The following is a 46073-nucleotide window of genomic DNA, read 5'->3' as shown; positions in this document are numbered from 1 at the left end:
CCGCCAGCGCCTGCACGAGAAAGTCGCACGGATCGCCTTGCGGCAACACCGGCAGCGCCGGCAGCTTCACGCTCGTCGCCCGCGGCCCCGGGAACGGATGCCCGCCCGCCTTCACCGCGAATTGCCCCGGCGTCTCGACGACGATATCGCCACCCTTCAACGTGATCCGGTTCGGCCCCTGCTGCAGCACGATCGCGTCCTGCGCGAGCACGTCGACGCGCTCGTCGGTCGACGTCACGCGCACGGTCTGGTCCGCGAGAATCTCCATCGTCGACGCATGCGCCTCGACGCTCACCGGCCCTTCGCCCGCGATTGCCTTGAGCCCGCCCGCCACGCTGTACAAGCTCATCGCATCGCCCGTCGCCGCGGCCACGGTGGCACCGGCGCCCACATGCGCATCGCCTTGCGACGTCAGATGAACGTGCTGCGCCGCATACGACACCGCACTCTCCGGCGTCGTCACCACGATGTTCTCCGGCGACTCCATCAGCACCACGGGCGTCGCGAATCGCTCGACGGGATCGCCGCCGTCGCGCTGCGTCCCGGTCGGCTTGGTCGCGCTCTGACCACCCACGCTGCCCGCGTACTTGCCGTCCTGCGCAGGATCGATCGCCTTGAGGAAATCAGTCTGCGCCTTGTTCGCGCTCAGGCCGGCCGCCTGCGCACCGGTCGCCGCCGTGTCGAGTTCCTGCGCCGTTTTCGCCGCGTCCTTCAATTGCTCCACGCGTTCGGCGACATCCATCTGCGTCGACGCGCCGAGCCGGCGCGCGGTACTCGACATCAGCACGCCCGCGCCGGCCCGCACGACACCCCATCCCTGCGTCGCCAGTTCGAAGCCTTCACCGCGATAGGCGCCGCGCATCGTGCCCTGCTGGTCGATCAGATAGCCCTGCGCGAGGCGCGTGTCGGCAGTCGAATTGCTCAGCTCGTGACGCAATTGTCCGGCCGCATCGTCCATCACCCAGCGACTGCCGGGTTGCCCATCGAGGGTTTGCGTCTGCAGGCCCGTCAGTGTTCCTGAATGATTCGCGTCGCTGCCTTCGCCCGCGGAGAACGGCGGACGCACACGCCCGCCGTACACCTGGCCGAGCACGACCGGCGCATCGATGTTGCCCGACTCGAAGCCGACCACCACTTCCGCCCCCACGCGCGGTACAAACGCATGACCGAAATTCGGCCCGGCCGCCTGTTCGGCGACGCGAACCAGAATGCCCGAACGGTGATCGCCCGGCGCGTGGCCGGTCGGATTGGACCGGCTTGCCGTATCCGTCAACCCGCCCGGCAGCGGCGCGACACCGCGCATCCACGGAAACTGGATGCGGACCTGGTGATCGCGCGTGCTGCTGACGCGCCCACCCGGCTCGCCGACGACGATCGCAGTCTGCACCCCGTACACCGTCGGCCGGTCGCGGAACGGCGGCACGATCGGCGTGCCCTCCGGCACCGCGACGAAGCGGTTGCGATACAGCCCCTTGTCGAGCTCGCCGCGTCCGAACAGCTGGCCGATCTGCGCGCCGAGGTTGTTGACGGCCTCGTGCTCGATCGACAGCGGTACGAATCGCACGGTGCCGCCCAGATAGTCGTTCAGCGTATGGACCTTGCCGGTTTCGAGCGTGCGCGACGACCCGCCGCCACGGTAGACCCGTTTCGCGAGCTGCAGCGCGTCGAGACGCTGTTCGGCGTAACGCTGCGCATCGCCGCTCGTGCCGAAGCGGCCTGCGCGCTGGCCGTCGTAGATCTCCCGCACCGGCAGCAACGGCGCGTCGGCATCGGCGGGCTGTTGCGCATGGCCGGCAAGCGCATGAAGTTCGCTGGCTTTCCAGCTCGTCGCCACCACGCGATCCGGCACCAGCTGACGCCGATCGGAGAATTGCGTCATCACGCCGTCCGGATCGCCGACGTCCTGCGCATTGAATGCGATGGCGCTGCCGTCGGGCAGCCGCGCATGGCGGTCGAACACAACGACGGTATGGTCGCCCGACGGCGCCTTCCCCGCGTCTTGCCCGTGCTCGATGCGAAACGACAACCCGGCCTCGGACAACTGCCGCGACACGAAATCGAGATCGGTTTCGCGATACTGGCCGCGCAAGCGAAACGATCGCAGCGGCTCGACGAGTTCATAGCGCCAGTGCGCTTCCGGATAGTCGCCGAACACACGCTCGCAGATCCCCTCGGCGTCGAGGTCGACGAAATAGAGGCAATTGCGGCGCAGCTTCAGCAGCGCGAGCCACGATTCCATCGTGAGCCGATAGCGCGTGAACTCGCCGTCGCTCTCCGCATAAGCGGCATGCGTGACGTAGCCGTTCCAGCATCGTTCGCCCGCCGCCGTCGCGAGACGCAGCCGCACGGCGCTGCCGATCAGCGGCGCGAGATCGAGAAACGGCTCGCTCGACAGCACGTCGATCTCGAACCGGAACGATTCGCTGATCCCTTCACGACCGTGAAAGCGCTCTACGACGAATGCGTCCGGCATCGCGGTATCGATCTGGATATGACGGGTCGCTTGCCCGTACCCCGTTAATGCGGCAACTAGATCCATGTCGTTTCTCGGCAATCGCGCGCGAATGCGTGTCGCGCCGGCTGGTTCGTATCCAATCGGTTCATCGGAACAGCTTGCTCATGTCGACGTTGCGCTGCATCTGCTGACGCATCGCCTCCATGTCTTCCTGCACGCTCGGCACATGGGGCGCGTCCCAGCGCACGCCGTTCACGTAGACGGTGCGCCAGCGCAGGTAGCCCCAGACGAACGAAAACTCGCGCCCCGAATCCTGCAGCGCGAGACCACCGGTGACTTTCGGGTCGGTCAGCACGGCGCTGTCGGTCGGCGCGGTGGCATCCCGGGCCGCGCGGGCTTTCTGTGCAGCCTGCTGCGCGGCGTCGTAACGTTTCAGGATGCCGGCCTGCTGCGCGGTCAGCGGCGAACGCGGTTCGGGCTCCGGCGCGACGTTGGCGGCCGGCCCGAGCCCGAGCGCACCCGCCCCCATCATCTGCATGATCTGCGACGGTCCCGGCACGCCAAGTTGCTGGCGCTTCTTCCACTCGGCGTGCTTGCGCTCGAACTCGGCCTGGCGCGTTTTCAGCGCTTTGATCTGGTTGTGGTTCCACACGTCGTCGTCGTCGCCCAGCGGCTTGAACCATGCGCGCGAGTCATGCATGAAGTTGTCGTACAGCGCGCTGATAGGCGCTTCCGGCGGCCCCATGTTCCAGTCGCCGCGCACCTCGAGCCACTGCTTCCATTTCTCTTCGAGCTGCAGCTGGAAGAAATCCTCGGCACGCTTGGCGCTCGCGCGCACGAGCGGGCCCACGAACGGAATCGCGGACTGCAGGCCCGCGGCGATCGGCAGGACGGCCGGCGAAATGACGGCCGCCGCCTTCGGGTTCTGGGTGATCTTCCGGCTGACCGTGTTGCCCGCGTACCGGCTCACGGTCGGTCCGCCTTCTTTCTCGCATTCGAGCAGGTCGCGCCATTCAAGCCGCAGTTCCTCGTTCGCGCTGTCGAGATCGACGGCATCCTGCGGATAGGCAGCCTTGGCGGCGAGAAACGACGGTTGCGAACGCAAATTGTCGAGCCGCATCTTGCGCCAGCGCAGGTAAAGCCCGTAGTGCGCGCGCATCAGGCCCGGCGTGCCGTGCTCCTTCGCGTAGTAATAGTCGGCGCTCGTGCTCACATAGGCGGAAAAGGCGCGCTTGAGGGCGGGAGAAATCGCGAATGCCGCCGCGGCTTCGGCAGCGACACCGGGCCCCTTGATATCGAGTGGAACACCGGCCTTGCGCGCTTCGCGATACATGTCGAGCAGCGGCACCTGCGACAGCTTGTCCGCGTCGCCGGTGCCGCGCCCCTGCTCGCCTGGCCCGTAACCGCCGCCGACATCCGAATGCACGCCCGGATAGACGATTTCCTCATGCCCGTCCCGCGACGCATCGATCAGGTCGAGCGGGAACGATCCGCGCGGCTCGTGGGCGGCGACCATATGGACGCAGCGGCGCACGTAGCGCGGCACGCCCATCAATTCCTTGCGCCCCCAGCCGCCGTGCCCGTCGAACAGCGTCGCGGCCGTGCTTTGCGCGATGCCGACCGACGCGACCGTATCGAAGATGCCGAGAAAGTCGTACGACACGGGCACGCCGCACAGGCTGAAATCGGGGTCCAGCGCATCGGCCAGCCAGTTCGAGAACGTGCGGGCCTCGGCCGCCCCGCGCGAAAAACCGAACACGTACAGTCGAATGCGCTGCAGTTTCGGCTTGCCCTTCACCAGCAGATCGCCGACGCGCGCCTTCAGCTGCGCGCACCGGGCCCGCAATGCGACGCGGCGTTTCTCGTCCCATGCGCGCATCGTCGCGGTCCAGTTTGCCGTATCGACTTCGCCTTTGAGCTGCGCCCAGATCGTGTCGCGATCCCAGGTCAGTTCGATCCCGTTCTGCTCGGCGGCCATCAGCTTGAGCGCACCGACGCTCGAACTGCCGCGCGCGTTGATGTCGCCGAGACTGCCCGGCTTGGGCGGAGTGCCGCCGAGATCGATGCCCTTGAAATTCAGGTCGACGCTGACGGCCTTCGCGAGTTCCTTGTCGCTCTTGCCGAGCGCCGCGGACAGCGAATTGCCGAACGCGTGCGCATGCACGACGTTGTGGATCTGCAGCAGCGCCCAGTTGATGCGCCCCTCGCCGGCCCATCCCGTCGCCGCGCCGGCCGCGGCCTGCAGTCCGACGCCCTGGTCGCCGATCTCGTCGACGAACGGCGTGCCGACGCCGGCCACGTAAATGGCACTGTGATACTTGTCGCGCGGAAACACGTCGAACAGCCGCGCGACGTTGCTGTGCTTGCCGCCCGTGCGATCGCGATCGGCGTTGTTGCGCGTGCCGTCGAAGAAGATGCCGACATGCAGCGTCTTGCAGCAACTCATCCCGTCGTCGTCGTGCAGCCGACGCATGATCGCGTCCTGCTCCTCCCGGGTGACGACGCCGACGTCAGGCCGGTCGGCGCTCGCGAAGCGGAAACTCATTGCATGATCCTCTTGTCGGGATTCGGGCACTGCGGGTCGCTGTTGCGCAACGTGAAGTTCCCCGGGCACGCTTCATCGGGCGCCTGGAGATTTTCGGGGAAGCCCCGGTAGCCGGGCATCCACTGAGACGCATAGACCTTGATTCGATCGTGCGGAAAGAACAGGACCCACAGGAAGCCGTCCGAGAATGTGTCGTAGCGCTCAACCGGTACGACCCGGCTCGCAAGCGCCTTCGGATCCTTCCTGTACAGGTTGTCGTCCCGCCACTGCAGGTTGACGGTCAGTCCCGGATGCCATTGTTTCGGCAACGCGACGCAGCAGATGATCGCGCCGCCGCCGCTGCCGATGCGCGCCGGCACCGTCCCGCCCCAGGTGCCGTCGACGTAGAACGCGCCGATCGGAACGTCGGTGTAGTTGAGGGCATTCAGCTTCAGCCCCATCGTGCCGGATGCGGCCGCAGTCGACGCGGCAGGCGACACGTCGGTCGCACGCGAGCATCCGGCCGTCCCGAGCAGGATGGCCATGAACATCAGCAGCCGAGCGGCAAACGTCGTGGAACCGGCATTCAAACTCATCTTTTCATCCTCTTGTCCGACGCCGTGCGGCGTGGATCGCTATCAACCACGTGCGCTGTCGCATGCACGCAAACCCGTGTCGTTCTATGCGGACGACGTCGCCGGCGCGAGCTCCGTCACCAGATACCCGGCCGCCACGAGCGCATCGAGCGCGGCTCGCGACGCCGCCGCAGGGGGGCCGTCGTGCCGCGCCCACGCCGCACTCACACACGCATGGGCTTGCGACGGCGTGGCCACCAGACGGCCGAAACTCTCCGGACGCTGGCGAACATGAAAAATCAGCGTGTCGATCTTCGCAGCCTGTCGAAGCCATTCGATCTGTTCGTCGTCGAGCACGTAGGGCTCGCCGCTGCGCCCGGCGTCCGCTTCACCGCCGGCCGCCTCGCCCACGGTGTCGAAATCGAGCGGGACGAGCGCGCCGGTGCGATCGAACACATGCCACGCGTCGATGCCATTCGTGAAGCGGCGGCGCTGTGCGGGCGTCAGCGCCGCGAGCCACGCGGGCAGGCAACGCGTATCGGCGAGACGCACCAGAAATGCTTCGCCGTCGGATGCCGCACTCGCCTCCATCTGTCCGCGCAGATGCGCGGCGAGCGCGGCCGTATCGCGCGCGCCACGCAGCAGGCTCACCATCGGTCGTCCGGACGTCTCGCGCAGCACGGTCTCCAGCATCGCCCGGCGCGCCGCCGCGTCCGCCGGCAGCGGTACGAGGCACGGCGAAATCGCCAGCAAGTCGTCGCCGTCGTACACCCCTTCGTACAACACGACGGCATCGTTGCGCTCGACCGCGGGCATTCGGTCACGCATCGCCGGCGCGAAACTCATGTCGAGCAGCAGGTGCCAACGGCCGTCGGCCGGCACGCGCTCGAAGAGCGCATTCAGCCGGTCCGGCGTGTCGTCGGGATAGCGGTCGATCCAGTCGGTCGTTTCGATCGTCATGCTCAGATCGCCTTGCCCGCGAGTGCGCTGCCCGACTGCATCGCGTGCAGCAGGCATTCGACACAGACCTTTTCGGGAAACTGCGGCAACGGCGTATTCAGTTGAGCGGGCCCCACGAATGCATGCTGCGCGGCATATACGACGAATTTGCCCGGGCAACCGAACGTGACGTCGCCACCTTCGATCGTCACGTGCGCCCCTCCGCTCACCGCGAGATGCACGGTCTTCTTCGCGGCGATCTCGACGTCCGCGCTCGCGGACGCGAGCGTCAGATCGTCGCGCGCGTGCAGGCCCAGCACATCGCGCTGCGCCTGCAGCGTCAGTCCGTCCTTGCCGGCGATCATGCCGATGCCGACACGCTCCGCATGGCTCGCGCCGGCCAGCCAGCCGATGCCTTGCCCGCTGTGAATGCGCAGCTGCTGCGCAGCGGCGAGATTGAAGTCGCCACCGCTGCCGAGCGACAGCGTTTCGCCGGCCGCCCATTGCAGGGCCTGGCCGGCAACCAGCCCGTGCCCGCCCCGTGCCTCGATGCCGAGCACGGCGTCGCCCGTGTGCGGCAGTGCGTTGCCGGTCGACCGCTGGGCGGCGTCGGCCGACGCCTGCGTGTAGCCGTCCGCGCCGACCGTCGTCGCGAAGCTCTGCGCAAGCGCATCCAGCGGCGCGGCGCTGCCGTTCAACGACGACTGGCCCGCCTGCTCCACGCCGCGCTGTGCGGCGAACGGCAGCGTCCCATGCGTATCGGCCGTCTGGTCGAATCGCCGAACCAATGCGGTGTGCCGCGCGAGCAGCGCCTGCAGCGCGGACGCATCGCCCGCCGGCTGGGCGGCGCCGGCAGGCGCGTAGCTCGACACCAGCAGGCCGCGCGTCGCACGCATTGCACCGTACGCATCCGAGCGCAATTCGACGCCCTGGCCACGAAAACTGCCGAGATAGTTGTCCGCCTGATGGCGCAGATGACCGAGGTTCAGTTGCGTGGCCGCGTGCGTAGTCGCCATCTGCAGGCGTCCCATGCCGTCCGAATCATCGGCGACGAGCTGGTTGTGGCCATGCCCGTCGAAACCCTGGCTCTTGAAGCCCGACAGCGCGCCGGCGTGATTGTGACGATCGGTGCCGCCGCCGGCGCCATGCCACGCGGGGCTCAGCCCGCTTGCCAGATTGCCCTGCGCACTCGGCGCATGATCGCCCGCCTGCGTGTAGATCGACGCGTCGAGCGGCTTGCCGGCCGCCCCGCCCGGCGACGGCGACTCGCCGCCTTCGCCGCGGCCATTGAACAGGCCGCCGAGCACGATCGGCCGGTGGATCAGCCCATGGTGAAACTGCACGAGGACTTCATGACCGATGCGCGGCAGCTGCTGAAGGCCGTGCCCGTCGCTCGCGAGCCGTTGTATGGCGCGCGTCGGATACGTACCCGCATCGTCTTGCGCCTGCCAGTGGAAACGAACGCGCAACCGCCCCTGCGCATCGGCGTGCACGGGCCCCGTCGAACCGGGCCGCGCGTCGCCTGCCGGCCCGACGACGATCGCCGTCTGCGCACCCAGCGCCGTCGGAACCGGATTGAGTCGCTGCCCGGTTCCGTCGGCCAGCGTGGGCCGCCAGACCTGCGTTCGCGGCACCGCATCGAACCGGTTTGCATAACCGCCGATCTTCGCTTGCCGGACCACGCGCGGATCGAGCGCCGCCGCCGGCAACGGCCCGAGTTGCCGTTCGATGGCCTCCATCACGGTCGCCGGCAGATTGTTGATCCCGACGTGCTCGACGCGCGTCAGCAGAAAATCCTCGGGCGCCGCGGCGCCGCGCACGGGCTGCCAGCCGGCATCGACGAGTTTCAGCGCGCGTCCTGCGCGCGCCGTGCGCAGCGTGCCGTAGCCGGTCCAGAAACTGGCGCGCGACACGATCGCATCGGCCTGGCGCCGTACCGTATCTTCCGCTTCGCGCAAGCTGTCGAACGCCTCCGGCCCGACGTCGTCGTAGAGTTCGCGCGCGCCCGCCGGCCGGCCGAGCGTCGTACTCGCGGTAGTCGCCCGGTTCACGCGATAATCGCTGCTGATCAGTGTGATGCGATCGGCCGTCAGCGACAGCGACTGCCCGATCCCGAGGATCACGTCGTCGGCGCCGGTCGCCGTCCCGCTGGAGCGGCGCGGCACCCCGCCGCGTCGCGCGGACGTATCGTCCTCGGCCAGCTGCGCGCTGTCGTCGAAGACCAGCATCGTATGCCCGGCAGGCGCGTCCTCGTCTTCGACGAAGCAGAACCCGAGGCCAGCCTCGGCCAGCAGATGCTGCACGAATTCGTAGTGCGTATGGGTTCGGTACTGCACGCGATACGCAGTAGGGCCCAGCGCATCGAGCCGCCGGCCAGCATCCGGCGTGAGGCGCCACCGCGCGATCCCGGCGTACGGCGCGAACACCGTGTCGAGCACGTCGGCAAGCGTCTGGTTCACAAAGGTTCGCTCGTCGCGCGCATGCGCGAGTGCGGCGAGCCACGGCACCATCCGGAGATGGTAGCGAGCGAGGCCTGCGTCGTAGCCCCTGCACTCGGCCTCGGCGACGAGGCCGCTGCGCAGCGTCGTCGTGCCGTTCGCGAGCGTGGTGCGAATCGCGACACGCTGCCCGAGCATCGCGTCGAGATCCAGTGCAGGATCCGTCGACAGCGCATCGACGCTCCATTCAAAGAGATCGGAGAGCGATTCGCGGCCGGTCCAGCGCTCGATTTGAAATGCCGCAAGCGCGCCCGATCCGTCCAGCGAATACAGGCGATTGAATGCGCCAAAAAGAGACGCAAATTCCGTGATGACGCTCATGCGATCCCGCTCTCTCAGGATTTGACGTTTTTAAATAGATATTGCTGCGACGAACACGGGATGATGCACGATTGCCGGCATCGCGCGATCGACATGCCGATCCGGGGGGAAATGCGCGGGCTCCCCCGCAACACCGCCCGCTGTCTGGCTGTACGCACGCCAATCGGATCAGATGATGCGACCCCTATTGAAGCTTACTATTTTAGATTACGTCGCGGGGCTTCGCCATAAGCAAACAGACCCGGATTTAAAAATGCCGGCCTTGACGTGCGGCCATCACGCACGATAATGACGGCCTTCGGCTCGAAAGCTACATTACGGCTCAATTGAAACAGGCAATTATTGCCGAAAGGTAATAAATACCCGATTCAGCCGAAATCGATTCGAAAAACGTTGCCGATGACGCGCGCGCCCTCCCGCACCGGCCGGCGAAGCCGCGCTGCATCGTCGATGATTCCAGCCAGGAGGCCTATCCGGATGACCCAACCCTTCATCGTCCTCGGGGACAAGCACAGCCATGGCGGCACCGTGACAAGCGCGTCCACGCTGTCGTCGGTCGATGGCCGCGGCATCGCGCGCCGCAACGACACGGTGACGTGTCCGATCCATGGCCCGAATTACATCGTCGACGGCGACGACACAATGATCGTGCAGGGCGAAGGCGTCGCGCGCGACGGCTACAAGACGGCCTGCGGCGCCGTACTGGTCGCGAGCCGGACGGCGGGCAGCGACGGCAACTGATACACGACGCCGCAAGTCGTGGGGGAATCGACGGAAATGATCACGCGATTGCGCAAGACGGCATTCGTCGCCGCGCTGTTCGTCGCGGTGTGGATCGCCGTGTTCGTCTGGTGGAAAACGACCCGGCATGCCCCCACCGCCAGGGAGTTGCTGCTGTGCGGGCTCGTGCTGCCGGCGGCCCTCGCCGTCTGCGCGGCATGGCTGCGCCGGGCGCTCGGCCCGCATCCGGCGCTCGCGGCCGTCGCACCGCCGAGTTCGTCCGCATCGACGGACGCCGCTGCCACGCAAGATCCGACGTCGCACACGTGGTCGGCCCTGCTGCTCGACAGCAGCGTGAGGCTGCCGACGGGGGCGACGACCGCAGACATCGATGCGGCGGCGCGGGAAGAGCGTTCCGTCGCGCTTCATCCCGAACTGCAACGCCCGGACGGAACCGGCGTATTCGCGAGCACGGTCGACTCGGTGTCGCTCGACCGGCTCGATACCAGCCTGCTTGCGCCCGACGCGCGGGAAACGCTGCAGGACGAGCATTGGCGCGGGCTGCTGCTGGCCGCCGATGCACTCGACGAATTGCGCGAGCGTCATGCCGTGTTGTCCGGCGCGGCCGCCGACGCGCCGCCGCTCAGGCTCCATCTGCTGATGCCGGAGCGCTGGCGACCGGTCGCCGCCACGCTCGCCGCATGGCTCGATGCGCACGCGGCGCGGGAAGCCGTCGCACCGGGCATCGTCCGTGCGCAATTGCGCACGGTCGCCGATCCCGTACACGCATGGGCGGTCGTCGACGAACTGATCCAGGCGTTGCACCTGCAACCGTCCGGCGAACTGCACGTCGTCCTGGCGTTCGATTCCACCGCCAGTCAGGACGCAGTCGACGCGCTGGATCGCGCAGGCCGGCTCTACGGTCGCGATCGGCCGAACGGCATGATGCCCGGTGAAGGCGCATGTGCATTGCTGCTCGGCCATCCCGACACACCGCATGCGATGTCCGTCCCGTCGATCCACCGGCTCGCGGCCGCGCGCCGCGCGATTTCCGCCGATCACGGCAAGGCCGAAGCGACGACACTCGAACAGTTGCTGGCGGCGACGCGTACGCGCTTGTCGACGTTACGTCCCGACCTGTCGGCACCCGGATTCGTCACCGACGCCGATCAACGCAGCAGTCGCCGCACCGAAGTCGTGACGGTCAGCGAGCAGATCTGGGGCGATGATGCCGCCGAGCGCAGCCGCCACCTCGGGCTCGCCAACGGGGCGGGCGGCGCGGCGCTCGCGCTCGCTGCACTGGCCGTCGCCGCCGATCACGCGACAGAGGAAGGGCAAGCGGTATTGGCGGCATCGGTCAGCGACCCGCTCGCACGTGGCGTGATGCTCGTCACGCCGGCGATGACGGTCGACACCACGGCATCGGTGCCGCAATCCGGAACGGTCGCGGCGTGACATGACGCGCCGGTCAGCGCGGCGCGTCACGCGTCGTGCGAGCCCCGGTCGACGACGGTATCGAGGCGCCTGACCGCCGCGGACACCTATGCCGCTACCCGCGGCGATGAATCGCGACGCGTGCGGCCGACCGATCGGTCGCGCGCGACGTGCATGCCGGCGATAGCCGCACTCGCAAAAGCGACATCGGCCGCAACCGATTTTCGTCGGCGGCTGAATCCGTCACCCTCGCCGCACCCAGATCACTTTCCCGTCGCGAATGCCGAGATTGCGACGCTCCTCCCGGTAATCCATCGTGCCCGGCAACGACTTGCCGTCGCGCTCGAGCACGCGCCACAGGCAGCCGTCGAGCAGCGCGGTCGCATCGGCTTCGGTCTTGCCGACCAGCGCATCGTCGGGCGCGGCATCCGCCTTGCATACCTGCGCGGCGCCCGGCTGCAAAGGGGCCCTGGCCGCGCCGCCGGCGGTGGCGTTGGGGTGTTTCGTGTCCATGTCCGCACATCCTGCAAAGGTTGCGCTCGCAACGAGTGCAACGAGCATCGCGATCGTGTTCTTCATCGGTTTCTCCCTGTCGCGGCCCGGCGGTCCCTGTGCGGCATTCGTGTACGACCGGGCGTCGCATGCGTGATCGGTTCCGCACGCCGCCGGCCGTTTCCTGACGAAGCCGGCCGGCGAATGGCGGCCTTTCGCGACCCGGCCGAGCCGGCTCGGCGCACCTGCGTCGCAGGCCCGGCCTGACGCCGAACCCGCCCGCATGTTACCGCACGCGGTTCGCGGCGACGGCGCGACGCCGAGGGTTCGTGTGCGCGCTGCGCACACCGGGCCATCCGCTCAGAACTTGTACGTCACGCCCGCGATGCCGTAATAGTTGTTGCGCGACTGGACGATCGGGCTGTCGCCCGCGCGACCGAGCAGCCGCGTCACGCCGCCGGTCGCGAGCACCGACCAGTGCCGCGACAGCGACCAGGTCCACGCGACCGCCATCGCGGCGCTGTCGATTCCGCCGCTCACCGAATACGGCCGGAACCGGCTCGTCATCGACTGTGCGTCGGTCACGCCGTAGAAAGTCTGCATGTAGCGTCCCGAGCCCGCGTGCACGGTGCCCGTCACGACGATCTCGTGCTGCGACGTCTTGAGCACCGGTACCGCGAGATCCACGTGCCCCGACACACCGCGCGACGTGTGCGTGACGGGCGTATCGATCGTGACGCTCAGCTCCGCCGTATCGAAAAGCGTCACCCCGGCACGCACGCCGACGAGCACCGAGCCCGGAATCCGGCCCATCCCCTTCAGGTAGTCGGAGCCCGGCAGGTCGAAGCGGTTCTCGTCCGCGCGGCCCGCGTCGTAGCTCACCGCCGCCGACACGAACGCCCCGTGCGGCAGGTTCAGCCGATAACCGGCGCCCTCCGTGCTGTCGATGAAGAAGCCGTTGCCGAACGTGGCAGAAAACGACGGCGCAACGACGCCTCGATACTGGTTGCTGCCCGGGTAGCGCGGTGCGAACCCGCCGCCGAGCGACAACGAATACTGGTTTTCCGCGTGAGCGGCGGCGGCGAGGGTCAGGCCGGCGAGCGGCATGCAATAGCGGTAGCGGCGAAGTAATGGGCGCACAATATTGAGATAAGAGTGACGAAGCCCGCAGTCTAGGTGCCGCCCCGCGCCGAGACTGTCCTGAATGTGCGGCGAATCTGTGCTCAATTGTGTTCGATTGTTCGAGATTGTCGCCCCGCTGCCCCGGCCGCCGGTCCGCCGGATAGAATTCGCGTGCCGCGCCGCGCATCGGCCTGCGTGTGAGCTGGCGCGTGCATCCTGAGGAGACCATGAACGAAGTTCCGCTCAAATACCGTGTGCTGCTGATCGAGGACGACGATCGCCTCGCGCAGCTCGTCCGCGAATACCTCGACGGCTATGAATTCGCGGTGACGGTCGTGCGGCGCGGCGACCTCGCCGTCGCGGCGGTGCGCGAGCATCAGCCGGCCCTCGTGATACTCGACCTGATGCTGCCGAATCTCGACGGCATGGAAGTCTGCCGCCGCATCCGCGCGTTCACCAACGTCCCCGTGCTGATCCTGACCGCGCGTGCGGACGTGTACGACCAGGTCGCCGGGCTCGAGACGGGCGCCGACGACTACGTGACGAAGCCGATCGAGCCGCGCGTGCTGGTCGCCCGCGCCCGCGCGCTGTTGCGTCGCGCGCAGCCGGCCGCGGCGGACACGCCCGCAGTCGCGCCCGACGCACTGGTATTCGGTGAACTCACGATCTCGCCGCCGAACCGCACCGTCACGTGGCGCGGCGAGCCGGTCGAGTTGAAGACCGCCGAATTCAACCTGCTGCTGATCGTCGCGCGCGCGGCCGGCACCGTGCTGAGCCGCGACGACATCCTGAAGCAGTTGCGCGGGATCGAATTCGACGGGCTCGACCGCTCGGTCGATTCCGGCATCTCGAAGCTGCGCCGCCGCTTCGAGGATGCGTCGTCGGAGCCGCACAAGATCAAGACGATCTGGGGTCGCGGCTACCTGTTCAGCCCTTCTGCGTGGGACGAATAAATGCTGCGCCCGTTGCTCCGGTTGTACCTCGTCGTGATCCTGTTCGTCGGCGCGTCGATCATCTTCATCCAGTTGTCGTTCGACCGGATCTTCTACGAGCGCGGCGCGCAGGCGCAGCGCGACTCGCTGACGACCTACTCGTTCGTGCTGAACGATTACCTCGAACGCCATCCGGGCGCGCAGCGCGAGCTCGCCTTGCGCGAATTGGCGCTGCACGGCCGCGAAGGATTCGGCTTCATGTCGATGGCCGACGCGCGTGCGCAGTTGAGCGGCGCGCCGCTGCGCGATCTCGATGCCGGCAAGATCGCGATCAGCTACAACGGCAAGGATTACTACATGCCGCTCGCGGACGGCTCGGTGCTGCATGCGCGCCCGATCGAGGCGCCGGACCTCGACATCCGCATCTATGCGTACATGCTGCTCGCGCTCGCGACGCTGTTCGCGGTGGTGCTGTGGATTCACTATCACTGGCGCGACATTCGCCGGCTGCAGGACGCCGCGCGCGCATTCGGCGCCGGTACGCTGTCGACGCGCGTGAAGCTGTCGGGAAAATCGAACATCTACGAGCTGTCGCAGCAGTTCAACGACATGGCCGCGCGCATCGAGGCATCGATCAAGCAGCAGCGTGAAATGATGCACGGCATCTCGCATGAACTGAAAACGCCGCTCGCCCGGCTCGAATTCGGCCTCGCGCTGCTCGCCGATCCCGACGAAACGGGCCGGATGCGCGAGCGTCGCGACGCGCTGCGGCGCGACGTGCGCGAACTCGACGAGCTCGTCACCGAGTTGCTGACGATCGGCCGGCTCGAACAGGGGGCGAGCGAACTCGCGCCGATGGAAGTCGTCGTCGACGCGCTGATCGACAGCGTCGCCGGCAACGTCGCGGACGACATCGCCGATCGCGGCATCGCGCTCGACGTGTCGACGCTCGACGCACCCGCGACCCACGTCTGCGACCCGAAGCTCGTCGCCCGCGCCCTGCTGAACCTGATCCGCAACGGCGCCCGCTATGCGTCGCGCAAGGTATTGCTGGCCGCCACCCGCGACCGGTCCGGCGCCCTCGTGCTGAGCGTCGACGACGACGGCCCCGGCATTCCGGCCGCCGAACGCGCCCGCGTGTTCGAGCCGTTCCAGCGGCTGGACTCGAGCTGCGACCGGCAGACCGGCGGCTTCGGGCTCGGGCTCGCGATCGTACGGCGCGTCGCGCAGGTACACGGCGGCGACGTGCGGCTCGAGGATTCGCCGCTCGGCGGCGCGCGCTTCGTGATCACGCTCCCCGCGCGTGCGCTGCCGGACAGTCTCTTCGACGTCGCGCAGCACGTGGAAAGCACGCATGTCGATGCGCGCCGCCGCAGCGGCACGGGCACGGTCGTCCCGCTGCGATGAAACAGGCGGCGGGTGTCCACCCGCCGCTGCCTGCCCGCCCCTTCGCTCAGCGCCGGCGCAACAGCGCGACGAAGAACAGGCTGCCGAACAGTGCGGTCACGATGCCGATCGGCAGATCCTCCGGCGCCGCGAGCGTGCGCGCGGCGACATCGGCCCACACGAGCAGGATCGCGCCGGCCAGCGCGGCGACCGGCAGCAGCCGGCCGTGCTCGGCCCCGACGACGCGACGGCACAGATGCGGCGTCACGAGCCCGACGAAGCCGATCGCGCCGCTCACCGCGACCATCGCGCCCGTCGCGAACGACGCGACGACGAACACCTCGCGCCGCATCCGCGCGCTCGGCACGCCGAGCGACGCGGCGGCGACATCGCCCGACATCAGCGCATTCAGTTCGCGTCGACGCGCATAGAGCGCGCCGCCGGCGAGCACCGCGCACACGGCCGGCACCGGCAGCAGATCCCAGCGCGCGAGCCCGACGCCGCCGAGCATCCAGAACAGCACCGACGACGCGGCGCGCTGGTCGCCGAGATACAGCAGCAGATTGCCGAACGCGGCCATCATGAACGACACCGACACGCCCGCGAGCAGCAGCCGGTCCGATTCGAGCCGGCCGCCGCGGTAAGCGAGCGCGACCACGCAGCCGGTCGCCGCGAGCGCACCCGCGAACGCGGCGACCGACAGCGTGAACGGGCCGAACGCCGCGCCGGCCACCACCGTGACCGCGATCGCGCCGAGCATCGCGCCCGCGCTCACGCCGAGCAGGTGCGGATCGGCCAGGCGGTTCGCGGTCGCCGCCTGCAACGCGACGCCGACCGTCGCCAGCGTCGCGCCGACGAGCGCCGCCAGCAGCGCACGCGGCATCCGGATCAGCCATACGATGCTGTCGTCGCCCGATACCGCCGCGAACGCGTCGGCACCACCGAACGCCGACGCGGCGTGCGCGGCGACGATTCGTACGGCATCCGGCATCGCAATCGGCGCCGGACCGAACGCGGCCGACACGACGATCGACACGACCAACAGCACGGCCAGCATCGGCAGCACCACGCGCATGCGGGGCCGCGCCACCTGCCCGCGCACGCTCATCGTGCCGCGCCGGCGAATGCGGCCGGATACAGCGCGCGGGCGAGCGTCTCGACGGCCGCGACGTTCTCGGGGCCCGGCGTCGCCGCATCGTACGGAATCACAACGAAGCGCCGGTCGCGAATCGCGGCCACGCGCGCGAGCGCCGGCTGGCTCGACAGGAACTGCTGCTTCTGCGCGGCCGTGACCGCCGAATAGTCGACGATCACGATCACCTGCGGATCGCGCGCGACCACGCTTTCCCAACTCACCTGCGTCCAGCTGCGCGGCAGGTCGTCCATCACGTTGCGCGCGCCCGCCGCCGTGAGCAGCGCGGTCGGCATCGCGAGCCCGCCTGCCGTCATCGGCTTGTCGGTGCCGCTGTCGTACACGAACACGCGCAGCGGCGCCGGGCGCCCGATCGCGCGCGACACCGCCGCAAGCCGCGCGCGCATTCCGGCGACGACCTGCGCGGCGCGCGCATCGACGCCGAAGATACGGCCGAGATTGTTCAGGTCGCGGAACACGTCGTCGAACGACGCGGCCGACTGCTTCATCACGTGCGAACACGATTCGGTCAGTTCGTACGTGCGAATGCCGAACGGCGCGAGCGTCGCGGGCGTGACCGGCCCGCCGACGTGCATTCCGTAGTTCCAGCCCGCGAGATAGAAGTCGGCGCGCGCGGCGGCCAGCACTTCCAGCGACGGATACTGGCTCGCCAGTTCGGGCACGCCCCGCAACGCGTCACGCACGCGCGCGGTGCCCGTCTTCCAGCCGCCGATGCCCGTATAGCCGACGAGTCGATCCTTCAGGCCGAGCACGAGCATCATCTCGGTCAGGTTCACGTCGTTGCTCACCGCGCGCGTCGGCGCACGCTCGAACGTCACGTCGCGATCGCAACTGCGCACGGTCACGGGATAGGCCCCCGCATGACCGGCCGCGCAGCCGAGCACGGCAGCGGCAACCAGCCGGCGGGAGATGGAGGACAAGGCAGCAAGCATGGCGGTCATTCCGGATGAAGCGGCGTGATGCGCGGCCGGCCCGTGACGGGGTGGCGATCGACGAGCGCGGCGACGCCGAACACGTCGCGCAGCAGCGCTTCGGTCAGCACGTCGTCCGGCGCGCCGGACGCGACGACGCGGCCATGCGCGAGCACATGGAGCCGGTCGCAGTACGCGGCCGCGAGATTGAGGTCATGAATCGTCGCGAGCGTCGCGATGCCGAGGCGGCGCACGCGCGCGAGCAGTTCGAGCTGATGACGCAGGTCGAGATGGTTGGTCGGTTCGTCGAGCAACAGCAGTTCGGGCTGCTGCGCGAGCGCGCGGGCCAGCAGCGCGCGCTGCTTCTCGCCGCCCGACAGCGACGCGAAACGTTGCGCGCGACGCTCGACGAGACCGACATCGTGCAGCGCGGCGTCGACGATCCGGCGATCGTCGGCCGACTCCGCATCGAACGGCCGCTTGTGCGGCGTGCGGCCCATGCCGACCAGTTCGTCGACCGTCAGCCCGAAATCGTCCGGCGTTTCCTGCTGCAGCACCGCGATGCGCTGCGCGACCGCACGCGGCCGCATGCGCCACACGTCCTGCGTGTCGAGCGCGACGCGGCCGGCGTCGGGCCGCGCGTAGCGGAACACGCAGCGCAGCAGGCTCGTCTTGCCGCTGCCGTTCGGGCCGACCAGCCCGACGAACTCGCCGTCGGCGACCGTCAACGTCACTGCATCGAGGACGTCGGGCGCGCCGCCGGGCGACCAGCGCACGCGTTCGATGTCGAGCATGTGGGTCACGGAGCGCATGTCGTGCCGCTTCAGAAGCGCATCGTCGCGACGAGCTCCGCCGAGCGCGACGGGCCGAGCAGCCATTGCTCGCCGCCGTTCGACGTCGTCACCGCGTACGTGCGGTTCGCGAGATTGCGCAGATACAGCGCGAGTTCGGTGCGCGACGTCGGCTGCCAGCGCAGCGACGCATCGAACACCGTATACGACGGCACCTGCACGCGATTCGCGTCGTCGCCGTAGGTCGCGCCGACGTAACGCACGCCCGCGTTCGCTTGCCAGCGCTCGGCGAACGCCCAGCCGACCCACAGGTTCGCGGTCTGCTGCGGCACGCCGGACGGCACGTTGCCGGCCCGCGACACCGTCGCGCCGCCGACCGTCTGGTTGAATGCGTCGTAGCGCGCACGCAGCAGCGCGACGTTCGCATCGATCGTCCAGCCGTGCGGCAGCCGCGCGCCGCCGGTCAGCTCGACGCCGCGCGACGACTGCCGGCCGACCTGCTGGCGCAGCGCCGGATTGAACGGGTCGGTGCTGAGCAGGTTGCGCTTCGTGATGTCGTACACCGCGACCGTCCAGTACGCGCGACCGTCGAGCAGCGTCTGCTTGAGCCCGGCTTCCCACTGTGCGCCGGTCGCAAGCCGGTCGTTCATCTGCGACGCGGACAGCGTCACGAGCGAGCCGACGCCCTCCGCGCCCGTCGTGTACTGCGCATACGCGCTGAACGTCGGCGCGATGTCGAACACGAAACCGGTGCGCCAGCCGATGTTCGCGAACCGCTTGTCGAAGCCCGCGCCGGTCGCCGCCTGCTCGCGGCTGAACGCGATGTGGTCGTAGCGCAGGCCGCTCACCCACGCGAGCCGCGGCAGCACCTCGAGCCGGTTCTCCGCGAATACCGCGGCCTGCCGCGCGCGCGTGCTGAACTGCGGCACGGTCGGGTCGGGGCTCGTGAAGACGCCGGGATCGAAGCCGTGCACGGGTACCGTCGTTTCGCCGCCGTACGGCGAATTGTTGGTACCGCTGAACGTGGTCTGGCTGAATTCCGTGCCGACGACGAAACGGTTCGCCCGGCCGAACAGCATCCCGTCGAAGCGTGCGCTGAGCCGGTCGCCGATCTGCCGCTGGTGGTGGCCGATGTCGAGATAGTCGCCGCGCGTGACGCGCGCGGTCGCCGGGTCAAGCACGTACGATTCGGCGTTGCGCCAGCGGCGGTTGGACGTCAGATAGTAAAGCTGGTTGTCGATCGTCACGCCGGCCGTGGGCCGGTAGCTGGCCGACAGGCGCGTCCATTGGTCGTAGTAGGAAATCGTCGCGTCGCCGACCGTGTAGTTCAGCTTGCGCAGCGACGGATCGAGCACGCCGTTCGGCGCGGGCACGCCATAGTACGTCGCCGGCATCTGGCGCCCGTAGTCGTAGTCGAGCGTCAGCGTGAGCCGCGGGCTCACGTCGAATGTCAGCGCGCCGCCGATCGCCGTCGTATGCGTATCGGCCCGCTCGGCGAGACCGTTCGCGCGCGCATCGCTCGCGTAAAAGCGGTACGACAGCCGCGGGCCAAGCGCGCCCGTCGTATCGAACGCGAAGCGCTTCGCGCCGTCCGGACCGACGCCGACCTGCAGCGTCGTCTCGCGCGTGCGCTGCGGCCGCTTCGTCACCACGTTCACGACCCCGCCGATCGCCCCTTCGCCGTACAGCACCGATGCCGGGCCGCGCAGCACCTCGATGCGCGCGACCGACCACGTGTCGAACGGAAACGTGATCGTGCCGGCCGCCGGCATCAGCCGCACGCCGTCGAGCAACGTCATCACCGACTCCTGTCCGCTGAAGCCGCGCACGCTCAGCGCGGTGCCGCCGGTGCCCGGCGCGATCGCACTCGCAAAGCCGGCCGTGCGCGTGACCGCGTCGAGCACCGTGCGATCGCCGCGCGCCTCGATCGTATCGGCCGTGACGGTTTCGACGCTCGCGGGCGTGTCGAGGCTCGCGAGCCCGAGCCGCGAGCCCGTTTCGAGCGGTTGCGTCAGCGGGTCGGCCGACGCGGACGATGCGGTGACGTTGATCGCCGGCAGCGCGTGCCGGTCGTCCTGCGCCGAGGCGGCGGCTTCGGCGGCCAGCGCGCCGGTGGTGGCCATCGCGCAGCCCAGCAAGGTCGTGCAACTGCGTGCCGCGCGTGCGCGCCAGGCGCCCGTGTTCCGGCGCGGCTCGGCATGGCGCCGCTCCCCGCGCGCCGGGGTATGTCCGGTTCTCGTCACGTCGTATCGATCTTCGTTGGTGTCGTCGCACGCGGCCGGCCCGGCAACCCGGCCGGCCGGCGACGAAAACGTCAGATGATACAATATATCAACTTGATCCGTCAGGGTTTCGACAGCCTGGGTTCACGCCCCGCGCGTCTACAGCGGGAAACTGAACTGCACCCACAGCTTGTCGCCCTGCGGCCGGTTGCGCACCGCGAACTCGTGCTGGTACTTCACGACCACGCCCGACGCCGGCCCCCACATGACGCGCAACTGCGGACCGATCGCGACCGTTTGCCCGCGAAAGCCGTCCGCGCCGACCTTCACGCCGTCCTGCGTATCGTCCGTGAACTGCTTCAGGAACGTGCCCTGCACGCCGACCTGCACGCGCCGGTCGAGCGAATAGCCGATCAGGTAGTCGAGCACGGCGAGTGCGCCCGAGTGATAGCGCGTCGCGTGGTTCGGCGAATTCAGCTCCAGCAGCGTGGTCGTCGAAATCTCCCAGTCGCGGCCCGGAAACCACGTCGTGCTGAGATACGGCAGGAACGCATAGGTGTTCAGCCCCGGGTTCGCGATCCGGTTCACCGCATACGCGCCGGTCGGCACCGCGAACGACGGCGAGAAGAAGGCGAAGAACGTCTGCGACGCACTCGCGTAGTCGATCATGAACGGCTCGAGGATCACATCGCCCAGCGACATGCGGTTGCCGGTGCCGCCGGGCGTCGACAGATGCAGGCGCACGATCGGCACGATCGCGCTGCTCGACAGCGAGAACGGCCCGAGCGTCGCGCCCCAGGTGTGGACGACTCGCGGCGTCTCGGCGACCACGCTCAGGTGAAATCCCGGCACCGCGCCGCCGCCGTCCGGTCCGGCAAAGCGGTTCGCCGTGTAGTAAAGCGAATAGTTGAAGTACTGCGTGTGGCCAGGCGGCGGCAGCAGACCGTTCAGCACCGTGTTGACGCCAAACGGATAGCTGATCTGCCCGCTCTCGGCAGCCGACGCCGGAACGTGCACGGCTCCGGCGATCAGGAGTGCCAACGGCACCCGTCGCAATGCGTATTTCATGTCGTCTCCAGACCGATTGTTATCGTGTAATCGCGAGCCGGGCACCGCCGGCCCGGGGAGACGCAATGTAAAACGCACGACAGCGGCGAAAAAGACGACGATCGGGAGAACAGTTCTCCGTCACACGGAGAAATGCGCGACGGCGCGGCGCCCGCGGGTACTCAGCGGCCGACTTCCTTCCATTTGCGCGCGAGTCCGAGTCGTTCGAAACGCTCGATCAGGAACTCGGTGAAGACGCGGATCTTCGCCGGCTGGTGTCGGCGGCTCTGGTACGCGATGTTGACCGTGAGCGCGGGCAGTTGCCAGTCGGTCAGCACCGGCACCAGCTTCCCGGCGACGATATCGTCGTGAATGATGTAAAGCGGCTGGATCAGGATGCCGAGCCCGGCGAGCGCCGCCGCGCGGATCACCTGCCCTTCGTTCGCATCGAGCACGCTCTTGATCGTGACCGACTGCTTCTTCGCACCATGGCGGAAATGCAGCACGTACGGATCGTTCGCGAGGTTGTAGACGAGCAGCCGGTGATCGCCCAGCGCGTCGGGCGTCGCCGGCGCGCCGTGTTTCGCCAGATACCCGGGCGACGCGGCCAGCACGCGCCGTGTCTCGGCGAGCTTGCGCACGGTGATGCCCGAATCCGCTTCGTGTTCGCGCGTGCGGATCGCCACGTCGATGCCGGCCTCGATGAAATCCGGGTAACGGTTCGCCGCGACGATCTGCACGTTCAGGTTCGGGTAGCGCCGGTGAAATTCGGGCAGCGCGGGCGCGATGCAGATCGACGCGAACGACACCGACGCGGTCACGCGCAGCGTACCGGCCGGAATGACGCTCGCTTCGTTGACGGCCGCGTCCGCTTCCGACAGCTCGTTCAGGATCGCGACACAACGCCGGTGGTACTCGTGCCCGGCGTCGGTCAGCCACAGCCGGCGCGTGGTCCGCTCGACGAGCCGCGCGCCCAGCCGCTCTTCCAGCGCGTTCAGGCAGCGGCTCGCCGCCGCGCTCGACATGCCGAGCCGCTCAGCGGCCTTCGACAGGCTGCCGAGCTCCGCCACCTGTACGAAAAACTCGATTTGCGTCCACTTGTCCATGCGTTCGATTCTTCCACCTGGCGGAGAACAAAACTCCTCCAAACCCACTTTTTTACGATTCGGGGAGGAATTAATGTTACGTCAACGCGCCATCGAACGACATCAGGAGACAAACCCCAATGCGCAATCTCAACGAAGACACCATCACGCAGGCCGTGATCGCGTCGCTCTCCGGCTGTCGCGACGAGCGGCTGCGCACGGTGATGACGAGCCTCGTCCAGCACCTGCATTCGTTCGCCCGCGAAACGAAGCTCACCGAGGCCGAGTGGCAGGCCGCGATCGGCTTCCTGACGGCCGTCGGCCGCATCACCGACGACAAGCGCCAGGAGTTCATCCTGCTGTCCGACGTGCTCGGGCTGTCGACGCTCGTGACCGCGCAGAACCATGCAAAGCCGGCCGGCTGCACGGAGGCGACCGTGTTCGGGCCGTTCTACGTCGACGGCAGCCCCGAATTCGGGATGTTCGACGACATCGCGAACGGCGCATGCGGCGAGCCGTGCTTCGTGTCGGGCCAGGTACGCGGCATCGACGGCACGCCGGTCGCGCATGCGTCGCTGGAAGTGTGGCAAGCCGACGAGGACGGCCACTACGACGTGCAGTTGCCTGGCGACGACGGGTCGGTCACGCATCGCGCGCGCGGCCGGCTGCGCAGCGGCGCCGACGGCCGCTATGCGTTCCGCTCGATCCTCGCCGAGCCGTATCCGATTCCGCACGACGGCCCCGTCGGCGCGATGCTCGATGCGCTCGGCCGCCATCCGTGGCGCCCCGCCCACCTGCATTTCATGATCGAAGCGCGCGGCTACGAAACGCTGATCACGCACGTGTTCCGCGACGGCGACCGCTATCTCGACTCCGATGCGGTGTTCGGCGTGCGTTCGACGCTGGTCGCCGACTGGGTCCGGCATGCGCCCGGCATCGCGCCCGACGGCTCGCGCATGGACACGCCGTTCTACACGCTCGACTACGACTTCGTGCTGAATCGCGCGGAGCGTGCCGCATGATCCGGCACGTCGTGATGTGGAAGGTTGCCGGCGCAACCGACCACGAACGCAGCGTCGCGCGCACCACCGTGAAGACGGCCTTCGAAAGCTTGCGCGGCCGGATTCCGGGCATGACGCACCTCGAGATCGGCGCGGATTTCAGCGCGGCCGATTACGCATGCGACCTGATCCTCGTCGCCGAATTCGAGTCGCGCGAAGCGCTCGACGGCTATGCGACGCATCCCGAACACGCCCGCGTGCGCAACGCGCTGACCGGGCTGCGCATCGCGCGCCACCAGGTCGACTACGCAACGGAGTAACGAGCACATGGACTTCCTCTACCAGGCGCGCGCCGCCCGCGTGATCTTCGGCGCGGGCAGCCTCGCGCATCTCGAACGCGAAGTGCCGGCACTCGGCGCGCAGCGCGCGATCGTGCTGTGCACGCCGGAGCAGCGCGACCTCGCCGAGCACATCGTCGAGCGGCTCGGTGCGCGCGCCGCCGGGCTGTATGACCGCGCGACGATGCACGTGCCGATGGAGATCGCCCGCGATGCGCAGGCGTTCGCCCGCTCCCGCGACGCCGATTGCGCGGTCGCGATCGGCGGCGGCTCGACGATCGGCCTCGGCAAGGCCATCGCGCTCGAAAGCGGCCTGCCGATCCTCGCGATCCCGACGACCTACGCCGGCAGCGAAATGACGCCGATCTACGGTCTCACCGAAGGCGGCATGAAGCGTACGGGCAACGACGCGCGCGTGCTGCCGAAGACGGTGATCTACGATCCCGCGCTCACGGTCACGCTGCCGGTCGAACTGTCGGTGACGAGCGGCCTCAACGCGATCGCGCATGCGGCGGAAGGGCTCTACGCGAACAACGCGAATCCGGTCATGAGCCTCGTGGCCGAGGAAGGCATTCGCGCGCTGGCGCGCGGCCTGCCCGGCGTGCGCCGCGACCCGGCCGATCTCGACGCGCGCGGCCAGGCGCTCTACGGCGCGTGGCTGTGCGGGATGGTGCTCGGCAACGTCGGCATGGCGCTGCACCACAAGCTCTGCCATACGCTCGGCGGCAGCTTCGATCTGCCGCACGCACCGACCCACACGGTCGTGCTGCCGCATGCGCTCGCATACAACGCGGCGCACGCGCCGGACGCGATGCAGCGGATCGCCCGCGCGATCGGCACGGACGACGCCGCGCGCGGCCTCTACGCGCTGGCACGCGACAACGGCGCGCCGATCTCATTGAAGGCGATCGGCATGCGGGAAGCCGACCTCGACCGCGCCGCCGACCTCGCGGCCGCGAATCCGTACTGGAACCCGCGCCCGATCGAACGCGACGGCCTGCGCGCGCTGCTGCAGGATGCGTTCGACGGCAACCTGCCCGGCTCGACGCTACGCTGAGCGCGAACACAGGACAAACCAATAAACGAAACCGTCATGGAGACAACCCGCATGAATACCGAATCGAGCGCGCACGGCGAGCGCACCGTCGAACCCTGTGACGTCGCGATCGTCGGCTACGGCCCGACCGGCCTCGTCGCCGCATCGATGCTCGGCCGCGCCGGCCATCGCGTGATCGTCCTCGAACGCTGGCCGACGCCGTACGGCCTGCCGCGCCTCACGCACATCGACGGCGAAACCGCGCGGATCGTGCAGGCCAGCGCCGACGTCGATCACGCGCTGCGCAACGCGAAGGCGGTCGACACCTACCACTACCGCGACGCGAACGGCGACCTGCTGCTCGAACTGAACTGGACCGGCCGCGCGTGCGGCTATCCCGCGCACATCTCGATCTACCAGCCCGATATCGAGGATGCGATCGATGCACGCGCAAGCACGTTCCGCAACGTGACGATCCTGCGCGGCTGGGAAGTCGACACGCTGCAACAGGACGACGACGGCGTGACGCTCACCGCGCATCCGTGGCGCGGCGGCCAGGACGCGCAATGGACCGGCCAGCCGCGCACGATCCGCGCACGCTACCTGATCGGCGCGGACGGCGCGAACAGCTTCGTGCGCCGCACGCTCGGCATCGAGCGGTCCGATTTCGGCTACAACGAGCGCTGGCTCAATCTCGACTCGGAGAACAAGCGCGATCTCGGCGATGGCTGCGCGCGCACGACGATCTACTGCGACCCGGCCCGCGCGTACATGCACATGCCGATCGGCACGAAGCGCACGCGTTTCGAGCTGCGCGTGCTGCCGAACGAATCGACGGCCGACTGGGAAACCGAAGCGGCCGGCTGGAAGTGGCTCGACGATCACTACGGTTACGGGCCGGACGACCTGACACTGCTGCGCCACGTCGTCTACACGTTCGAAACGCGCATGGCCGAGCGCTGGCGCGCCGGCCGCGTGCTGCTCGCCGGCGACGCCGCGCACACGATGATGCCGTACATGGGACAAGGCGCGTGCTCCGGCATGCGCGACGGCATCAACCTCGCATGGAAGCTGGATCTCGTGCTGACCGGGCGCGCGCATGCCGATCTGCTCGACACCTACGAAGCCGAGCGCCGCCCGCACGTGAGCGCGATCACGCAGATGTCGCTGTTCCTCGGGCAGATCGTCAACGAGGACGATCCGCGCAAGGTCGCCGAGCGCGACGCGGCGCTCCGCTCCGGCGCCATGCCGCCGATGCCGCCGTTCCCGAAGCTCGAGCACGGCATCGTGCACGCCGAAGCCGACGGTACGCTGCTGCCGACGACCGGCGCGCCGGCGCCGCAAGGGCGCGTCCGCCGCGGCGCGGCCGAAGGCCGCTTCGACGACGTGGTCGGCCAGGGTTTTCAGCTCGTCACGCGCGAGCACCCCGCCCGCCATCTCGACGACGCGCAGCGCGCGTTCCTCGCGCAACTCGGTTGCCACGTTGCCGTGCTGGCCGATGACGTCTGCGCGCCGGATGCGGTGATCGACGTCGACGGCGAACAGCACGCGTTCCTGCAGGCGCACGGCATCGCCGCGTACATCAAGCGGCCCGATTTCATCGTGTTCGGTTCGGTGGCCGACCTGCGCGGCCTCGGCGCACTCGTCGACGCCCTGCGCGACACGCTGCACTGGTCGCCCCGTTCCACCACGCCGGCCGCGGTGTCGGCCCCAACCGCCCACGTTTCGTGAAGGAGACGCACGCATGACGACCGAACTGTCACCGTTCGCGCTGTCGCTGCAACGCGCGATGCCCGTCACGCGCCTGCTCGATTGCGGAATGGACTACGCGGACGCCGTGGCGCTGCACGCACGCACGTCGGCCGGCGAACCATGGGACGTCGCGGCCGAAGCGCTGGCGGACGCGCAGCTCGCGCGCGCCACCCAGGCGGCGGACGCCGGCCACCTCGTCACGGCCGCCGACGCGCAGGCAATGGCCATCGCCGATCTGCTGTTCGCGCAGATGGCGTTCAATCACGACGTGCCGCGCAAGCGCGCGCTGTATGCGCGGCTCGTCGACGCGTCGTACGGCCTCGCGCGCTGGTCCGACAAACGGATCGAACGCGTCGAAGTGCCGTTCGGCGATGCGCGCCTGATCGGCTGGCTGGTTCGTCCGACGACGGAGCCCATCCGCGGCACCGTGATCGTGTTCGGCGGCCAGAGCGGCTGGGGCTTCGCGTACTGGCCGATCGCCCGCGCGCTCGCCGCGCGCGGCGTCGCGACGCTGCTTGCCGAAGGGCCCGGCCAGGGCGAGACGCGGCTCGAACAGCGGATCTTCGTCGACGTCGACACGCGCGCCGCGTACCGACGCTTCGTCGATCACGTCGCCGCGCGCGTGCCCGGGCCGATCGGTATCTGGGGCAACAGCATCGGCGGGTTGTGGGCGGCGTCGACCGCCGCATCCGACGCACGGATCGCGGCCTGTTGCGTAAACGGCGCGCTCGCGGCACCCACGCTGCTGCCGTTCCGCACGTTCGTCGAACAGGCGGCGGCGATGCTCGGCAACGACGATCCCGAGGCGGTGTCGGCGAACTTCGCGCGCATGCGCTTTTCGTCCGAACGCGACCGCATCGCGTGTCCGCTGCTGGTGCTGCACGGCGGCGCGGATCCGCTGATCCGGCTCGACGATCAGCAGCCGTTTCTCGATGCGGCGACGTCCGGCGACGCGACGCTCAGGGTCTGGCCGGACGGCGAGCATACGATCTACAACCACGCGTCCGAGCGCACCGCGTTCGCGTGCGACTGGTTCGTCGAGCGGCTCGCGCGGGCGTGACGAGATGCGGCGGCGGACCGGGCTGCGCGGCAGCCGCCGCACCGCTCAACCGCCGGTCTTGAATGCCGGCAACTGCTGCCCGAGCCGCGCGCCCATTTCCGCGCCGAGCGCCTGCAGCGCATTGAACGGCCGGACCATGACCTCGAATTCGACGATCCGGCCGTCGTCGTCGAAGCGGATCATGTCGATCCCCTTCAGCGCCTTGTCGCCGACGGTCGCACCGAACTCCAGCACGACGCTCTTGCCGTCGTCGGTCACGAACTGGCGGTGATACGTGAAGTTGTCGAGGATCGTGATCACCGTGCGCAGCGCCATCAGCAACGCGGGCGCCGGCCCGTACGGCTTGAACGCCATCGGCGAACGGAACACGGCGTCCGGATGGACGATCGATTCCAGCGCGCCGAAATCCTTGCGTTCGACCATCGCGTGCCACGCGTCGAGCGATTTCGCGACGGCGGGATGAACATTCAGCGGCGGGTGCGTCATCGCAGTCTCCAGTAACGTTGTTGGACGGGGGAAGAAACGAATCGGTATCAAAGGGTCGCGGCCAGCGTCGTGCCCTGGTGAATCGCGCGCTTCGCATCGAGTTCGGCGGCCTCGTATGCGCCGCCGATCAGATGCACGCGGCATCCGGCTGCCTGCAGCTGTTCCGCCAGCTCGCGCGACGGCTCCTGCCCCGCGCAGATCACCACGTTGTCCACCGGCAGCGTCCGTTCGACGCCGTCGATCGTCACGTGAAAGCCGTCATCGTCGATGCGCCGGTACGTGACCGACGACGACATCCCCACGCCGCGCGCCTTCAGCGCCGTGCGGTGAATCCAGCCGGTGGTCTTGCCGAGCCCGTCGCCGACTTTCGACGCCTTGCGCTGCAGCAGGTGCACTTCCCGCGCGGCCGGTTCGGGCCGCGCGGCGCCCAGCCCGCCGGCATTCGCATACGATCGATCGACGCCCCATTCGCTGAAGAACCGGTCCGCGTCGCCATGCTCGCCGCGATCGCGATGAACGAGATATTCCGCGACGTCGAAGCCGATACCGCCCGCGCCGACGATCGCGACGGAGTTGCCGACGGCCTTGTCGTCGCGCAGCACGTCGAGATAACCGAGCGCCTTCGGATGACCGACACCGTCGATCGGCGGCGTGCGCGGCACGATGCCGGTCGCGATCACCACTTCGTCGAATTCACCCTGCAACAGCATCTCGGCCGTCGCACGCGTATCGACGTGCAGCGCGATGCCGCGCAGTTCGATCTGCCGGCGGAAATAGCGCAGCGTCTCGTTGAACTCCTCCTTGCCGGGCACCTTCCTCGCGAGATTGAACTGACCGCCGATCTCGGCGCCCGCTTCGTACAGCGTGACCGCGTGACCGCGCTCGGCCGCCGTGACCGCGAAGCCAAGGCCCGCCGGCCCGGCGCCGACCACCGCGATCCGCTTGCGGCGCGGCGCGGGCGCGATCACGAGCTCGGTTTCATGACACGCACGTGGATTCACGAGACACGACGTGATCCTGCCGCTGAACGTATGGTCGAGGCACGCCTGGTTGCAGCCGATGCACGTGTTGATTTCGTCCGCGCGCCCTTCCCGCGCCTTGCGGACGAATTCGGCATCGGCGAGGAACGGCCGCGCCATCGACACCATGTCGCAATAGCCGTCGGCGAGCAGTTGCTCGGCGACTTCCGGCGTATTGATCCGGTTGGTCGCGACGAGCGGAATGCCGATCTTGCCCATCAGTTGCCGCGTCACCCACGCATACGCGGCGCGCGGCACCTTGGTCGCGATGGTCGGGATGCGCGCCTCGTGCCAGCCGATGCCGGTATTGAGGATCGTCGCGCCGGCCGCCTCGATCGCCCGCGCGAGCCGGATCACCTCGTCGAGCGTGGAGCCGCCTTCGACGAGATCGAGCATCGACAGCCGATAGATGACGATGAAGTTCGCACCCACACGCTCGCGCACGCGCCGCACGATCTCGACCGCGAAGCGGATGCGGTTGTCGTACGCGCCGCCCCACGCATCGTCGCGATGGTTCGTGCGCGCGACGATGAATTCGTTGATCAGGTAGCCCTCGGAGCCCATGATCTCGACCCCGTCGTAGCCCGCATGCTGCGCGAGCGCCGCGCATCGCACGAAATCGGCGATCGTCTCGTCGACCTCGTCGCTCGTCAACGCATGCGGCGTGAACGGGTTGATCGGCGCCTTCAGCGCGCTCGGCGCCGCGAGCGCCGGGTGATACGCATAACGCCCGAAATGCAGGATCTGCAACGCGATGCGGCCGCCCTCCGCCTGCACCGCGCGCGTCACGACGCGATGCCGTTCGGCGTCCGCTTCGGTCGTCAGCATCGCGCCGCCGGGCGCCGGACGGCCGCGCTCGTTCGGCGCGAAGCCGCCCGTGACGATCAGGCCAGCCTCGCCGCGCGCGCGCTCCGCATAGAACGCGGCCATCCGCTCGAAGCCGTTCGGCGCTTCCTCCAGGCCGACGTGCATCGACCCCATCAACACGCGGTTCCTGAGCGACGTGAAGCCGAGTTCGAGCGGAGTCGTCAAATGCGGATAACGGGAAGCCATCGGATGTCTCCATGTTTATGCAACAAGTTGCATTGATGGTAGCCCGCCGCCTTTGTTTATGCAACATGTTGCATAAACATGCGTTCGCCATTTGTGCTGCGGCCCCGATATGGCAAGATGCGGTTCATTCCGCCGCCTGCCTCGATCCGACATGTCCCTGCCGCACGCGCTTCTCACCGCCCTCGCCGAACGCCCCGGTTCGGGGTCCGAGCTCGCCGACCGTTTCGATCGCTCGATCGGCTACTTCTGGCAGGCGACGCACCAGCAGATCTATCGTGAACTCGGGCGTCTCGAGGAAATGGGCTGGATCGAATCGCTGCCCGCCGAGTCCGGTCGCGGCCGCAAGCGCGCGTACCGGATCCTGCCGGCCGGCAAGAAGGAATTGCGCCGCTGGATCGCCGAACCGGAAGATCCGACGCCGCTGCGCGAGGCGCTGATGGTGCGTCTGCGCGCGGAAGCCGTGCTCGGGCCGGCCGGCCTCGAGCACGAGATCCGGCGGCGCATCGCGCTTCATCAGGAAAAGCTGGATCTGTATCTGCAGATCGAGGCGCGCGACTTTGCGACGGCCGGCGATCCGGCGGCCGGCGCTCCGGCGGCCGGCGATTCACGCACGAAGCGGCTGCAGCATCTGGTGCTGCAGGCCGGCATCGCGAACGAGCGGTTCTGGGTCGAGTTTTCGCAGCATGCGCTCGAGACGCTGCGCCTGCCGAAGGACTGAAGCCGCTGACGCAGGACGGGCGGCGTTCGTTTCAGCGCCGCGCGGCACCGCGTGCTCGCCTGCATAGTCCGGCGTGGTGGCAGCGGGTCGCGCCGCCCTTCGCCGTCATGAAGAAGCGGCCGCGCGGCCTGCATGGCGTCGCCGCGCGGCGAAACCGGATCACGCGTCCGGAAAAATCACGACCTTGCCCTTCACCTGCCGGTTCGCCATCCGCGCGATCGCGTCGGCCGCGCCGGCCAGCGACACGCGCTCGGTGATCGCGGGCCGCACCTTGCCGGCCGCGAACCATTCGGCGAGCAGCCGCATGTTCGCGGCATGCTGCGCCGGGTCGCGCCGCACCGCATCGCCCCAGAACACGCCGAGAATGTCGCGCTCCTTCAGCAGCGCGAGGTTCAGCGCGATCTTCGGGATCTCGCCGGCCGCGAAACCGACCACGAGGAACCGCCCGCGCCACGCGGTCGCACGCAGCGCCGCTTCGCTGTACGCGCCGCCCACCGGATCGTAGACGACGTCGGCGCCGCGCCCGCCGGTCAGCTCGTCGACGCGGCGGCGCAGGTCTTCGGTCGCATAGTCGATCGTCTCGTCGGCGCCGGCTTCACGGCACAGCGCGAGCTTGTCCGCGCTCGACGCCGCCGCGATCACGCGCGCACCGAGCGCTTTCGCGATCTCGATCGCGGCGATCCCGACGCCGCCCGCCGCGCCCAGCACGAGCAGCGTCTCGCCCGCCTGCAGGCGCGCACGCTGCTGCAACGCGTGCAGCGACGTGCCGTACGCGAGCACGAGCGCCGCGCCCTGCTCGAACGTCATCCCCGGCGGCAGCGCGGCGAGCTGGTGCGCGTCGGCCACGCAGTATTCCGCGAACCCGCCGTGCCCGGTGAACGCCATCACCGAATCGCCGGGCCGCCACGCGGTGACGCCATCGCCGACCGCGTCGATCACGCCGGCAAACTCGGCGCCCGGCGAGAACGGCAGCGCCGGTTTCACCTGATACAGCCCCTGGACGATCAGTGCGTCGGGGAAATTGAGCGATGCCGCCTTCACCTGGATCCGGACCTGCCCGGCCGCCGGTTCGGGAATCGCGACATCTTCGATACGCAAGCGGTCGATCGGGCCGAATGCGGTACACAACAGGGCTTTCATGCGCTTCTCTCCTTGCCCGGTGTGGCCGGGCATCGGTACGGTCCGCGGGCGCCCCCGCGCGGCCGGTTCACGACGCGCGCGCGATGGCCGTCGGCATCCGCGCGCTCGTCGATATTCCGGAATGTCGTTGAAACCACGTTCAGAACCACGCGTCGCGCATGTCGAGCGTGGTCGTGTCGACGCTCGACAGCAGGTCGAGCTGTGCATCCACCTTCGGCAGTTCCCAGCGGAAGAAGTAGCGGGCCCCCGCGCGCTTGCCGTCGTGGAAATCGCCGTCGTGCCCGTGCGCGGCGAGCGTCACGTCGAGCCACAGCCAGGCGACGACGAGATGGCCGAACGCTTCGAGATACACGCTCGCGTTCGCGAGCCGCGTCTGCGGATCGCCGATCGCGCTCAACTGGCGTGTCACGTCGCCCAGCCGCGCCCAGCGCCGGGCCAATGCCTCGGCCTGCTCGCGCATGCCGGCATCCAGCGCTCGCGCACGCTCGACGGTCGCGCCGATCCGTGCATCGAGCGCGCGCAGCGACGCGCCGTCGTCCTGGCTCACCTTGCGGCCCAGCAGATCGAGCGCCTGGATGCCGTGCGTGCCTTCGTGAATCGGATTCAGGCGGTTGTCGCGATAGAGCCGTTCGACCGCGTAGTCGCGCGTATAGCCGTAACCGCCGTGCACCTGGATCGCGAGATCGTTCGCGGCAACGCACCACTGCGACGGCCAGCTTTTCGCGATCGGCGTCAGGATGTCGAGCAGGCGCGCGGCATCGGCGCGCACCGCCGCATCGTCGTGCGCGCGCGCTTCGTCGACAAGTTTCGCGCAGTACAGGATCAACGCGAGCCCGCCCTCGACGTAAGCCTTCTGCGCGAGCAGCATGCGCCGCACGTCCGGATGATCGACGATCGGCGCCTGCGGCGCGGCCGCATCCTTGCCGGCCGGCCCGAGCGGGCGCCCTTGCGGACGGTTGCGCGCATAGTCGAGCGCGTGCAGATAACCGGTGTAGCCGAGCGCCACCGCGCCCGCGCCGACGCCGATGCGCGCCTCGTTCATCATGTGGAACATGTAGGCCAGCCCATGATTCGGCTGGCCGACCAGATAACCGATCGCGCCCGCACGCCCTGCCGGACGGTAACGCGTCCCTTCGCCGAAATTCAGCAGGCAGTTGGTCGTGCCGCGATAGCCCATCTTGTGGTTCAGCCCGGCGAGCACGACGTCGTTGTGCTCGCCGTTCGCATCGCCATCGGCGCCCGTCAGGAACTTCGGCACGATGAACAGCGAGATGCCGCGCGTGCCGGGTTGCAACCGACCATGTTCGTCGGGAATCTTCGCGAGCACGAGGTGGACGATGTTCTCCGCCAGCTCGTGCTCGCCGCCGGATATCCACATCTTGTTGCCGGTCAGCCGGTAGCGCGGGCCGAGCGGCGAATCGCATTCGAAATCGGCGCGCGTCGCGATGTCGGACAGCGACGAGCCGGCTTGCGGCTCGGACAGGCACATCGTGCCGAGGAAACGCCCTTCCAGCTCGGGGCGCGCGAACGCGTCGATCTGCGCGGCGCTGCCGTGCGCGACGAGCAGGTTCGCATTGGCGACGGTCAGGAACGGATACGCGGCCGTCGCGATGTTCGCGGCCTGGAAGAACAGGAACGACGCGGCTTCGACCAGCTTCGGCAAGCACATGCCGCCGAGTGCTTCGTCATGCCCCGCGGCGATCAGCCCGGCGTCCGCGAACGCGCGCACGGCCGGTTCGACTTCCGGGATCAGCGTCACGCGTTCGCCGTCGAACCGCGGCTCGTCGCGATCGCCGCGCGCCGCATGCGGCGCGAACAGGTCTTCGGCGATCCGTTCGCTGGTGTCGAGCACCGCGTCGAAGGTCTCGCGACTATGCTCCGCGTAACGCGGCAGCGCGACGAGCGCTTCGGCGTCGAGCCAGTCGTACAGCAGGAACGCGAGATCGCGTCGCGACATCAACAGGCTCATCGTGCTGCCTCCCGGGGTGCCGGCCGTGTCAGCCGAATGAAGGGTTGCGTGGCTCCAAGTGCTGGCAGGAATTTAGCACGGTCGTTCGAAAACGACAACGACGAACACGCTAGTCCGCGTAGCCGGGATCGCGCCGATCGAGCCGGCGCAGCAGCCCGGGCCAGACGAGCGCCCCGGCGCCCATCCCGCGCGTGACCGCGGCGATCTGCTGTTTGATGCCGTCGAGAATCGGCTGCGCGATCGGCAGCAGCGCCGAGCCGCCCGCCTGCGCGCGGACCTGGATCATGCAGGCCGCTTCGAAGAAGTACATCGCGACGAACGCATCGGCCGGCGTCGCACCGACGGTCAGCAGCCCGTGATTGCGCAGCATCAGGTTCGTATTGCTGCCGAGATCGCGCACGAGGCGCGCCTTCTCGCCCTCGTCGAGCGCGATGCCCTCGTAGTCGTGATAGCCGAGCGACGCGAGCACGCCGAGCGACTGCTGCGACAGCGGCAGCAAGCCCGCTTCCTGCGCCGAGACGGCCACACCGTTGATCGAATGCGTATGCATCACGCATTGGGCATCGTCGCGGGCCGCATGCACCGCGCTGTGGATCGTGAAGCCGGCCGGGTTGATCTCGTACGGCGATTCGGACACCTTGCGGCCGTCGAGATCCACCTTGACCAGCGACGACGCCGTGATCTCGTCGAACATCATCCCGTACGGGTTGATCAGGAAGTGGTGCTCCGGGCCGGGCACGCGCGCGGAAATATGGGTGAACACGAGATCGTCCCAGCCGAACAGCGCGGTGAGGCGATACGCGGCCGCCAGGTTGACGCGCGCCTCCCATTCGGCGGGGGAAACCGTCTGCTTCACACTGACATCGGATGAGGCCACGTCACACTCCTTGTTCAAGGGGTCGATGCAAACCGGGCCGCACGATGCGGCCCGGCGCGGGACAGAGGTTGCGTCAACCAGCCTGCGGTTTCGCGAGCTGATCGGCCACCGGCAGGCTGCGGATGCGCGTGCCGGTCGCCGCGAAGATCGCGTTGGTCAGCGCCGGCGCGACGGGCGGCAGGCCCGGTTCACCGACCCCGCCGAGCGGCGTCGCGAAGTCGTCGGGCGCCACCAGATGCACGCGAATTTCACGCGGCGCCTCGTTCATTCTCAACACCTGGAAGCCGTTGAAGTTGCTCTGCTCCGGGTGGCCGTCCTTGAACGTGATCTCGCCGTGCAGCGCAATGCCGAGCCCCATCACCACCGCGCCCTCGAGCTGCGAGCGCACCCGTTCCGGATTGACCTGCGGCCCGCAGTCGATCGCGATGTCGACGCGCGGCACCGAGATCTTGCCGTCCGCGTCGACCTGCACCTCGCACACCGCGGCCGTGTACGACACGAAGCTGCGATGCGCGGCGATCCCGAGCCCATGCCCGTTCGGCAGCTTGCGGCCCCAGCCGGCTTCGCGCGCGACCGTCTCGACCACGCGTCGCAGCCGCCCCGTATCGACCGGATACAGCGCGGGATCCTCGCCGTAGTTCACGTTCTTCACCGTGATGTGCGGCTCGAAACGCCGAGCGGGCCCGATCAGCTCGAGCAGGAAATCCTTCGGATCGCGGCCGGCCGCATGCGCAAGCTCCGACACGAAACTCTGGATGCCGAACGCATGCGGGATGTTGTACACCGAGCGGAACCAGCCGATCCTCGTGTGCGCTTCCGCGGCCGGATTCTCGAGCCGCACGTTCGGAATCGCGAACGGCAGATCCGCGATGCCTTGCGCGAGCTCGCCCGGCTGCTCGTGCACGACGCCGGCCCGGAACGTCGACTGGATCGACGGCGCGACCGTGCGATGCTGCCACGCGACCACCTTCCCCGATGCATCGATCCCGCCGTCGAACGCTTCGAGCGACACCGCGTGGAAGTAGTCGTGCGCGATGTCGTCCTCGCGCGTGAAGGTCAGCTTCACGGGCGCGCCGACCGCCTTCGACAGCAGCGCGGCTTCCACCACGTAGTCGGGCTTCGACTTGCGGCCGAAGCCGCCGCCCAGCAGCGTCACGTTGACCGTCACGCGCTCCGCCGGCAAGCCGAGCGCCTTCGCGAGCTCGTCGCGCGTGGTCTGCGGCGCCTGCGTGCAGGTCCATACCTCGCAGCGGCCGTCGGCCACGCGCGCGACGGCCGCGGGCGGCTCCATCGTCGCGTGCGCGAGATGCGGGACGTAGTAGGTCGCGCGTACGCGTTTCGCGGCGCCGGCGAGTGCGGCCGCCACGTCGCCGTCGTTGCGGATCACGTCGCCCGGCTGCGCGGCAGCCGCTTCGAGCGTCTTGCGATATTCGGTCGAGTCGTAGCCCGCGTTGGGTCCGTGCTTCCAGTCGATCTTCAACTGCGCGCGCGCCTGGATGGCCGTCCACGTATCGCGCGCGATGACGGCCACGCCGCCGAGCGGCTGGAAGCCGGATGGCAGCGGCGTCGCCGCCAGTTGCACGACCTTGACGACGCCCGGCAGCTTCCCGGCGGCCGACGCGTCGAACGACGCCACCGTATCGCCGTAGGCCGGCGGCCGCGCGACGACCGCATACAGCATGCCGTCGAGCCGCGTATCGATTCCGTACTGCGCCCGGCCGCCGACGATGTCGCGTCCGTCGATCAGCGCCGTCTTGCCCTTGCCGATATAGCGGAATTCGGCCGGCGCCTTCAACGGCACGCTTTTCGTATCGGGCACCGGCAGCGCGGCCGCCTTCGCGGCCAGTTCGCCGAAGCCGAGCTTGCGCCCGCTCTTCGAGTCGACGACCTCGTGCACCGTCACCTTCACCTGGCGCACGTCGACGCCCCATTCGCCGGCGGCTGCCTGCGCGAGCATCGTGCGCGCGGCCGCCCCGGCACGGCGCAGCGCGGCGAAGCTCTGGCGCAGGCTGCGCGACCCGTCGGTGTTCTGGTTGCCGTAGCGCGGCTCGTCGCCGACCGCTTGCGCGACCTTCACGCGCGCCCAGTCCGCGCCCAGTTCGTCGGCCACCACGAGCGCCACGCTCGTGCGCACGCCCTGCCCCATCTCGGAGCGGATGCAGGTCACCGTGACGGTGCCGTCCGGTGCGATCGCAACGAACAGGTTCGGATCGTCGCGCAAGCCGTGCGGCATCCCGGCGCCGCCATACTGCGGATTCGCGCTGACGGGCGGCTGCACCGGCGCGGCCGCCCGAGCGAGCGACGGCACGCCGAACGCGAGCAGCAGCCCGCCGGACGCGAAGCCGAGCAGCAACGCGCGGCGGCTTTCGTTGTGGACGGAGAGTTCGGGCGCGCTCATGCGGCACCTCCGCGGCGCACGGCCAGCCGGATCGCGGCACGAATGCGCGTATAGGTGCCGCAGCGGCAGATGTTGCCGGACATCGCATCGTCGATGTCGGCGTCGGTCGGATGGGGATTGGTCTTCAGCAGCGACGCGGCCTGCATGATCTGCCCGGACTGGCAGTAACCGCATTGCGCGACGTTCAGTTCCTGCCACGCCTGCTGCAGCGGGTGCGTGAGGTCCGTCGACAGCCCCTCGATCGTCGTCACGCGCTTGCCCGACGCCGCCGCGACGGGCGTGATGCACGCGCGGATCGCCACGCCGTCGAGATGCACGGTGCACGCACCGCACAGCGCCATCCCGCAGCCGAACTTGGTGCCGGTGTGGCCGAGCACATCGCGCAGATACCAGAGCAACGGCATGTCGGGATTGCCGTCGAAGTGCTGCTCGCTACCGTTGACGGTCAGCGTGATCATCGTTCACCTCCTGGTTGCGATGCCCGCCGGGCAGGCATCGAGTGGGGATTCGAACGGCGCGGCGCACATTCCGAACGACCAGGCAGGCGTGGCGCCGTTTCGTCGACCGTGTCGCGTGCAGGCACGGCCGGGCGGATGCTGCGAACGATGCCGTCGGCCGGTTGCCCGCGCAACCTTTCGACGCCATTCCAGCCAGCCGCTCGTCCGCATGAATCGCCGTCCGCATTATCGAGCCATTTCGGATTTGATGTCGGATCGGCGCGGTTCGAGCGTTTCAGGCAAACGGCACGGGAATTCGGCCGGACACGGCATGCGTCGCCGGCCGATCGCGCCACGCGCCGACCGCTTCCGTCAGTCGACCAGCACCACCGGCTTACCCGAGAACCGCCGCTCCCGCAGCCCTTCCAGTTGCGCCGGCAACTTCCCGAAGTCGCCGGTGACGCGTGCTTCGGGTTGCATCCGGCCGTTCGCGATACCGGCGAGCAGCATGCTGCCCGCCGCGGTCGTCTCGAGCCACGCCGCATCGTCGCCATAGGTGTGCAACGCATTCAGCGCGACTTCATGAAGCGACGCGCTCGACGTGAACGGCGGTAGCGGCGGCGTGTCGAAGCGCCCCTGGATGCACACGATATGCCCGTTCGCGGCCACGGCAGGTGCCCAGCAGGCCGCATGCCGCGCATCGACGCTGTCGAACACCGCATAGAAACGCCGGGCCAGTTCGGGCATCGCGCCGATCGTTGCATCGACGGGACGCGGCAGGCAATGGCTTGCCCCGCGCTCGCGCAGGCGCTCCCAATGTCGTTCGTGGCTCGATACCGACACCACGAACCCGCGAGCGGCGGCGATCTGCACCAGATAGTTGCCGACCGCGCCGCCTGCGCCGCTCACGAGGATTTCCCTCGCCGCACGGCACGGCACCTTCTCGAGCGCCTGCCATGCGGTCAGCGCCGGGCACGGAACGCTCGCCGCCGTTTCGAAATCGAGCGTGTCGGGCACCGTCAGCAGCACGCCGGCCGCAACCGGTGTGTATTCCGCGAAACTCCCGTGCTCGCCGAGCGCCTGATGATAGGCGACGCGGCGGCCCAGCAGGTGGCGCATCGCGTCGTCCGCGACCGCGACCACCGTGCCCGCGCCATCGACGCCGGGCACATGCCCGGGGCGCCAGTTCACGAGCGCGCCGCCGAGCACTTTCCAGTCGACCGGATTGAGGCCGATCGCGTGATTGCGGACCAGCACCTGGCCGGGTTTCAGTCCCGGCGTTTCCCGTTGTTCGAGACGCAACTGCGCGGGATGCTCGCTGCCTTGCCAGGTCCACGCGCGATAGCGGGCCGGCAACGAGGCTTGATGAATGGATTGAGTCATGGGGGAATGGCAGGGTGTGACACACGACGGGCGCTCGGCGATCGCGTGCAAGTGCAAGGAGCCCGCATCGGATTTCGTCGCGTCGATGCGATTTCCGGAAGATGCGGGTGGGATATCCGCTGAAGTATCCGTGCGCGGCGCCGTTTCGCGAAAGAGGCTTCCCGCGAAAACACTTTTGAATGCATCGGGAAAATGGGTTCCGGGTCGCGCACAGGCAAGCATCCGGCCGACCTCGCGGCCGGACCGGATGCTTGACGCCTGCGTCGAACGCGCCGGAAGGCGCTACCGCGCGCCCTTCCTCACGGCGACCGCAATGCCTGCAACCCGAGCGTGAGCGCGTTGAACGGCATTTCCGCAGCGCCCATCGAGAAACTCGTCGTCTTCGTCGGCACGCCGGGCGTGCGCATCAGCGCGTGAACGATCCGCTCGCTCGCATGGCCGTCGCCGTACGGATTGCTCGCGCGCGACATTTCCTCGTAAGCGCTCTCGCTGTCGAACAGACGCGACGCCTCCCATACGATCCTGTCCTGATCGGTGCCGACGAGCCGCGCGGTGCCGGCCTGAATCGCCTCGGGCCGCTCGGTCGTCTCGCGCGTGACCAGCACCGGCTTGCCGAGCGCCGGCCCTTCTTCCTGAATGCCGCCCGAATCCGTGATGATGAAATAGGCGCGCGACATCAGGAAGACGAACGAAAGATATTCCTGCGGCTCGATCAGGTAGATATTGGGGACGTCGCCGAGCCGCGCGCGCGCCGGTTCCCTCACGTTCGGATTCAGGTGCAGCGGATAGACGAACTGCGCATCGCGATAGCGGTTCGCCAGCGTGCACAGGGCGTCGCAGAAATGGCGGAACGGTTCGCCGAAACTTTCGCGGCGATGGCCGGTGATCAGCACGACGCGTCGCGACGGTTCGAGAAACGGGAAGTACGCGGCGACCTTGTCCGACAGCGTGGCGGTGCGATCCAGCATGCGCTTGACCTCGTGCAACGCGTCGATCACGGTATTGCCGGTCAGCGAGACCGCGCCGCCCGGCACGCCTTCGCTCAGCAGGTTGTCGCGCGCCTGCCCGGTCGGGGCGAAATGCCAGGACGACACCGCATCCGTCACGCGGCGATTCAGTTCCTCCGGCCACGGCGACCAGATGTCGCCGCTGCGCAAGCCGGCCTCCACGTGCCCGACCGGCAGATAGCGATAGAACGCCGCGAGGCTGACCGCGAGCGTGGTCGTCGTATCGCCGTGCACCAGCACGACGTCCGGCCGCAGTTCGTCGAAGACCATGCCGATCGCCTGGAGAATGCCGGTCGTCACGTCGGTCAGCGTCTGGCTTTGCCGCATCAGGTTGAGATCGTAGTCGGGCTTGATGTCGAACAGCGTCAGCACCTGGTCGAGCATTTCGCGATGCTGCGCGGTCACGCATACGCGGGCGTCGACATCCGCTTGCGCCTTCAATGCGCGCACCAGCGGCGCCATCTTGATGGCCTCCGGCCGGGTCCCGAACACAAGCAAGATCTTCTTCATCGTTGTCCTCGTTTAGCCACTGCGCGCCTGGCGATCCTGCACGTGGCGCGAAGCATGTATTCGGCAGCGCATCGCGTACTCGCACGCGCTCGACACGCGGCGATGCTGCGGGGCGAGCGCGCCACCTCGTCCGCGCCGTCCGGGCCGCGCGAATCGTCGTACTACCGGCGTCCCGTTGCACTGGATCGATCACGTCATGAGCGGTTCCTCGCTGTGTCGAGCATTACGTCCTCCCACTACAGCAATATTCAAACCAGCGGGCCCGCATCCCGGCCCGCTTCGCTCAGCGGCCGTCGCGTGCGGACGGCGTGTTGCGGAATGTTTCACAACTGCTACGGGCGCTCGCCTCGCCGGATCGACACGACAACGATAAACAGCCGGACGCTCAACCGATCCGTCTGACGACGTCGTCCGACGAATCGTGCACGCATGTCGAACCACCGAGACGCAGCGAATCTGCGGCATCTTTCGACGCGCGTTGCGTCATCTCGATTCGCCACTTTCGTCTGTGCACTGTGCGGCGCGCACGCGAGCGTCGGCCACCTACGCACGCGCAGGATTTCTCCGACACGCGACGGCGCTTGCGTCACACGAATCGGTGCGCGGGAAATGTTGCGTATGTGTAACGCGGCCAAAAACCGGAAAATACATCGGAGTCCGGTCTATTTGTCTCACATGAAACCGGCGTCGGTTTCGATCACCACACCAACGCGCGTGCGACGAATGAAGCGCGACGATCAGTCATGCAAGCTTCACCCGGCAAGGCGCCACCGATGGATGCGAAGCCCCCCGCCGTGCGAGGTGCTCTACGCACGCAACCGACCGTATGGGGTCGAATGCGACGCGTGCACACTGATTCGTCAGTGAATCAAAACCCGCCGCCCGCGCGACTTCCGCATTCGCTTCCTTCGCGTCGATCCTTGCTGCGCGCGGCATCCCGACAGATGGCTCACGCCTTGCTTAATGTCAGACAGGTGCGTCCCGAAGCACTCGCACGGCAGCAGACAGACGGGGACGCCAAAGCAACGAAGCCGGGAGGCGACGCGACGCGTTCGTCCGGGGCGACCGACAATCGCCCGCCACGACCCACGCGCCACGGCTTCCCATTGACGTCCGCGCGATCCACGGAGCGCCTTCAGCTCTCATCGGTCGTCGTCGCGGGCACGGGGACCAGGACATGAAGAAAACGCGGGCGGCGTCACTCTGCGAACAAGGCATCCTGCTGCTGATCGTGCTTGCCTGCTCGCTGATCGTCCGCGACACCGCATCGCAGGCGATCGCCGAACCGGTCCGGTTCGGCGTGCCCGCCGTCAACGCCGCCAACGCGGCAAACACCGGGCTCGCAATGGAACGCACCGCGCTCGACAGCGTGACGTTCTCGCTCGCCGCACCGGCCTCGCCCGATCCGGATGCGTCGCTCGAACCGCCGCCGGCCGGCACGCCGGGCATCACGTTCGATCTCGAGCTGCTGCTGATGCCGTGCGTGGCGTACCTGTGGCTGTTCACGCTGTTGACGTGCGGGTATGCCGCGCGGCACTACCTGTTCAGCCTCGACCGCCTGTTCAAGCCGCAGCACGCGCCCTACCGCGCGATGACCCACGGCGATTGGCCGCGGCTCACGGTCTTCGTCGCCGCCCACAACGAGGAAACCGTCATCGTCGATTGCCTGATGGCGCTGCTGGCCACGACCTACCCGCGCGACCGGCTGACGATCATCCCGGTCAACGACCGCTCGACCGACAACACGCGCGTGCTGATCGACGAAGTCCGCGCACTCGCGCCCGAACTGATCCAGCCGTTTCATCGCGAGACCGGCAAGCCGGGCAAGGCAGCCGCGCTGAAGGATGCGCTGCGCTTCATCCGCGGCGACATCATGGTGGTATTCGACGCCGACTACCTGCCGCGGCCGGGGTTGCTGAAGGAACTCGTCGCGCCGTTCTTCGATCCGGAAGTCGGCGCGGTGATGGGCCGCGTCGTGCCGCAGAACGCGGACAGCAACCTGCTCGCGCGGCTGCTCGATCTCGAGCGCGCGGGCGGCTACCAGGTCAACCAGCAAGCCCGCAACAATCTCCACCTGGTGCCGCAGTACGGCGGCACGGTCGGCGGCATCCGCAAGGGTGCGCTCGACGCCGTGGGCGGCTGGTGCGACGACACGCTCGCCGAAGATACCGACATGACCTACCGCCTGCTGCTGAGCGACTGGCGCACGGTCTACCTGAACCACGCCGAATGTTATGAGGAAGTACCGGAGCGCTGGGCCGTCCGCGCCCGGCAACTGACGCGCTGGGCGAAGGGGCACAACCAGACGATGTTGCGCTACCTGTTGCCGGTGCTGCGCAATCCGCTGATCTCGCGGCGCTGCCGGCTCGACGGCGCCCTGCTGCTCGGCGTGTTCACGATGCCCGCGCTGCTCGCGATCGCGTGGAGCGCCGCGCTCGCGCTCTACCTGTTCAACGGCGTCAATTCGACCGCGCTCGGCCTGCTCCTGTCGCTGTTCGCGCTGTTCTCGTTCAGCACCTTCGGCAACTTCGGCGTGTTCTTCGAGATCGTCGTCGCCGCGCGGCTCGACGGCCGCGCGACGCGCCTGCGGCTCGTACCGGTCAACGTCGTCGGCTTTTGCGTGACGATTGCGGCGGTCGTCGCCGCGCTATGGGGGCTCGCGCTCGACGCCGCGTTCCGCCGCGAACTGAAATGGGACAAGACCGAGCGTTTTCGCCGGCAATTGAAACCGGAGCGATGAGCGATGACGACCTTCAATGTGATGGTGCCGGTGGCCGGCGTGCTCACCCTGCCGTTCCTGCCGATGCTGCACGAACTGATCCGGCGCAGCGACGTCGCAGCATTGCCGATCGGCGACGGGCCATTCGTCGATCAGGCGCTGCTGGCCGCGCGCTGGCACGACGCGCTGCGCGCGCACGCGGCCGGCACGCCGTCGGCGGATGCGGCCGCCACACCGCCGTGGCAAGCGCTCGGCCTGGCCGTGCAGCATGCGGACGCGATCCACGTCGCACGGGACACACATCGCGACGACGTGCTTTACGCCGATCGCACGATCACGCTCGACGACGGCGCGCGGGCCGCGTACGCGTTCGCCGACGAGCGCATCGACATTCGTGCCGGCGCGACGATCGGCACGCTCGCGCATGCACCGCTGATCGACGTCGACGGCGCGGTACTGCGCGGCGTCGTGGTCGGCGACACGGTGCATCTGCACGGCGCCGGCGGCTTCGCGTGCCTGTATGGCGAGCCGCTCGTGTTCGGCGCGGCGCCCGGCGCGCGGCCCGCGGACCCGCAGGCCGCCCCGCGCCGCGCGATCTCGCTGACCCGCCACTTCGCGTCGCTGCCGCATCGCTTCCTGCACGGCCGTTACCTGGTGCCGTGCGACGTCCGCCTGCCCGCGCACACGGTCGTGCAAGGCAACCTGATCGTCGAAGGCACGCTCGTACTCGGCGAAGGCTGCGTGCTGCGCGGCAGCGTCAAGGCGCATCGCGTCGAGCTCGAACGCCACGCGTTGCTGCATGGCGCGGTATTCGCGCGCGACGATGTGTTGCTCGCCCACGCGAGCTGCATCGACGGCGTCGTGTCGGCCGGCGGCCTGCTGCGGCTGACGGGGGCGCGCATCGGCGTCGCCGGTCATCCGGTCAGCGCGTGCGCGCGCGACGTCTCGGTCGTCAATCATGCCTGCGTGCATGGCGATCTCGTCGCGTGGCGCAGCGGCTGGTTCCACACATCCCGTTAAGGAGCGCCTCATGTCCGATCGCCCCAGCCATCGCGGCCCGCGCGTGCCGGTTGCCACCCTCGCGATGCTGTGCGGCGTCGCCTTCGGCGCGCCCGCGGCGCTGGCGGAGCAGCCGGACGATGCCGCCGCCGTGCCCGCCGTGCAGCCCCCGGACCCCGCGACCGTCATCACGCCACGGATGCGCGACGAATCGATGTTCGTGCGCGTGGACGCCGAAGGCCTGCCGGACGGCGTGCCGCTCGCCGAGTTCACGCCCGAGGATACGAACCGGCCACCGCTGCCCGACGCCATCGTCACACATGCGCAGGCGCCGCAGGAATCGCACACCGAACTGTCGCTCGGCTATTCGAGCGCGCACCTGACGCACGGCTATGGCGACTGGTACGGCGTGCATCTGCGCGGCGTCTATCAGGACGGCGTGCGCACCGTGCTCGGCGAACTGGCGCAATTGCACCGCTTCGGCGAGAACACGCAGCTCGGCGCGCTGACCTACGTGCAGAACCTCGGGCCCGACTGGTTCGGTGGAATCGGCTTTTCCGGCACCACGTCGGGCACGATCCTGCCGAGCGCGCGCGTCGACCTGTCGCTCAACCGCAAGCTATTGTCCGATCGTTCGCTGGTCGTGTCGCTGGGCGCCGGCTACGCATGGAACCGCAGCGGCCACCGCGATCAGCTCTATCACGCCGGCGTGATCTGGTATGCATTGCCGAAGTGGATTTTCGAGGCGGGCGCGAACTATACGGTCGATTCACCGGGCTCGGTGAAGGCACCTGCGTACTACGGCGCCGTCACCTACGGCGAAGTCGGCAAGAGCGTGATCGTGCTGCGCGGCGGGTTCGGCCGCGAAGCGTATCAGGTCACCGGGTCCGGCTCGCAGATCGCGGATTTCCGCAGCCACGAGATCACCGCGAAATGGCGCTACTGGTTCACGCGCAAGTGGGGCACGCAACTCGAATTCGACTATTACCACAACCCGTACTACTCACGGATCGGCGGCGAGCTCAGCGTGTTCTATCGCTGGTGAGCGGGCGGACGCCATGCCCACGCATCCCGTCCGTCCTCCCGTCGACCGTTCGCTGCGCACCCACGCGTACCCGCAGCGCTGGCTGTCGTCGATCGCGCTGCTGACGCCCGCGCTGTACGCGTCGCTGTGGTTCGGACTGCCGCTGGCGTGGCGCTACTGGCGCGCGGTCATGGCATGGGGCGCGCAGCAGATCGATCCGGCGCTGCACGTGATCGTGCTCGGTTATCCAGCCGACGCGCCACGCGTGCCGCTGCTGTCGATCGACGTCGCGGCCCGCCTGCCGGGCGGCACGCTGCTGCTGGCCACCGCCGCGCTGTGCGCGATCGGCTTCGCCGCCTCGTTCGTCCGACGGACACGCTGGCTGCCTGTTGCATATCTGTTACGTATCGCGAGCTTCACCCAGCTGCTGATTTGCGCGTACTTCTGGCTCGCGCCCGACACGTTCCCGTATGTGCCGCCACTGCATCTGCGCGACATGTTCGTGCTGCACGGCGCGGCGATCGCGCTGATCCCGCTGGT

General features: G+C 68.5%; 36 protein-coding genes (1 of these 36 only partly in view). 14 read left to right on the top strand and 22 right to left on the bottom strand.

What is annotated here, in order from left to right; genetic code table 11:
• The 5 genes from H0X91_RS18405 to H0X91_RS18385 form a co-directional block, all read right to left on the bottom strand.
• A partial coding sequence (locus H0X91_RS18405) for a type VI secretion system Vgr family protein (RefSeq protein ID WP_196433224.1) occupies positions 1 to 2539 on the bottom strand: 2539 nt, incomplete at its 3' end.
• A 61-nt stretch (positions 2540 to 2600) separates the two neighbouring features.
• Entirely contained in the window at positions 2601 to 5000 is a 2400-nt protein-coding gene (locus tag H0X91_RS18400) for a T6SS phospholipase effector Tle1-like catalytic domain-containing protein (protein ID WP_062884608.1), read from the bottom strand.
• Entirely contained in the window at positions 4997 to 5575 is a 579-nt protein-coding gene (locus tag H0X91_RS18395; protein WP_058901343.1) for a DUF3304 domain-containing protein, read from the bottom strand. Before H0X91_RS18395 ends, H0X91_RS18400 begins: the two co-directional genes overlap by 4 nt.
• A gap of 84 nt (positions 5576 to 5659) precedes the next feature.
• Entirely contained in the window at positions 5660 to 6514 is an 855-nt protein-coding gene (locus tag H0X91_RS18390) for a DUF4123 domain-containing protein (protein WP_058901342.1), read from the bottom strand.
• 2 nt (positions 6515 to 6516) lie between these two features.
• Positions 6517 to 9312, bottom strand: a complete 2796-nt coding sequence (locus tag H0X91_RS18385; protein ID WP_062884609.1) for a type VI secretion system Vgr family protein — start codon at positions 9310 to 9312, stop codon at positions 6517 to 6519.
• A gap of 477 nt (positions 9313 to 9789) precedes the next feature.
• Between H0X91_RS18385 and H0X91_RS18380 the strand changes: the two genes are divergently transcribed.
• Both H0X91_RS18380 and H0X91_RS18375 read left to right on the top strand, forming a co-directional pair.
• A complete protein-coding gene (locus tag H0X91_RS18380; protein ID WP_006497567.1) occupies positions 9790 to 10053 on the top strand; it encodes a PAAR domain-containing protein in 264 nt (87 codons plus the stop codon).
• Positions 10054 to 10089: 36 nt separating this feature from the next.
• Entirely contained in the window at positions 10090 to 11487 is a 1398-nt protein-coding gene (locus tag H0X91_RS18375) for a hypothetical protein (protein WP_060211657.1), read from the top strand.
• A gap of 222 nt (positions 11488 to 11709) precedes the next feature.
• Here the strand turns inward: H0X91_RS18375 and H0X91_RS18370 are convergent, their stop codons facing one another.
• Complete coding sequence (locus tag H0X91_RS18370) at positions 11710 to 12045, bottom strand: hypothetical protein (RefSeq protein WP_012492516.1); 336 nt, start codon at positions 12043 to 12045, stop codon at positions 11710 to 11712.
• A gap of 273 nt (positions 12046 to 12318) precedes the next feature.
• Positions 12319 to 13065 (bottom strand): MipA/OmpV family protein, encoded by a 747-nt coding sequence (locus tag H0X91_RS18365; protein ID WP_006490517.1) that lies wholly within the window; start codon positions 13063 to 13065, stop codon positions 12319 to 12321.
• 242 nt (positions 13066 to 13307) lie between these two features.
• On the opposite strand from H0X91_RS18365, the gene H0X91_RS18360 reads away from it, so the two are divergent.
• Both H0X91_RS18360 and H0X91_RS18355 read left to right on the top strand, forming a co-directional pair.
• Complete coding sequence (locus H0X91_RS18360; RefSeq protein ID WP_196433223.1) at positions 13308 to 14033, top strand: response regulator; 726 nt, start codon at positions 13308 to 13310, stop codon at positions 14031 to 14033.
• The gene (locus H0X91_RS18355; RefSeq protein ID WP_196433222.1) at positions 14034 to 15419 is read left to right on the top strand and encodes an ATP-binding protein; all 1386 of its coding nucleotides are present in this window, start codon (positions 14034 to 14036) and stop codon (positions 15417 to 15419) included.
• A 46-nt stretch (positions 15420 to 15465) separates the two neighbouring features.
• Here H0X91_RS18355 and H0X91_RS18350 read toward each other — a convergent pair whose 3' ends face one another.
• The 6 genes from H0X91_RS18350 to H0X91_RS18325 all read right to left on the bottom strand — a co-directional run bounded on the left by H0X91_RS18350 (position 15466) and on the right by H0X91_RS18325 (position 22628).
• A complete protein-coding gene (locus tag H0X91_RS18350; RefSeq protein WP_048989013.1) occupies positions 15466 to 16506 on the bottom strand; it encodes a FecCD family ABC transporter permease in 1041 nt (346 codons plus the stop codon).
• A complete protein-coding gene (locus tag H0X91_RS18345) occupies positions 16503 to 17483 on the bottom strand; it encodes an ABC transporter substrate-binding protein (RefSeq protein WP_006497573.1) in 981 nt (326 codons plus the stop codon). The genes H0X91_RS18350 and H0X91_RS18345 overlap by 4 nt, the downstream gene beginning before the upstream one ends.
• A 5-nt stretch (positions 17484 to 17488) precedes the next feature.
• A complete protein-coding gene (locus H0X91_RS18340; RefSeq protein ID WP_043205766.1) occupies positions 17489 to 18274 on the bottom strand; it encodes an ABC transporter ATP-binding protein in 786 nt (261 codons plus the stop codon).
• Between the two features lie 11 nt (positions 18275 to 18285).
• Positions 18286 to 20376, bottom strand: coding sequence for a TonB-dependent receptor (locus tag H0X91_RS18335; protein ID WP_058902259.1), 2091 nt, complete (start codon positions 20374 to 20376; stop codon positions 18286 to 18288).
• A 258-nt stretch (positions 20377 to 20634) separates the two neighbouring features.
• A complete protein-coding gene (locus tag H0X91_RS18330) occupies positions 20635 to 21543 on the bottom strand; it encodes a SphA family protein (RefSeq protein WP_006497575.1) in 909 nt (302 codons plus the stop codon).
• 161 nt (positions 21544 to 21704) lie between these two features.
• Positions 21705 to 22628 (bottom strand): LysR family transcriptional regulator, encoded by a 924-nt coding sequence (locus tag H0X91_RS18325; RefSeq protein ID WP_059721279.1) that lies wholly within the window; start codon positions 22626 to 22628, stop codon positions 21705 to 21707.
• A gap of 119 nt (positions 22629 to 22747) precedes the next feature.
• Between H0X91_RS18325 and H0X91_RS18320 the strand changes: the two genes are divergently transcribed.
• Genes H0X91_RS18320 through H0X91_RS18300 form a run of 5 tightly spaced genes read left to right on the top strand, consistent with a single transcriptional unit; the run spans position 22748 to position 27794 of the window.
• A complete protein-coding gene (locus tag H0X91_RS18320; protein WP_006490560.1) occupies positions 22748 to 23629 on the top strand; it encodes an intradiol ring-cleavage dioxygenase in 882 nt (293 codons plus the stop codon).
• Positions 23626 to 23928, top strand: a complete 303-nt coding sequence (locus H0X91_RS18315) for a Dabb family protein (RefSeq protein ID WP_034200735.1) — start codon at positions 23626 to 23628, stop codon at positions 23926 to 23928. Before H0X91_RS18320 ends, H0X91_RS18315 begins: the two co-directional genes overlap by 4 nt.
• Before the next feature lie 7 nt (positions 23929 to 23935).
• On the top strand, positions 23936 to 25003 hold the full coding sequence (locus H0X91_RS18310) for a maleylacetate reductase (RefSeq protein ID WP_062884613.1): 1068 nt from the start codon (positions 23936 to 23938) through the stop codon (positions 25001 to 25003).
• A 51-nt stretch (positions 25004 to 25054) separates the two neighbouring features.
• Positions 25055 to 26713, top strand: coding sequence for a bifunctional 3-(3-hydroxy-phenyl)propionate/3-hydroxycinnamic acid hydroxylase MhpA (mhpA, locus tag H0X91_RS18305; RefSeq protein ID WP_034200737.1), 1659 nt, complete (start codon positions 25055 to 25057; stop codon positions 26711 to 26713).
• A 13-nt stretch (positions 26714 to 26726) separates the two neighbouring features.
• Positions 26727 to 27794, top strand: coding sequence for an alpha/beta hydrolase (locus H0X91_RS18300; RefSeq protein WP_034200738.1), 1068 nt, complete (start codon positions 26727 to 26729; stop codon positions 27792 to 27794).
• A gap of 45 nt (positions 27795 to 27839) precedes the next feature.
• Here the strand turns inward: H0X91_RS18300 and H0X91_RS18295 are convergent, their stop codons facing one another.
• On the bottom strand, positions 27840 to 28280 hold the full coding sequence (locus H0X91_RS18295) for a nuclear transport factor 2 family protein (protein WP_006490563.1): 441 nt from the start codon (positions 28278 to 28280) through the stop codon (positions 27840 to 27842).
• 47 nt (positions 28281 to 28327) lie between these two features.
• Positions 28328 to 30352, bottom strand: coding sequence for an oxidoreductase (locus tag H0X91_RS18290; RefSeq protein ID WP_196433221.1), 2025 nt, complete (start codon positions 30350 to 30352; stop codon positions 28328 to 28330).
• Positions 30353 to 30503: 151 nt separating this feature from the next.
• Here H0X91_RS18290 and H0X91_RS18285 point away from each other — a divergent pair, with 151 nt between their 5' ends.
• The gene (locus tag H0X91_RS18285) at positions 30504 to 31070 is read left to right on the top strand and encodes a PadR family transcriptional regulator (protein WP_006497582.1); all 567 of its coding nucleotides are present in this window, start codon (positions 30504 to 30506) and stop codon (positions 31068 to 31070) included.
• 159 nt (positions 31071 to 31229) lie between these two features.
• Here H0X91_RS18285 and H0X91_RS18280 read toward each other — a convergent pair whose 3' ends face one another.
• From H0X91_RS18280 to wecB, 7 genes are all read right to left on the bottom strand, one after another.
• Positions 31230 to 32210, bottom strand: coding sequence for an NADPH:quinone oxidoreductase family protein (locus H0X91_RS18280; protein WP_034200742.1), 981 nt, complete (start codon positions 32208 to 32210; stop codon positions 31230 to 31232).
• Positions 32211 to 32349: 139 nt separating this feature from the next.
• Positions 32350 to 34179: an acyl-CoA dehydrogenase gene (locus tag H0X91_RS18275; protein WP_196433220.1), complete on the bottom strand. Its 1830-nt coding sequence runs from the start codon at positions 34177 to 34179 to the stop codon at positions 32350 to 32352.
• 109 nt (positions 34180 to 34288) lie between these two features.
• Positions 34289 to 35056, bottom strand: coding sequence for a class II aldolase/adducin family protein (locus tag H0X91_RS18270; RefSeq protein ID WP_006490608.1), 768 nt, complete (start codon positions 35054 to 35056; stop codon positions 34289 to 34291).
• A 73-nt stretch (positions 35057 to 35129) separates the two neighbouring features.
• Complete coding sequence (locus H0X91_RS18265; protein WP_006490526.1) at positions 35130 to 37454, bottom strand: xanthine dehydrogenase family protein molybdopterin-binding subunit; 2325 nt, start codon at positions 37452 to 37454, stop codon at positions 35130 to 35132.
• Entirely contained in the window at positions 37451 to 37912 is a 462-nt protein-coding gene (locus H0X91_RS18260) for a (2Fe-2S)-binding protein (RefSeq protein ID WP_006490528.1), read from the bottom strand. Before H0X91_RS18260 ends, H0X91_RS18265 begins: the two co-directional genes overlap by 4 nt.
• Before the next feature lie 351 nt (positions 37913 to 38263).
• On the bottom strand, positions 38264 to 39274 hold the full coding sequence (locus tag H0X91_RS18255) for a zinc-binding dehydrogenase (protein ID WP_034178406.1): 1011 nt from the start codon (positions 39272 to 39274) through the stop codon (positions 38264 to 38266).
• A 299-nt stretch (positions 39275 to 39573) separates the two neighbouring features.
• Complete coding sequence (gene wecB, locus H0X91_RS18250) at positions 39574 to 40791, bottom strand: non-hydrolyzing UDP-N-acetylglucosamine 2-epimerase (protein ID WP_006497588.1); 1218 nt, start codon at positions 40789 to 40791, stop codon at positions 39574 to 39576.
• Between the two features lie 1177 nt (positions 40792 to 41968).
• Between wecB and H0X91_RS18245 the strand changes: the two genes are divergently transcribed.
• The 4 genes in view from H0X91_RS18245 to H0X91_RS18230 are tightly spaced (at most 13 nt apart) and all read left to right on the top strand, a layout consistent with a single transcriptional unit that may run on beyond the window.
• Complete coding sequence (locus tag H0X91_RS18245; protein WP_196433219.1) at positions 41969 to 43531, top strand: glycosyltransferase family 2 protein; 1563 nt, start codon at positions 41969 to 41971, stop codon at positions 43529 to 43531.
• Positions 43532 to 43534: 3 nt separating this feature from the next.
• Positions 43535 to 44530 carry a polymer-forming cytoskeletal protein gene (locus H0X91_RS18240; RefSeq protein ID WP_062884618.1) on the top strand — a complete coding sequence of 332 codons (996 nt, stop codon included), beginning with the start codon at positions 43535 to 43537 and terminating at the stop codon, positions 44528 to 44530.
• 10 nt (positions 44531 to 44540) lie between these two features.
• Complete coding sequence (locus tag H0X91_RS18235) at positions 44541 to 45554, top strand: YaiO family outer membrane beta-barrel protein (protein WP_006490613.1); 1014 nt, start codon at positions 44541 to 44543, stop codon at positions 45552 to 45554.
• A 13-nt stretch (positions 45555 to 45567) separates the two neighbouring features.
• A protein-coding gene (locus H0X91_RS18230) for a hypothetical protein (protein WP_006490531.1) crosses the window boundary here: on the top strand, positions 45568 to 46073 show its 5' portion. 265 nt of this gene lie beyond the right edge of the window; the window shows 506 of its 771 coding nt (coding positions 1–506); the start codon lies at positions 45568 to 45570; the stop codon falls past the right edge of the window.

This window comes from Burkholderia sp. 9777_1386, assembly GCF_015712265.1.
In the GTDB taxonomy this organism is placed as follows: Bacteria; Pseudomonadota; Gammaproteobacteria; order Burkholderiales; family Burkholderiaceae; genus Burkholderia; species Burkholderia cenocepacia.
This window is presented reverse-complemented; position numbering and strand designations above follow the sequence as displayed.

Excerpts from the sequence above, each read along its gene's own strand:
- H0X91_RS18365 (WP_006490517.1), bottom strand. The coding sequence starts at position 13,065 with ATGCCGCTCGCCGGCCTGACCCTCGCCGCCGCCGCTCACGCGGAAAAC.
- H0X91_RS18240 (WP_062884618.1), top strand. The coding sequence starts at position 43,535 with ATGACGACCTTCAATGTGATGGTGCCGGTGGCCGGCGTGCTCACCCTG.
- H0X91_RS18295 (WP_006490563.1), bottom strand. The coding sequence starts at position 28,280 with ATGACGCACCCGCCGCTGAATGTTCATCCCGCCGTCGCGAAATCGCTC.
- H0X91_RS18360 (WP_196433223.1), top strand. The coding sequence starts at position 13,308 with ATGAACGAAGTTCCGCTCAAATACCGTGTGCTGCTGATCGAGGACGAC.
- H0X91_RS18235 (WP_006490613.1), top strand. The coding sequence starts at position 44,541 with ATGTCCGATCGCCCCAGCCATCGCGGCCCGCGCGTGCCGGTTGCCACC.
- H0X91_RS18285 (WP_006497582.1), top strand. The coding sequence starts at position 30,504 with ATGTCCCTGCCGCACGCGCTTCTCACCGCCCTCGCCGAACGCCCCGGT.
- H0X91_RS18350 (WP_048989013.1), bottom strand. The coding sequence starts at position 16,506 with ATGAGCGTGCGCGGGCAGGTGGCGCGGCCCCGCATGCGCGTGGTGCTG.
- H0X91_RS18280 (WP_034200742.1), bottom strand. The coding sequence starts at position 32,210 with ATGAAAGCCCTGTTGTGTACCGCATTCGGCCCGATCGACCGCTTGCGT.
- H0X91_RS18335 (WP_058902259.1), bottom strand. The coding sequence starts at position 20,376 with ATGGCCACCACCGGCGCGCTGGCCGCCGAAGCCGCCGCCTCGGCGCAG.
- H0X91_RS18330 (WP_006497575.1), bottom strand. The coding sequence starts at position 21,543 with ATGAAATACGCATTGCGACGGGTGCCGTTGGCACTCCTGATCGCCGGA.
- H0X91_RS18260 (WP_006490528.1), bottom strand. The coding sequence starts at position 37,912 with ATGATCACGCTGACCGTCAACGGTAGCGAGCAGCACTTCGACGGCAAT.
- H0X91_RS18390 (WP_058901342.1), bottom strand. The coding sequence starts at position 6,514 with ATGACGATCGAAACGACCGACTGGATCGACCGCTATCCCGACGACACG.
- H0X91_RS18290 (WP_196433221.1), bottom strand. The coding sequence starts at position 30,352 with ATGGCTTCCCGTTATCCGCATTTGACGACTCCGCTCGAACTCGGCTTC.
- H0X91_RS18325 (WP_059721279.1), bottom strand. The coding sequence starts at position 22,628 with ATGGACAAGTGGACGCAAATCGAGTTTTTCGTACAGGTGGCGGAGCTC.
- H0X91_RS18245 (WP_196433219.1), top strand. The coding sequence starts at position 41,969 with ATGAAGAAAACGCGGGCGGCGTCACTCTGCGAACAAGGCATCCTGCTG.
- H0X91_RS18300 (WP_034200738.1), top strand. The coding sequence starts at position 26,727 with ATGACGACCGAACTGTCACCGTTCGCGCTGTCGCTGCAACGCGCGATG.
- H0X91_RS18385 (WP_062884609.1), bottom strand. The coding sequence starts at position 9,312 with ATGAGCGTCATCACGGAATTTGCGTCTCTTTTTGGCGCATTCAATCGC.
- H0X91_RS18310 (WP_062884613.1), top strand. The coding sequence starts at position 23,936 with ATGGACTTCCTCTACCAGGCGCGCGCCGCCCGCGTGATCTTCGGCGCG.
- H0X91_RS18380 (WP_006497567.1), top strand. The coding sequence starts at position 9,790 with ATGACCCAACCCTTCATCGTCCTCGGGGACAAGCACAGCCATGGCGGC.
- H0X91_RS18340 (WP_043205766.1), bottom strand. The coding sequence starts at position 18,274 with ATGCGCTCCGTGACCCACATGCTCGACATCGAACGCGTGCGCTGGTCG.
- H0X91_RS18395 (WP_058901343.1), bottom strand. The coding sequence starts at position 5,575 with ATGAGTTTGAATGCCGGTTCCACGACGTTTGCCGCTCGGCTGCTGATG.
- H0X91_RS18315 (WP_034200735.1), top strand. The coding sequence starts at position 23,626 with ATGATCCGGCACGTCGTGATGTGGAAGGTTGCCGGCGCAACCGACCAC.
- H0X91_RS18265 (WP_006490526.1), bottom strand. The coding sequence starts at position 37,454 with ATGAGCGCGCCCGAACTCTCCGTCCACAACGAAAGCCGCCGCGCGTTG.
- mhpA (WP_034200737.1), top strand. The coding sequence starts at position 25,055 with ATGAATACCGAATCGAGCGCGCACGGCGAGCGCACCGTCGAACCCTGT.
- H0X91_RS18400 (WP_062884608.1), bottom strand. The coding sequence starts at position 5,000 with ATGAGTTTCCGCTTCGCGAGCGCCGACCGGCCTGACGTCGGCGTCGTC.
- H0X91_RS18355 (WP_196433222.1), top strand. The coding sequence starts at position 14,034 with ATGCTGCGCCCGTTGCTCCGGTTGTACCTCGTCGTGATCCTGTTCGTC.
- H0X91_RS18320 (WP_006490560.1), top strand. The coding sequence starts at position 22,748 with ATGCGCAATCTCAACGAAGACACCATCACGCAGGCCGTGATCGCGTCG.
- H0X91_RS18345 (WP_006497573.1), bottom strand. The coding sequence starts at position 17,483 with ATGCTTGCTGCCTTGTCCTCCATCTCCCGCCGGCTGGTTGCCGCTGCC.
- H0X91_RS18375 (WP_060211657.1), top strand. The coding sequence starts at position 10,090 with ATGATCACGCGATTGCGCAAGACGGCATTCGTCGCCGCGCTGTTCGTC.
- H0X91_RS18255 (WP_034178406.1), bottom strand. The coding sequence starts at position 39,274 with ATGACTCAATCCATTCATCAAGCCTCGTTGCCGGCCCGCTATCGCGCG.
- H0X91_RS18370 (WP_012492516.1), bottom strand. The coding sequence starts at position 12,045 with ATGAAGAACACGATCGCGATGCTCGTTGCACTCGTTGCGAGCGCAACC.
- H0X91_RS18275 (WP_196433220.1), bottom strand. The coding sequence starts at position 34,179 with ATGAGCCTGTTGATGTCGCGACGCGATCTCGCGTTCCTGCTGTACGAC.
- wecB (WP_006497588.1), bottom strand. The coding sequence starts at position 40,791 with ATGAAGAAGATCTTGCTTGTGTTCGGGACCCGGCCGGAGGCCATCAAG.